Genomic DNA, 57671 nt, shown 5'->3' with positions numbered 1-57671 from the left:
CTACATCATCACCACGCATCCGACGGGCGCGACCCAGTCGACGACCTCCTCGGCGACGAGCCACTACCTGTCGGGCCTCACCCATGGCGCCACGTACAGCTTCAGCGTGGCAGCGCAGAACTCGACGGGCGTGGGCGCCGCCGCCACCACCGCCTCCGTGACGCTTCCGGCCCCGCCGTCAGCGCCCATCCACCTCACCGGCGTCTACCACCAGGGGCAGCTCGAGCTGGACTGGCAGCCCCCCGTCAATGACGGAGGCCGGCCCGTGTCCAGCTACCGGCTGACGTCCACCCCCCCGGGCGTGGACCAGAGCTTCCCAGCGGTCCCCACGGTGGCCCGGCTCTCGGGACTGCCCGCCGACAGCACCTATACCTTCACGCTCACCGCGTATAACGGCGTGGGCACGAGCCCGCCCGTCACCTCCGCGCCCATCCTGATGCGCGCCCAGCCCCGGGCGCCCACCGACGTGCGCGTGCACTCCACGCTCGCGGGCGCCGTCGTGCGCTGGAACCCGGCCTCCGCGCCGGCCACGGACCCCGTCACCGAGTACATCGTCACCGCCACGCCCGGCGGTGGCTCCATCACCGTCCCCGCGAGCGCCCGGGTGGCGACGCTTCCCGGGCTGAGCTCCGGCACCACCTACCTGTTCCAGGTGAGGGCCCGTAACGGAGCGGGCGACGGCCGTCCTTCCGCGCCGGCGTATCACCGCCACGTCGTGCCCCTGGCCTGCGAGACGCCGTCCTTCACGCCCGTGTCCCAGTTCGCATACCGCACGGGAGCACAGTTCGTGGGGGCCGGGGACTTCAACGGGGACTCGCGGCAGGACGTCCTGGTGGGCAACCTGTTCGACATCACCGTGCTCGTCAGCGGCCCCGCTCGCGGCTTCACGCGGCTGGAGAACTCCGTCAGCGCCGGCAACAGCCTCAGCAGTGCGGCGCCCGTGGTGGCGGACTTCAACCGGGATGGGAAGCTGGACGTCGCGGCCGTCCTGGGGACCGACGGTGACGACACGACGGGCGGCTTCACCGTCTACCTCGGAAGGGGCACGGGCACGTTCCAGACGCCCCTGTCCACGCCCCTGGGCACCAACCTCACCAGCAGCTTCAACTGCCTCACCGCCCGGGACTTCGACTCCGACGGGGTCCTGGACCTGTTCGCCCATGTCCATCTGGGACGCACGCTGCTCTATCGCGGCAGGGGGGATGGCACCTTCTACACGCCCACCACCGTCATCTCCTCCAACACCTCGGACTGCCCCGTCGTGGCCGATTTCAACGGGGACGGGCGCATGGACTACGCCCGGCTCGACACCGCCAACAACCGCATCGTGCAGGTCAACGGCACGGGAACCGGCTCGTTCAGGGTCCCCGTGTATGCCCCGTGCACCAGTTGCTACGGCAGCCTGGTGGCGGGTGACTTCGACCACGATGGCGCCGTGGACGACCTGGCCCTCATCCACCCCGAGAAGGTCCGCACCTTCAGCCCCTCGGGTGGAACATTGGCCCAGGTGTCCGAGATGCCCTTCGCCCGTCCCTTCAGTGAAACCATCAAGTACCCCTTCCTGACCGATGTGAACGGCGATGGCCTCCAGGACGTGTTCTGGATGAACACTCCGGGAGGCGAGCTCAACGTCCTGCCGGGCAGCGCCGGACCCACGCCCTTCTCCAGGCCACGCAGCCTGGGTTACAGCGGCGACCACGATGCGCCCGCCGCGGGTGACTTCGATGGCGACGGACGCACGGACGTGGCGTTCCCCGGCCACATGTCCATCCAGCTGTTCTGGGGCTCGGACGCGCTGAGCGAGAGCCTCCCGCTCGACGGTGCCCCGGGCGGGCTCGCCAGCGGAGACTTCAACGCGGACGGCCTCGCCGACCTGGCCGCGGGCAGCTTCGAGAAGAACGCCATCCTCCTGTCGCTGTCGGGGAGCCCGGAGCGGAGCACCGCCGCGCTCTCGCCGGTGTTCGTGCCTCCGGCGGGCAAGAAGGTCACCGCCGGTGTGCAGGACCTGGTCTGCGTGGACCTGGACGGCGACGGCCGGGAGGACCTGTCCGCCATCACCACCTCGCTGACGCCCTCCACGGGCGTGCTGCCCCAGCTCGTCATCTACAAGCGTCTGCCGGGCGGAGGCTTCGGGCCCGCCGAGCGCCATGACGAGGACTGGAGCCAGGCCGAGCTCATCGCGGTGGACCTCAACGAGGATGGCCGCTTCGACCTGGTGACGACGGAGCACTCTACCGCCTCGAAAATCCAGCTCGGCGTGTGGCTCAACCTGGGCAGCGGGAAGTTCGCGCCCCGCGTCACCGCGGAGGTGACCGCCAACCACGAGGTACACACCCTCGTCCCCGCGGACCTGGACCGGGATGGACACATGGACCTGGCCCTGCTGCGTCCCGGCAATCCCAACCTCGACAAGGGGGAGGTCTACGTCATCTGGGGCAAGGGGGACGGCACCTTCTCCGGACAGACGTCCTTCACCGGTGAGTACACGCACCGCGCCATGGGCCGCGCGGACCTGGACGGACAGGGCAACGTCGGCCTGCTCATCGACCGGGGCGAGGTGGGACTGCTCACCTACGATGCGGCCCGTCAGCCCACGCTGACACCCAAGCACAGCCTGGGCATCCGCGCCGGCCTCGGCATCTACACCGCGGACTTCAACGCCGATGGCCACACGGACCTGTTCTCCTTCGAGGAGTTCTCGGGTCGCGTGGTGATGCAGACCGCCCCCAACACCTTCGCCCCGGGCCCCCAGCCCGGCTGGGGACTCACCGCCCGGGACGGGCTCATCGCGGACTGGAACGCGGACGGCCTGCCCGACCTCGCCTTCAGCAGCGTGAACGCCAAGGCGGCGACGATGGTGCTGAACGTCTGCCTGCCTCCCTAGCTACATCATCATGCTCACCATCCGAATGCGTCTTGCTCTTCTCGCAGTCCTATCCCTCATCACCCCTCGGTTGCGATGGCCGCAAATGCCGTCGCGGCGCTGGTCAAATAGGGAAGAGTGTTCCGCGTGGCTCAGCGCGGCGAGCCTTCGCCGTCCTCCGCCGCGTCCGCCATCGTGCCCAACAGCATCAGGGTGGCCCGGGCCCGCTGGATGCTCTCGCGCTCGGCCTGGGGATCGAGCCGCAGGGCGCCCTCGAGGTCCTGGAGTGCCTCGGCCACCTTGCCCTCGCGCAGGAACAGTTCACTGCGCCCGACCAGCGCATCCACGTTGGCGAGGTTGAACCGGAGCGCCGTCGTGTAGGCAGCCATCGCCTCCGGGAAGCGCTCGAGCTGGGCATAGGTAGCGGCCAGGTTGCAATGGAAGACGCTGTCCCACGGCGACGCGGCCACCAGGCCCTTGAAGATATCCAGCGCGGCCTGGAGCTTTCCATCCATCAGCAGGTGATGGGCGAGCGTCGCGAACTCATAAAGCCGCTGCGGGGAGAGTCCCAGGAACTGCCCGGGGGTGATGTTCCCGCGAATGAGCTCTTGCCCCAGTTCATGCTGGCTGGGGAGCAGGGTGTGATTGGAAGCCTGGGGATGCGCGTTCATGGTCTATGTCTCCTTGAGGCCATCACGCCGTGAAGGTGCCGCGGGACAGCTTGATGTCGCGGCGGAGCTCGTTCATCCGATTGAACACGTCCATCATCCGACCGATGTCCTCGAAGCCGGTGTGAAGTTGCTGGTGGCGGCGATCTCTCCAGGAGCCGTCTTGCCCGGGCGCCGTCAGGTCCTCCGTTCCGAACTGCCCCGGCGGCATCGCGCTCGCGGCCTGAGGGAGACCCGCGAACAGCCCCTCGAGTCGCTGGAAGAGCTGATTCATCTGCTGGGCGAAAGAGCTCGCCTGCGTGCCCGGCGCGGGCCGTCCCCGGGCGCCGCCCGCCGGCAGATCCCCACCGAGCTTGAAGGAATCCCCTCCGTTATTGCTGCCAATGACTTCCTTCCCCTGGAAGGACCAGTCGTCCGTCTCCTTGCCCATGACGAATACGTCCTTGCCGCCAAAGCTGTTGGCGTGCTGGAAGCCGTCCTGGGTCACCTTGCCGGTCTGCCCCTTCCCCTTGTCGATGTCGGAGATCTTGACGCGTTCATTGCCGGAGATGATTTCCAGGCCAGAGGTCACCGTCATGCCGTTGCCGAAGGGAGCGGTGCTGACATTGACGCGGGTGCCGTCGCCCAGCACGAAGGTGCTGTCGCGCTTGAAGTCCCAGGTGCCACCGTCGCCCTCCGCCACGTGCGGGTCACCCCAGACGCGCGTCGACTTGCCGTCGGGACCGGTAATCTTGAACCCGAACTGCTCGTTGGATTCGATCTTGTAGCCACCAGGCGTGGTGACCACGCCCTCCTTGTCAGCCTTCAGGCTCCCCTGCGGGTGGCACGCATCGCGCGGCCTCGGAGGGGTCGTGTGGCAGTGCCTCGGCTTCACCTCACAACCGTGATGCGTGGGCCTCTGCGGCGTCTGGAAACAATCGCCGCGCTGGCCCTTCGGGGCATGGGGGAGCTGCTGCTGGAAGGCGGCGGTGAGCGAGCGCACCATCTGGGCTTCGAGCCGATTCAGCGTGCGCAGGTTCGCCTGGGGATTGGAGCCAATCTTCGTGGAGGAGGTCCGGTCCGTGACAAAGCGGTTCAGGGTGGAAGGGGTGGCGCGCAGGCTCATGGTCTATCTCCGGGAGGAGCGGCTCCGATGGGAGCGGGTGATGCCTGTCCCCAGTGCGCGCGGCGTGCCACACATCCGCACCCGCCCGCACACGCCCACCCCATGAGCATTTCCAAGAGGTTGCGCGGAGCGGCGTGAGGGCGGGGCGTGGTGACAACAGTCATCACTGATGACTTGAGTCATCAGCCGCATGGGCGGCGACCTGGTGACACGAGTCACCACCGGTCCGGTGTCACCCGGCTTCCGGCCACGTGAGAGCGGGCCTGCGAAGGGTGCGTTGGAAAGAGTACGCATCGCCCCCGCCCCGGTTACAAGCCTCCGTGCAGTTCCGTCTCGCGGGGCAGCTTCCAGTCCGGGACCGCACGTTCGAGCTCGACGCGGATCCGCGCGGCATCGGACGAATCGACTGCGCGTGCTCGGGTACAGCGGTGTACGAAGCCCACCTGTTCCCGGGCCTCGTGCCCCCTGCCGCTGGAGCCATCCCTTGATGCGCGCCATCACCTTCTACGAGTACGGCTCACCCCAGGTCCTGAAGCACGAGGAGCGCCCCGTCCCCACGCCGGGCGCGGGCCAGGTCCTCGTGCGCGTGCGGGCCTGCGCGCTCAACGCGGCCGACTGGCACATCCTGCGCGCCGACCCCTTCCTCGCGAGGCTCGCGGTCGGACTCTTCAAGCCCAGGTACAACGTGCTCGGCTGCGACCTGGCCGGCGTGGTCGAGGCCACAGGTCCCGGCGTCACGCGCTTCAAGGCCGGAGATGAAGTGATGGGCGAGCTGGGCAGCAGCAACTGGGGCGCCTTCGCGGAGTACGTCTGCGCGCCCGAGCGCGTCCTCGCCTCGAAGCCCGCGAGCCTCGGCTTCGACGAGGCCGCCGCGGCGCCGCTGGCCGGAGTGACGGCGCTGCAGGGTCTGCGTCGCGAGGGTCGCCTCCAGGCGGGCGAGTCCGTGCTGGTGAATGGCGCCTCGGGAGGCGTGGGGACCTTCGCCGTGCAGCTCGCCAAGGCGCTGGGCGCGAAGGTGACGGCGGTGTGCAGCGCCCGCAACCAGGAGCTGGTCCGCTCACTTGGAGCCGACGAGGTCATCGACTACGCGAAGGAGGACTTCACGCGCAACGGCCAGCGCTACGACGTCATCCTCGCGGCCAACGGCTACCACCCGCTGAGCGCCTACAAGCGCGCGCTCGCGCCCGGCGGCCGCTACGTGATGACGGGCGGGGCGGGAAAGCAGATGGCGGCGGCGCTTCTGCTCGGGCCGGTGCGCTCGCTCGGTAGCAGCAAGCGCATGGGCTACCTGACAATGAAGAGCAACCTGGAGGACCTGGAGGACCTGCGCGACCGCCTCGCCGACGGCTCCGTGCGCTCCGTCATCGACCGCACCTACCCGTTCGAGGAGCTGCCCCAGGCGCTCGCGTACCTCGAGGAGGGACACGCCCGCGGCAAGGTCGCCATCCACGTGTCCTGAGGGGGTCCCTGCCCTCCGAGGTGTTCCAGCTCGCGCCGGACGACTTCTTCCCTGTCGCAGGGGAGAGGCGTCGCGAGGCGCCAAGGCTTTCAAAACGCGGAAGTCCCGCGCCAAGCCATTGACCTGATGTGTGGGAGCGGGATAGCGCCGACCGGTCCCTCTTCCGCTCGAAAGGAGCGCATCTTGGTCCGTCGACTTCTTCCCTCCTTCCTACCGCTGCTGCTGGTGGCCTCCACGGCCGCGGCGCAGACCACCCCCGTCTCCATCACCTTCGATGGCGCTTGGAACGAGACGCCGTCGGTGGAGCTGGTTCCCGTGGGCGGCCAGGTGGTCGTCAACTACGACACCAGCCGACTGCCGCAGTGCCGGGGCACCACCTCCTCGGGCGCCCCGACCTGGACCATCACCGGCCACGTCCAGGTGAACCGCGGCCCGGTGGTGAGCTTCTGGGTCGCCGGCCACGAACCCAATAACAACCCCACCCAGCGCACCCTGCATCTCCCCGCGAATTTGAGCGGCGCCCTGGTGCTGTGGTTCGACATCACCAGCCCGGGCTGCCAGGCCTGGGACTCCAACAATGGCAGCAACTACCACTTCCCCATCGGCGCGCCGACCCTCTCCTTCACCGCGAACTGGGCCGAGCCCGTGGCGGGCACGCTGCGCGCCGGCGAGCCGTTCATCATCAACTATGACGTGGACCGCCTGCCCGAGTGCCGCGCGACCTACAATGGCCCGGCCTGGGCGATTGTCGCGCAGTACCGCTTCGACAACGGCCCCATCCAGGAGACGGCCGTCACCGGCTCTGGCCTGTCCGTGCCGACGGCCATCACCGCTCCGGCTGGCGCCCGCAACCTGGAGCTGTGGTTCCGCAACACGGACCGCAGCTCCTGTGTGCGCTACGACAGCAACTACGGCGCCAACTACCACTTCGCGGTGGATTGAGCCGCGCCGGCTGACGACACGGCCTGCCTCCGCGTCTCGGCCGTTCACGCGTCCCCGGCACAGGGGCCGAGCCATCCTCTGAGATGGCTCAGCCCCCGCGCCACTGCGCGGCGGGTGTTGCCCCGCCACGCCGGCTTCGCGATGCCGATGGTGACCCCGGTCATCCCCTGCATCCGCCCTCCCCCAGCAGGGCCCCCTTCCCTCTGATGCGCCGCGATTACGGGCTGAGGGAGATGCTCCCCGGCCAGGAACCGTACGCGTACGAGGTGACGCCGTTGCGGCTGGTGCCCGCGTAGCCGCCCTGGCCCGGCTGGATGGTGACGGTCACCTGTCCACCGGTGGAGGCAATCACGCCCGCGTGCACGGACGCCGTGCAGACATCCGAGTCATCCGTGTAGAGGTCCGTCCCCCAGACCGACGCTCCGAGGCTCGCCGTCGGGCAGTTGCACCGGAATTGCGTCCCGTTCTGCCCACGATAGGACATGAAGTTGAAGCTGGAGCAGCTCGGCGGCGGCTGCGGAGTCTGAGCACCGATGAGGCGGAAGCTCCCCGCCCAGGCGCCGTAGGAGTTCGTGGTGACGCCGTTGCGGGTGGTTCCCACGTAGGTGCTCTGGCCCGGCTGGATTTCGACGACCACCGTCCCACCGCTGGTGGTCATGACACCCGCGTGCACCGCGGCGGTGCAGATATTCGAGTCATCGGTGTAGAGATTCGTTCCCCAGACAGGGCCTGAGCCCCCTGAGGAGCAGCTGCAGCGACCCTGGGCCCCCGTCTGCCCTCGGAAGACCGTGAGGTCGACGTCCAAGCAGTTCGGGACCTCGCTCGGGCCATAGAGGGACTTCAGCGCGGCGATGTCGCCGCTGGTGAACTCGCCGGTACTGCCGAGGTTGGGGCAGGCGTTCATGACGGACCCGTTCAGGAAGGCGGTGGTCGGCGCCCCCGGGATCTCGATGGCGCCCACGCCCATATCGCCCTCGTTGAAGCCGTTCCCGCAGCTGATGGAGTTGTCGTAGTAGTCCGTGTGGCGCAACCCGATGGCGTGGCCAACCTCGTGGGTGATGGTGTGCTCGCTGATGTCGAGCTCGTAGTTGTTCAGCAAGACGGTCATGTAGACAGTCCCAGAGGGCAGACCGTACTCAGGGAAGAATGTCCAGCTGTGGTCCTCGGTGGTGGTCACCATGTCGATGTTCGCGGAGCACCCGGTGGTCGGGCCGCGCGCGAAGGTGAATCGCAGACCCAGCGCGTTGTAGTTGTCGATGGCCATGTCGAGCCCCTGGCTCAACTTGGGATAGGTGTTGAACGAGGGCGATGGGTTGAGGCAGATCTTCGTCACCGCGGGGCCGACGAGGTTGGTCGTGCTGTAATGCTCGGCGCTCCCCGGGGGGGCCTGAAGCATCTCTCGGGAGGCCTGGAGCGTCACACGCGTGTCGCCGCCCACGAAGACAGCCTCGTTGATGACCCGGATGTCCTTGGCCGGATAACCGGCCTCGATGAGGTTGGAGATGATCTCCTCGTTCTCCATCCGCGGATCCATACCGCCGCAACCGACCAGCAATGCGACACCGGTCACCACGAGGACTGCTGCCTGCTTGAACATGGATGCTCGTCTCTTTGACTGAGGGGGGATGCGCCGCCCGGCGAGGGCTTCCCGCCAGGGCCGCGCGCCATGTTTCATAGCGCGCCCCCACCCCAAACCCTCAGCGACAACCCTGGATGATTAATCTGTCTCAAATCTCGGGATTCGAGACACCCATGGGAGGTCGGAACGCGGCGACGTGACGCTCCACCCACGCGGAGAACGGACTTGCCGGACGCCCGAGCACCTGCCGGGGCCACGACGGGGAGCGCCACGTCGGCGAAAGGCGCGGCGATGGCGCGCTCGGCGCGCACCGAGGGCACCCAGGGGGTGTCGCGGCTCAAGAGGCGCCAACAGTCCCAGGCTCTTGCCACGCACCCGATGGGAGCGCGGCCTGTCCATCGAACCGGCTCACGCCCAGGGCGACTCTCAGTCCACGCGGCGGCCGGTGAAGCTCACCCACTGAGTGCATGTGACATTCTTGAAGTCCCCATCCAGTGCGGTGATCCGGAGGTCGACGAAGCCCTCGATGCGGTCCGCTTCGAGCGAATCCCCCTCAATGAAGAAGCGCTGCACCGTGGTCCCGCTGCCGGTGTCATCGTAGATATCTGTATCGAGGTCCACGAACTGGTAAGGGCCTCTCTCAGACGAGGTGCCATTGACGACGAAAGGCGCATCGAACGGCACACCCGTGTCCTCATGGAGCTGGGCTCGGAAGAAGCCAGGGACCTCGATGCGAGTGTCCGAGCGCTCTCCCGCGGTGATGGTCCATCGTTGCCGCGAAGAGACGTCCCAGGCGCGGCCGAAGCCCTCCCTGCCGTTGTCGCAGACATAGGGCACGGCGCTCAGCTCGGCCTCGTTCATCTCGATGTCGTACACACTCTTCTCAAAGCCACACCCCGTCGACAGCCCCACCAGGGCGCCGATGGCTCCGAGTCCCGCGAACCTTGCCTTCATCATCCGATGTCTCCTCAATCCAGAGCTCTGCCCGCCAGAAGGCCCCAAACCACCCATGAGACCTTCTCCCCAGGGCGGGCTTCAAGAGGACTCTTGAATACCCATCACCCGACAAGCATCCCCCTCCGACGAGGAGTCCCACGGATGGCGTTCTCGTGGTGTGGCCCTCGTCTGTCGAGCATGGCCTTCGCCAGCCCCCGTGCGGTGGGCACCCCATCGCCGGTCAGGTGGCCAGCGCAGGGTGCCAGCCGTCACCAGGGTCTGCCCGGCTCGGAACCCGACCCATCCTGGCGACGGCGCGTGCCACGACGATGCCACATTCCACCCAAATGCCCGTGACCGGAGGGCTAGATACAATCACATACCGATTAACCACACATCGACACTCGACGACTTTCGCATCAATCTCTAATGCTGCCCCGACTTACTCTCCTCGGACCCCAGGGCAGTCCAGTCGCCCCAGCCGGACTGACATTGTACTGCGGACCACCCTTGGGCATCCGACCCACAAACAAAGGAAGGCCAGGCATGTCTAACTACAAGGTCCAGAATCAATGGGGTGGCTCGTCGGCCCCTTGGAACCCGGGTGGCAACTGGGTGATTGGCGGCCGCGAGAAGCAGAACGTCATCGCGATGAAGGTCACCTCCAACGATGGCGGCCAGACTCTGACGGGAAGCATGACCTACAGTGGTGGCGAGGGACCCATCGGCTTCCGCGCCACCCTCACCAGCCCGAACAACTACGTGGTGGAGAACCAGTGGGGTGGGCCGACCGCGCCCTGGAATCCAGGCGGCACCTTCGTCCTCGGCTCCCGGCAGGGACAGAACGTCATCGACCTCGACCTGACCTCCGGCAACAGCGGGGAGTCGCTGACAGGGACCATGACGTACAACGGTGAGGGCCCCATCGGCTTCCGCGGAAACATGGGCTGACGCCGCTCGCGCTGACGCATCCCGGCGGGCCCAGGTCCAGGGCCCGCCGCCTCCCGGGTGACGCAGCTCCGGAGGGAACCGAGACGGTGTCGATGCCGGAGCCCTCGGTGGAGTGGACCCCAGAGGCAGCTCCACTTAGCGCAGTACCGCTTCGACAACGGCCCCGCCCAGGAGACGGCCGTCACCGGCTCCGGCTGGCGCCCGCAACCTGGAGCTGTGGTTGCGCAGCGCCCCCTTCCCTCCTATGCGCCGCTGAAATCAATCTGCAGGACGGGTGTGCCCGCTTCGATGTCGCGCCGGAACCGTCCCCACCGGTCGAGCGTGCTCTCGTCGAGCACGGCCGGGTCGCGATACTGGTGGAACAGCGCGTAATTCATCGAGCGCTGGAGCGCGAGCAGGTCCGGCACGGCCGCGAGCCACTCGGGCTCCATCCGTCGGAGCTCTCGATACCCTTCGAGGAACGGCCCCAGGAACGCAGCGGCCGCTTCGTCGCGCGCCTCTCGAGCCTCGCCTCGCGCGATGTAGAAGAGGAGGACCGCGATGTCCTTGACGAACCACGCGTACTCGCTGTTGTCGAAGTCGAATGCGGTGATCTTCCCTTCGGCGAAGCAGAAGTTGTGCATGTGGAGATCGGCGTGGATCAACCCGTAGCTCTCCGGTGTTCGCGGTAGCCGGTTCAATCGCGCGATGATCGCCGCAGTGCGCTCGCGCACGAGCTTCTCCTCGGGGGGCGCGAACCGGTCGATGTCGACCACGTCGTACTCATGCCATTCCTGGCGCTTGAGCCTGGGGCTCGAAGGCGCGTAGGTCTCGGCGCGGTTGTGGAGCCGCGCGAACAGCCGGCCCATGTCGCGGAACAGGGGCGGCTTCCAGTAGCGCTCCTTCAGCGGAGGCGCGTCGTCGAAGACGATGCCCGGCGCGCGCTCGAACGCGGTGACGACGAAGTAGCTGCCGGGCTCGCGGTCTTCGATCCGCTCCACGAACTGCCCCGAATCGGAGAGGATCGGCGAAGCGACTGGAATGCGCGCGGCGGCCAGATAGCGAACGAACTCGACCTCCCCCAGCGTGTAGTCGATCGTTCGCCGCGTACTGTGCGAGATGCGCAAGATAAGGCTTTCGCCGTCGTCGTTCTGCGCCTCGTAGACGAAGTTCTCGAAGGCCTGGAGCTCGGTGAGCTGCTCGGGCGACAGGCCATACCGGCGCGCGGCCTCATCGCGAATCGGTTCGTGGAAGCGGCGGACAAGCTCTGGATGCATCGAACCCTCTAGTCCTTCAACGTGAGGCTGCTCCCACCGTAGCCCAGCACGGTCGAGGCAGAGTCGCTGGTCACCGAGAGGCCCAGGCCGCGCGCGAGGGTCTCCGCCAACGGGGGGCCATTGCGCGGCCGCGTGAACACAGCCAGGTCCATTCCGGTCAGGGGGTGATCCGGGCGCCGGAGCCGCTGGTTCAGCATCGCTTGCTCGCGCTCGACGACGCGCAGGCACCGGCGCTCCAGGGCGAACGCGCTGGCGGCGACGTCAGCGAGCTCGCCGCGGAGGGGCTCCGCCACGACCGCGTCTGTCGGCAGCCCGTGCGCGAAGAGCTCGGCCAGTCGCCGCCGGCTCGTGTCCTGCTCGGCGGGATCCAGCTTCGCCAGCTCGTCCAGCGAGGTGCCCTGTGGCGTGCCGGGGAACGCCTCGCCGATGCGCGCGAACAACCAGCGGCTGAGCTTGAGCTCGCGCTGGTAGGTCTCCGCGAGCGGGAAATCGTCGCGGAGCAACGGGTAGTGCGCGACATCGATGGGCGCCTCCACGAACTCTTGCAGCGCGGTGCGCGGGAGGTGTCCGGCGAACGCCGCCCGGAGCCGTTCGTGGAGCAGCCCCTGGGTCGCGCCGAGGAAGCGGACCACCGCTTCGACGCGCTGCCCAAGCAGGCCGTAATCGAGCGCGGCGTCGAGATCGCCAAGGCGCGCCGCGATGTCGGGCTGGGCCTCAATCGATGCCGGGGCCGCGCCAGTCAACACCTGCAGATATTCGTTGATCAACACCGGCGGCCCGGCGCACACGCCGTGCGGACCATTGAAGACCGCGTGACGCTCGGCATAGTCCACGATCATCTGCGCGGTGACGGGCTGCTCGGGGGCGTCGCGCACCAGGTCGTTGGTGACCAGGCGAACTCCGTCGATCAGCCGGAACATGGCCGCGAGCCCGTTGTCGAGCTCTCCGTTCGGCACCGGCTGGGTGCCCCGCACCATCACGTACCCGACCGACGCGAGCGTGCAGACGACCATCACGTGGAGCTCGCCCGCGGTGAGCACGCCCGGGGTCCGGGGCGGCGTGCGCGCGAAGAAGGCCTTGCGGAACTGCTCCGTCAGCGAGAGCAGGTCCGGCCACTGACGCGCCATGCCCTTCATCGCGGTCACGTTCATCGGGAGTTCGTTCTGGTACCGGCTCCCCGCGTAGTGGCATTGCTTGCGCACGGTGGGGAGGTCCAGGAACAAGGTGCGCGGTCCGACGTTGTTCTCGCCCACTTGCCGGCCGTCACCGTCGAGCGCCGGATGCGCCACGCGGTAGACCGGAACGACGACCTCGAGGTTCGAGAGCTCGAACGCCCGTCCGAACGCCTGTTCGGTCAGCACGGGGCAACGATTGTCGTGGGCGCTGAACGTGCGCGGCTCACGCCCGGCTGGCACCTCACCCAACCGCTCAGGGTAGGACACCGTGGTGCGGCCCGTGGGCGCATCCGAGACCCGCCTCAACACCCGCTGTTCGATCAATGCCTCGAGCAGCTCCCGGATCTTGTCCCAGGAATGGGGCGCGCCGTCCGACCACGCCATGGCGTCGGAGGCTTGAAATTGCTCGACCTGGATCAGCTTCTCGCCCAAGGGCGCGATGTCCGGCTCGTCGAAGATGAGCTCCACCTCGCCATAGAAGAGGTGCAGGATCTGCTGGCCATTCCCCGCGTCGATCCGGTCGTGCGTGAGCCGCTTTCGATTGGGAATGTAGAGCATCTCATCCGCTTGCAGCTGTGCCATGGCTTTTCACTCCCGATTCAGTGTGACGTCGCGCGACCAGGTGCCGCCGAGCGAACGATAGACCGCGACGCGATGGTTGAGCAGCAGCCGTTGCGCTTGCAGACTCGCGCGCTCGAGCCCGACCAGATTCGTCAGGGCGGAGAGCACCGTCAGATAGTCCGAGAGCCCCTGCTCGAAGAGCCGCCTCGCCTCGTCCAGGAGCCGCTGCCCGAGCTGGACCTGCGCGCGCAGGGCGCGCAGGTTCGTCGCCCCGGTCTCCTCCTGGACCACGGCATCCTGCACCCGTCCGATCGCGGTGTTCAGCGCGAGCTGGTATTGGACGTGGCGACGGTGGAGCTGGATCGGCAGGCGCATGTGCTCGGTGAATCGCCTTCCATCGAAAAAGGCCCAGGTCAGGTTCACGCCGACGACGGACTGGTGGAGGACCGGCTCCGAGAGGCCGACCTTCGCGGCGCCCACGCTGCCCACCAGTTCGATTGTCGGAAGCCAGCTCGCCCGGTTCGCGTTGATGCGGTGCTCGACCTCGGCGACGCGCAGCTCCTGGAGCCGCATCTCCGGCGAGTTCGCGTTCAGGTCTCCTGGCGTTCCGAGTCTGGGCGGAGGCGGGAGATCGGGGAGCTGTCGCTCGAGGGGGACGATGTCGTCCGCGGGATTGGGGACCCGGCCCAGCAGCGCCTTCAGCTCCGAATTCAAGAGCGCGCTCCGGGCGGAGATCAGCGGCACCTGCGCTTCGAGGTTCAGCAGCAACTGCTCCTGCTGCAGCACCGCGAGCCGGGGCGTGAGGTGCTGCTCGAACCGCGCTTGAATCAGCCGCAGCAGCTCCTTGTTGTAGTCGATCTGCCGCAGCGTGAGGTCCCGGAGCGCGCGGGCCTCGAGGATGTCGAACCAGACCTGGGTGATCCGCTGCGCGAGGTCCTGGACGCGGGCCTCGGTGAGCTGCCGCTGCTGCTCGGCGAAGTTCATTCCCGCGCTCCGCTGCGCGGCGAGGTTTCCGAACAGGTCGACCTGGTAGGTCACGCCGACATCGGCGGTGGCGATGCTGTACCTGGCCTGGGTTGCCGGCGCGGGCGGAACGATGGCGACCACATGACTCAGCCCCGCCGGGTTGAGGATGCCGACCTGGAGCGGGTACCACCAACCTTGCGGCACGTTGGGGTCGAGCTGGTTCTCGTAGATCAGATCCCGCACGTCGTGCAGGACCAGGCTGTTGGCGAAGCACTCCTGGATGGCCGTGTCGAGCGCCGGATCGGCGAACGCCGACCACCAGACCTCGTCCTGGGTGACGTGCTCGGCGGGCCGCGAGGGTGCGCCCTCCTCCTTCGGCGGCCGAGGGCTTGGAGCCCCACCCTCGGGTGCGCTGGACGGTGGAGGCGGCTCGGTGCTCGGCTCGACGGAGGTCGAGTAGCTGCTTGGCGCCTGAGGCGGTGTGACGACGACGGGACGGACCAGCCCACAACCGGAGCAGGTCGTCGCGAGGAGTGCGAGCGTGAGTCGAAGGCTCATGGGTGACTGACGACCACGAGGGCTTTCGCGTGGTTGAGGACGCAGCGCTGCGCGACCCGCATGGTCTCGGGATCGAGGGAGGCGAAGCTCTCGTCGAGGATGACCAGCTCGACCCCCTGCAGCAGCGTGCGCGCGATGTAGAGCCGGCTCTTCTCGCCGTGCGAGAGTTGCCAGCCGGTCTCGCCGATCATCTCCTCGAGGCCGGCGGGCATCTTGGCGACCAGCTCGTCCAGCCCGAGTTCCTTGCACAGCGCGGCGGCCTTGGTCCGCAGCTCGGGCGAGGTCGGCCACTCGCGCCCGAGCAGGAGATTGTACGCGAAGCTGCCGGACAGGACGTGGTTCTCGTGGAACTGCGGCGCGGCGGTGATGCGCTTGCGCCAGCCCGAGGAGCCGAACGTCGCGCGGTCCAACGCGTGCAGCAGCATCACCCCGCCCTGCGGCTTCCTCATGCCCGTGAGCAGCGACACCAGCGTCGACTTGCCACCGCCCGAGGGGCCCTCCAGCAGGATGCGGTCGCCCTGCGCGATCTGGAACGAGCAGTTCTCCAGCACCGGCCGGGTGCGCGCGTCGTGCCGGAAGGTCACGCCCCGCGCCTCGATGAGGGCTCCGCCTGCGGCGTCGGTGGGCTTGCCTCCCTCCATTTCGAGAGGGACTTTCGATTCGAGCTCGGGGCGGCCCACCGCGAGCAACAAGTCGCGGATCTGCTCGAACGACACCGCCGCCTGGGAGACCTGCTGGAAGTAGACGGCGACCTCGTCGAAGGCTCGCAGCGCGAGCAGGACGCCGCCCACGGACACCGCCAGCGCGCTGGCATTGGCCGTACCGCTGCTGAACGCCGGCAGCAAGGTCAGCAGGGCGAGCACCAACCAGCCGTCGCGCAGGAGCGCGGTCAACTGCATGGTCCGGCGATCCATGACCTTCGAAGTCTCGGAGTAGGAGCTCAAGCGGACGTCTTCGCCATCATGCCAGCGCTCCAGGGGGAGCTGTGCCAGCCGCGTTCGATGGCCGAGCATGCGCTCGAGCAGGTCGTGGGTGATTTCGACGCGCGCGCTCGACCACTCCCGCTGGACGCCGTAGTGACGGCGCGCGAGGACGAACGCGAACACGACCCACAGGGTCAGCACCATCGCCTGGAGCCACCCTCCCGCCCCGAGCACGAGGATGAAGCCCGCCAGAATCAAGTCGACGAGCGACAACACCGCGAGCAGGGCGCCGCCGACCGCGAGCTGCTCGACGACCTCCGCCTCGGCGACGCGGCCGAAATGGCGGCCGATGCCGTCGAGCCGCACCTCGTCGGGGGTCAGCTTGAGCGTTCCCGCGAGGAGCTGCTGCTTCAGCAGCGTTCCGAGCCGGATGGAGAACACGCCCTGCCACCACACCTCCAGCATGCGCAGCGGAATCGCGCACGCAATCACGGCGATCCACCCCAGGAACCAGCCGGTCTCCAGGTGGGCCTGGAGCGCGGCGCGACCGAGCAACCAGAACGAGCCCGCGAGCACCAGCGAGAGGAGCGTGTGGCTCACGAGGATGCTGGCGGCGAGCGACGGGATGTCGCCGAGCAGCGTCCGCCGGCTCGCGGTGCGCCGGGGGCGCATGATCCAACCGGTGCGCAGCTGCGCCTGGCCGAGCCGCTGCAACAGCATCTTCGAGCGGGCGTGCTCGCGCGCACGAGGCGACATCTCCACGCCGTTGAGCAACTGGTCCACCTCGGCGACGGTGGCCTCCTGCTCTTCGCGCAGGAGCGCGAGCGCGCTCTTCGTCGGGACCGAAACCGCCGTGCCGTCGCGCGCGAGCAGGCGCAGCTTCCCGCGCCGCGTCCCCAGCAGCACCAGATAGGACGGGACGCCGTCCCGCCGGACCTGGAGGATGCAGGGCGCGGCGCGGTCGAGGACGTCGGGCAGCTCGTGGTAGAGCGGCGTGATCGGCTCCAGCTCCACGCCGAGTCGATCTCCGAGCGCGAACATCCAGACCCGGCTCGGCTCGACGGCCGCCGCGGGCGGAGCGATTTCACCCGCGGCCCTGCCATAGCCTTGCCTCTGCGCCAGTTGCTCCAGCGCGTCGGGCAGTCGCTCGACCGGCCACAACAGGTCGGAGTGCGAGCGCGTCATCCCACCAGCTCCAACCCGCCTGCGGCGGGCTTCGCGACGGGCTCCGCGACTGGCGTGTCCACCGGCACCGGCGCCGGCTTCTCCACCAACTGGCCGCCCGAAAGCCACCACTGACGCCAGTGCCCACCACCCCAGAGCAGCGTGCGATTCTCCTGGTCGGCGCGAAGGAGCACGGCGTACCGCGACTCCTTGTTCGCGAGCAACTCCTTCGGCGGCCCGTTCTCGAGGATCCGACCGTTCTCGACCACGAGCACGCGATCGAACTCCTGGGTGTGCTCGACGTCGTGGGTGACACAGAGGAGCGTGACGTCTGCCCAGAGGCGCCGGGACTCGGCGAGGAGCCGCGCGCGCCGGTCGCGATCAAGACCGCGAAAGGGCTCGTCGAGGATGGCCAGGCGCACGCCGGAGCGAAGCATCGCGCGCGCCAGGCGCACGCGCTGCCCCTGGCCGCCCGAGACCAGCCCTCCGCCTTCGCCCAACGACGTCTGCAGCCCGTCTGGAAGCGCCTCGAGGATGTCGAGCATCTCGGCGCCCTTGAGCGCCCCCGACAGTGCCCAGCCGTGCGCGCCGTCGTTGCCATACCGGAGGTTGTCGATGAGGCTCTGGTTCCAGAGACTGATCGCCGGATCCACCCAGGCCGTGGTGCGCCGCAGCCGCTCGACAGCGGTCTGATCGAGCACCTGCCCGTCGATCTTGATCTCACCGCGCGCCGGCCGGAGCCAGCCGAGCAGAAGGCCGACCAGCGTCGACTTGCCCGCTCCGGAGACACCGACCACGGCCACGTGCTCGCCGGGGGCGATTTTCAAGGAGACCTTGTCGAGGATGGTGTGACCGCCGCCTTTCACGCGGACCTTCTCCATCACGATGGAAACGCCGCTCGCGGCGGGCGCGGGCGCGACAGGCTCCTGCACTGGCGCCTCGGGCCGGGCCCGTGGATCCTTGATGTCGCCGATGACGTCGAGGAGCCGGCGAACCCGGTTCATCGCATTCGGGAACGCGCGGCTCAGCACCATCAACCGCTGGCCGAGGATGGGGAACCTCAGCGCCCAATAGACGACCAACAACACCAGCGAGGCCCGCTCCGTGCCCATGAGGTAAGAATAGACGAGCAGCATGACAAGGCCGTAACTCAGCAGCATCAGCGCGCCTTCGAACCCGACCGACAGCGTCTGGACCCAATAGCGCGCCTTGGTCCAACTGACGAGCAAGGTCTCCTGCGCGCGGCGCAGCGACCGCTCGGCTCCGTGGATCCGGATCGGCGTGAGCCCGACGAGCGCGTTCAGGGTGAAGCCGCTGAGCGCGCCTGAGTGCATCTGCACGCGCAGGTCGGGCTCGAAGAGCAGCTTCTGCGCGACCAGGGGCACGAGCAGCGTGACCGCCGCGAGCGCGAGCACGAGGTGCCATGCGTACGGTGCGGCCCAGATGAGCGCGGCGGTGATGCTCGCGACCTCGAGCGACAGGATGGCCGCCTGCGCGAGCAAGGCCGGCAGCGACCGCATCGCCTGGATGTTGTGCGTGCGAGACGCCATGTCGGAGGCGAGCCGGCTCTGGAAATAGCGGTCCTCCATCTCAGGGAGCTTCTCGAAATACGCCTTCCGCAGCCGCACCTCGAGCCGGCGGCCGATGCCGAGCAATCCCAAGGAGATGGGGATCTGGATGAGCATGAAGCAGAGCGCGACGCCCGCGAGAATGGCCATGCCCGTCGCGCGCTGCGCGAACGTGCCGAGGTCGCGCCCCAGGTCGAGCACGCCACGGAGCATCAGCGCTTGCAGGAGCCGCCCGAAGGTGGCGAACACCAGTCCCACCGCAATCAGGCCCGGAACGACCCACGAATCCTCGCCTCGCAGGCGGAGCAGCGTTCGCGCCGGGCTCACCTGCTTTGCGACGAGCTCCGTCGCCAGGTCGCTCGCGAGCACGGCTCTCGGCGCGTCTTCGCCCGTGCGCGAAGCCTCGCGCCAACCGCGAACCCGCATCAGCACCGCGCCGGTCATCGACACCTCGCCCTCCACCTCGGGGTTGGGGCGAACGGACCAATAGGCCGCGGGAATGGGCACTTCGCCGGAAGCGTCCTTCGCCATCATGGATTGCAGCAGACCCGCCGCCGTCCGGCCGCGGCGGATGGCGCCCGCGCGGATCATCGCTTCGGACGCCCGGCACGCGGCGTCGAGCCTGGCGATCGACAGATAACCGGAGTCCTCGAGCGCCCGGGCCACCAGCGCCCGCGCCTGCGTCTCACCCAGGTTCAGCAGGCGGCGCTCGAACGTCGCGGCCGCCTCCTCGGACCCGGCCCATTCGCGCCAGCCGGCCGCCGGAACGGACGTGGTGTGCTGGTACAGGTGGCTCAGCAGCGTCGAAATCCGGGTCCAGTGGCGGCCCGCCGCCGGGTCCATGACCTGGATGAACGGGCCGACGCGATTCCACAGCACCACGAAGTGCGGACGTCCTCCCGCGCTGAGCGTGACGATGATGGCGGGGAGCGCCTTGGCTTCGGGGACCACCACGTGGTCGAGCGGAAGCATCACCTGCTCGGAGTCGAGCCCGAGCTGGTTGGCGACTTCATCCAGGGTGACGATGGAGGTGCCGTCGACGTCCGTCTGACACACTTCGCGAAGGACGCGATAGTTGAGCTCGGCGCCCATTCCCGCGAACAGGCTCTTGAGTGAAGCGGGACCGCAATCCGTCGCCGAGATCTGGATCACCTCGGGAATGATTGAGTACCGGCGCCTGGGGGGAGTCATGGTCAGCGGGCCTCGGCTTCGGGCTGAAACACAGTCACGGGCGGTTCTTCAGGCTGCGGATTCCATTCGCCGACCGCCCGCATCAGCAGCGCGACAGGCGACGCCCGCGCGACCTCGACCTCCACCACCAGGGTCATGCCGTGGCGCAGTTGGATGCGCGGATCGTCCGGCGGTGCGAACTTGAGCTCGACGCGCACCGTACCGGGGATGGCCTCGGGCGTGGCGGTCTGGCCGGGCTCGGTCCCCACTGCCGTCACCCTGGCGGGGACCGTCCCGTAGATGGTCATCGGGTAGCCGTCGAGCTTGAGGCGCGCCGTCTGGCCGGGCTGGATCAATCCGACGACCTCCTTCGGGAAACGGGCGCGCACCCGCACCTCGGCATTGCTCGCGACGATGGTACCGACCCGCTGCCCATCGGCGATGAACGCTCCCGCGCCGAGCTCCGCCACGTCGACCAGGTGGCCCGTGGCCGGCGCCCGATACAGCTTCCGCTCGATCTGGTACTCGAGGCGGTCGATGGCGCCCTGGAGCTCCCGGATCCGCCCCTCGGCGCCCAGCGCCTCGCGCTCGAGTGCGAGCAACTGCGCGGCGAGGGCTTGACGGCGCACGTCCTGCTCGCGCCGCAGTCGGGTGAGCGCCAGGCCCTGCGCCGTCTGCGCGAAGCTGAGCGCGTCGACATCGGTCGTGCGCTCCAGCTTCTCCATCTCCGAGACCGCGCCCGTCGGGCTCTTGAAGGCCAGCTCCGCGCGTTCCACCGCGAGCCGGTGCCTGGGCACGAGTTCCTTCTCCCTCCCCAGCGCCTCCTTGACCGCGACCTCGTCCACCCGTGCCGTCAAAGCCGCCTCTTCGTGCTTGTTGGTGATCTGCCGGCGGATGATGGAGAGCTCCTTCTCGGTCGCGGCGAGCGTCGCCTTGCTCCGCTCGAGCTCAAGGCGCTCGGCCCGTGCGTCGAACTCGATGAGCAGGTCTCCTTCCTTGACCTCGTGGTCGAGTTTGAGCTGCGAGAGCACGACCTTGCCCGCACTGGGCGGCTCGATGCGATGGACGGCGTTGTGTGGCTCGATCCGGGCCTGTGAGCTGGCCTTGACGAGCGGGACCTTGGCGAACAGCGACCAGGCGATGAGCCCGCAGGCGCACAACACCATCAGAGCGACGAACACGAGGCGCGTGTCCGACTCATAGCGCAGGGAACGAAGGGTCCGCTCGAAGGGATATGCCATGGTCCGCGAACCAAAGTCGCCTTAATGGTCGCGCCGTGTCAACACCTCGGCCACTGCTTTGCGACGCACGCTCCCATGGTCTGAATACGAGCGCCTCGATGCGACGCGGGACTTCGCCCGCATCGCCGCAATGCGCCACATATTGGACTGGGGTTCGATTTGACATCCAGTTTCGAGTACACGTAGCGTTCGACTTGAAAGGAGGCACGACATGAAGATCAAGCTCCACGTCCGCGGCGGTCCGAAGGCGCGTTCGTAGTCAGTCGTTTTGACGCCAGCTGTCGAAGCTGGTCGTCCCTCGTTTTCGATCACCAAAGGGGGGTTGATGGGGCTCTTCCATCAGCCCCTCCTCTCGTTTCTGGCACTGCCTTGAGCTTGCAGGTGCTCGGTCCCGCCAGGTTGGCTCCAGAACCTCTCAGGTGCTTGAACCGGATCTGCCAGGGCATGAGCAAATCGGCCTGCTTGAAATGGCTTAAACATCATCCTCCGACCTGCTGAGTCAGCCACCCTCGGCGAGTACCGCGGCACAGGGATGCTGTCTAAACCTGGTACCAATTCGCCTGTACAGGCCTTGGCGGGTGAGCACGCTGATTTCAATCTCCACTCCGCCACTGCCTTGCGCCGCACGCTCCCATGGCCTGAATACGAGCACGTCGATGCGACGCGGGACTTCGCCCACATCGCCGCAATGCGCCACATATTATTCTTGGATTCGATTTGACATCCAGTTTTGAATACACGTAGCGTTCAATTTGAAAGGAGGCACCACATGAAGATCAAGCTCCACGTTCGCGGCGGCCCGAAGGCGCGCTAGTAGTCTGGTGTTTTGACGCCAGCTGTCGAAGCTGGTCGTTCCTCGTTTCAGAATCACTAGAGGGGGGTTGATGGGGATCTTCCATCAGCCCCTTCTCTTATTTCTGGCAACGTCTTGATCTTGCAGGGGCTCGTTCCTGCCAGGTTGCTTGAGAACCTCTCATGCGCTTGAACCGGAGATGCCAGGGCGCTCGTGGGTGGCTGTTGTGCCAGCCTCGTGGCTCCCCGGAGTGGGGCGGTACCTCAACCTTGCAAGTCGGGCAGATTCGCCCGCCATTTTCTCCCTGCTCCGCCGTGTGCCGCGCCAGCATTGATGAGTGAATTGGCCTGCTTGAAATGACTTAGAACCCTCCTCCTCCGACCTGCTGAGTCAGCCACCTTCGGCTGGTCATCACGGTTTCAATGTTTCAATGGCAGCAGCTCGCCTCCATCCAGGGGCTGCACGTCACCTTCACCGACGCCAACAAGGACGGCCTCGCTGACGCGCTGCTCTACAGTCCGGGCAGCGGCACCTCGACGCTGTACGCCAACACCGGCGACGGGTTCGTCGCCCAGCCGGTGGGCGCCTTCGCGTCACTGGGGTTCGGCTACGCGCACAGGCCGCCCCCGGGGCCTGTCAGCGGCGGACGGTGCTGGACACCCTCCCGGTGCGCACGGCCGGCCATGACGATGTCGCCTACACCTACGGCTAAGCCTCGCCCGGGCGCATACCGCCGGGCGCTGCCTGCTCGGCTGTCAGCCCACCGAGCGGCCTGGCAGGGCGCCTTCGCCCGCTACTTCGACCTCGTCGCCGATACCTGCGAGGCCAGCGACCCCATCCCCTGGGCATCTGCCGCGGGCATGTTCTGTAGTGGGTCCGCAGGGGGGCTTGGGAAGGAAGGCTCCTGCGCCCCGGACGCCGGTGACTTCGAGGGCGACAGCAGAACTGCCCCAACTCCACGGACCACCTCCTGACGTGTCCCAGGGAGGTCTCACGAGAAGTTGGAACCCGTCACGACGGGGCACAGCGAACACTTACGAGGCAATCACACCACGGACTTACGCCACGCGCGAGACACATGCTCCTGTCCTTCCTGGGCGAAGCGCCGCACCAGCTCGTCCCGACCGCGCGTTCCGTGCTCAAGCAGATACGCAAGCTCCGCGGGCATCAGCACCTTGACCGTGACCAGCCGGACCTCTCCGGCCGGCATGGTGAAGCGTCCTGGCAGCGTGCTCGATTCCATGCCCAGCAGCACCCCTACCCTGCCCTCCTTCGTCAGGAGCGGCTCGGGCATTCCCTGGCCTGAGACCTCCATCGAAAGGAAGCCTGCCTTCACCTTCTCGCGCACGCCTTCATGTGCCGCGACTTCGTCCCCCACCCGCTCCAGCAACCGCAGGAGCCAGCTCTTCTCGACATGCGCCTGGGGTTCGCTCGTCTCCAAGGCCAGTTCCAGGCCGAAGCCCACGGACGGCTCTGGCTCCACTCCGGCCACGAAGAAGAAGTCCGAGAGCCCGTGCGTCACCAGCAGGGTCCGCCCATTCTCGCGGTGGATGACACGCCACACCTGCCTCCGGGCAGGCCAGTTACCACCGACGACAATGGGGATGATGACCTCTTCATCCAATTTTCCCAGGGTGCGCCAGAAGACTTGGCGGGCAGCATCTGCCTGATCCGCCAGAGCCACGAGCTGATGGTTGCGTGCTCTCTCCTCCGGACTGATGGCACTTGGACCTGTGACTTCCTCGAACTTCACCCCCGTGACACCCGCTCGCTCCAGAGCATCCTTGATGTCCTCGGACACGATGAGCGCGATGGTCCATCCCCAGGTCCGGAACACCTTCGCATCGCCCACCTTCGTCGGGTCGATTCGCATGCCCGATACGCCGCGATACTTCCCGACCTTCTCCGGGCGCCCATCCTCCGGCTTCCAGTACCGCACCTCCTCCGAGGCGCTGTCATCGATGCACCGGATGGTGCGGGTCACATTGACGAGAAAGTAAGGCCCGGACTCCGAGGCGATCTTCACAGAGAAGAGCTGAACGTCGTCAGGCGCCAGCCTGGCGAGTACCGAGATCACCTTCGCGTGGACGACAGGCGTGACGCCAATACCCGCCATGGAGAAGTCCATCGGCTTGCCCGACCGGTCGATCGGAATCGTCAGGCGCCCTTCGACATGGACCGGCTCACCCTTCCTGAACATCCATGGATTGGCGACTTCTCTCCCTGTCTCGTCAGTCGGGTCGCCCAGACTCCAGCGACCAGGAGAGGAGACATCGTCGAGCAACTCGAAGTACCGCATCGCCATGATGGCTCCATCCCATTTCAAGTCCGAGTCACCAGTCTGTTGAGCTTGGAGCCCGGAGTAGCAATCTCCGCGGCAAGATTCTTCAGAGCGCTGGTGAGCGACTCACGACACTGTTGCATACTGCTACAGTCTTCCATCGCCTCGTTCAGCCGCTTGAACACATCGCGATGGTATGCCTCTGGGTGAGGCCCCTTATGGCCCGGTACGCGGACCTTGTTGGCCGCGTCATTGAGGGACATGCCCGCCCGGTCGAAGAGCTTCTTGAACTCCGGTGACCACGGACCACCGTTGTTGAAGGAGTCCCACCACTTGTTGGTGGCGATGTGGTGCTCGTGGGCACTCGTCGCCACCGGCTCGGACGCCACGGCTTGCGTACCGCGTGCTGTCTCCGCGAAAGCCTCCGGGTCCAGGGCGATGGTGATGACGCCTCCCGCTGCCACCGCCACGGAGGTAACCTGCCCCGCTGCCGACAACCTGAAGCCGCCCTGCCCTGCTCCCACCAGCGCAGCCTGCGCGGAGCCAGGGAGCGTGGGAATCCGCGCCGCCAGCGTCTGCGCCGTGCCTCCCAAGGCCGCCATCGCCAGCATGACGAACGCCCGCGCGGCGTTCCTCCCCATCACCTCTCCGTGCCTCTCTCCCGCGTCCTGAATCCCATCGAAGGTGGTTGCCTCCTCTACCTCCTTCGCCAACACCCTCCAGCCCTGCACGAGGCTCCACACCGTGTCCCATCCCAGGTAGGCGATGAGCGCCACCGTCAGCGTCGCCGCGATGCCCTTTGAAAGCAGCGGCTCGGGCACCAGCCACAAGGCGAAGTAGACGGCTCCCGTCGTGGCGAGCATCGTCATCATCGACTCCTTGTCCGTCAGCCCCTCCAGGGCCTCCTCCGTTTCGTCCCAGACCGAATCCAGCGCCAGACGAAAGGCCAGGGTGCGCTTGCCCTCCTCGTCCAGGGTGACGCCCTCGTCCAGCAGATGGAGGCAGTCACGGGACTGCTCCTGACTCTGGCACCAGCGTCCGTAGGCACTCACCAGCTCCGTTTCCGCGTCCGGCGCTTCGGCCACCAGAAGGCGGCCTCGCCGCGGCTCCTCGACAGAGACCAGTCCCAGGTGCCCCCGCACATGAGCGGAGGCACGAGGAGGGTCCAGGTGGAACAGCCGCATCGCGGCGTCCCTCGGCAGAAAGGAGCGCGGCGCGGTGCGCGCCAACTGCTGGACCGCCTCGGTGAACTCGTCAGGCTCCAGCCTGACTGGCTCCGCATCCGTGCGCGGCTCGTAGACGAAGGGCCGTCCTTCGCCCGTATCCAGTCGCACCACCCTTGAGGCCGCACACCCCGAGCCCATCAACACCAGCAGCACCACGGTGCCCCAGCGCAGCGTCATGCGGCTCTCCCGTCATTGCGCCTCTCTCGAGAGCCGAAGTCCATGAAGTACCAGGCCCGACGCGATGCCCGGTTTGATGCTCGCGTGCGTCTTCTGCAGCTCGTACGCAAGCAGTGCGGCGATGTCCTGCCTGACCGCACCCGACATGCCACGACCAAGCAGCCCGATATGGCCAAGACGCCTCCCTTACCGAAGCGAGGCGGCAAGGGCCATGGGCTCCTCCTCCGGCGGCGCGGCGGCGGTGGCGGTAGCGGGAAGCACCGTGGTCCCCTCGTATTGCACCGACTTGGGGTAGGGAAGTTCCAGGCCGTTGGCGTTGAAGGCGTCGAACAACAGCCGGTTGAGCAGCCGCTTCACGTCGAAGTGCGTCCCTGGCTGGACCTTGGCTTCAATGCGAATGGTCATCCAGCTCTCGTCCATGCTCTCGATACCCAGCAGCTTGGGCATCTCGGACACCTTGCCCGCCGACAGCAAGGGCACCTGCTCGCAGACCTGGCCAATCACATCCAGCACCTTCTTCAAGTCGCACTCATAGGCCACGGCCATGTCCACGACCGCCAGCGTCCAGCCGCGACTGTAATTGATGACATTCTTGACTTCACCGTTGCGGAGGATGTGAAGGCGCCCGAAGCGATCTCGAATGCGGGTGATGCGAGGTGTTATCTCCTCCACCACGCCCTCGGTATCGTTGATGCGGATGTAGTCGCCGTTCAAGATCTGGTCCTCGAAGAGCAGGAAGATGCCATTGACCATGTCCGTGACGATGGCCTGTGAGCCCAGACCCACGGTGAGGCCGACGATGCCGGCACCAGCGAGGATGGGGGTGGGGTCCACACCCAGGTCGCTGAGCACCATCATCCCCACCAGGAAGTAGACCAGGTACGTGGAGGCTCTCTGGATGAGGGCGACGAAGGTGTTGCGCCGCCGGGCCTTGTCATCCAGGTCGAGGCCGTCCACCTTGAAGGCCCGGGCGATGAGCAGCCGGACGAACTCCACGACGACGCTGGCGGCGAAGAACAGGGCGATGACGCGGATGAGCACCGGCCCGTACGGAGCAAAGGACTCCAGGCCCTGGAACCGACGGATGATGAGGGTCGCCACCGAGATGTAGACGATGGCCTCCAGGCTCCGCTGCCCCACCGGTAGCAGCCGGCTGAGGGCCATGAAGTACTCCTCGTACTTCGTGGCCGTGCTCTTCGCCCGCCAGGACTCGACCAGCCGACCCGACATCAGGTGCAGCAAGGACACCGCCAGGCGCCCACCGCTGATGCACAGCAACACGAAGACGGTGGTGCCAACGAGCCAGTCGAACGCGGCCGGGGGTTGCAGCGAGGTGACCGCCACGCCCACCGCGACGTAGGCCAGCACCAGCTTGATGAAGCCGGGCCCCTGCTCCATCGCCTTCTGGGCATGTGCCCTGTGCTCCGGGCGCAGTTGCCACTCGTTCACCCTGCGCTCGAGCCGCATCAGGAGCTGACGTGCCGTCCGATCCAACACCAGGAAGGCCGTCAGCAAGAGCACCAGCAGCCCCGCTCCGCGCCCCAGGGCCGCCAGCCCCTCCACCGTCACCCCCGCCAGCAAGGCATTGAAGGAGGGCTCCAGATCCTTCTTCGCCCACAGGGAGAAGCCCAGCACGGCGATGCCGATGATGACCACGACGAAGGACAGGAGGGCGGCGCTCAGCCGGGCGCGCTTGCGAAGGGCGTCCGCCATCTGCTCCAGCGCCTTCACACCCATCAGCCGGATGCCCTGGTACAGCAGCGCACTGGAGGCCACGAGCACGGCCCAGAGGACGAGCAGCAACAATGCCACGCTCAGGCCGACGAGCCATGCGTTGTTCAACTCGACCGTATCCGCAAGTCGGAAGATTTCCATGCGGCGGGGCATAGCACACCAGCGAACACATCGCGCCCCGCGCCCGCGGTGGAACAGCGGCTCCAGCTTCTCACCAGACGGGAAAAGCCGCGAACTGTTCGCCGTGGCACCCATCCATTGCGGACAAGGCAAGCGTGGAGCCTGAGACAACGGCTGGGAGGGAGCCGATGCAAGGAGTAGCGGCCGCGAATGGACTGGACTGAGTTGCTCGCGAGGACGTTCGAGTTCGACGTGTTCGCCCGCGTCAGGCGTGGAGTCAGGCAGGCACCTGGGGCTGGTTTGCCCCACGACACCTGATGGGGTGCGCGCTCCGTCTCCAGGGTGAAAACGGACCGCCGGCCTAACTGCTCCGGACTGAGATCCACCTGGGTGGCCTCCGCGACCTCTATGGAGCCCACGCTCCTTGTGGGCAACTGCCTCCTCCTTGGTGTCTACTGAAGCGGACAGGAACTTCCGCATCATTCGGGGGCACGGGGCTCATCTCTGCCCGAAAGAACTCGGCGCGGTGAAACGCCGAGCACCAATCGAGATGGGGAATCGTCTTCGAACAAGCCATCGACATCCGCGACGCAGGCGCGATGGCTCCTGAAGTTGCATCGCATTGAACTGCAATTGCCAAGCCCACCGGCTACCGGCCATGCTCATGGCGAAGACGCCGTGCAGCATTTTAACTATACTGAGTGACGACAGCTCGCACAATCAATGGGAGGTTCTTCATGGCAGGCACAGGTGCGCCAGCAGCCCTCAGGGGGTATCGTCTCCAGGCGTTATACACACTTCATCGCATACTCTCGGACAAAGAGTCGGCTCAACTCGTTTTCAGGCTAGAGGGACACGAAGACCTTGACATTCTTGACGCGACAGGCCGAGTTCTAGAGGTCATCCAGATCAAGGCTTATCAAGACACGTTGACACTCTCTGAGCTCAAGCCAAGGAAGCCGGAATCATTCTTTCACCGGGTCCTGAGCCGACGCTCCGCGGCCCCAGACATACTCGAACGCATCGTCTCCTTTGGCCCCTATGGCCTGGAAATGGTGAATGCATGGGCCGGGCATGAGCCTTACCGAGGGCGAGTGGTTCGACAATTCGAGGAGTGGGACTACACGGTCGAGCAAGCGGAGCGCCTGCTCGCAACAGTGACTCTGGGTTTTGCCTCGGAGAGGGAACTGACAGACGCCGTGTTCACGGTGCTGAGAAATTCCTTCACGGGAACTGATCCCTCAGCTGCTTTCGACCTACTCCACGCATGGCTATTCCAGATTGCTGAGTCGCGAAAATCCATCACCCAGCGAGACATCGAAGAACGCCTGACCAAAGTCAGTCGCTTTCTCGCAGACCGAGCCACGCACCACGCAGAGTGGTTCACGACTATCGTGCCTCTCGACAATGGTTCCGTCGCCAATGCCGAAGAACTCGGCAAGGAGTTCTACCAAGGCATCTCAGCACGCTACGAACACATCCTCTCAGGCGCCGACATTATCCGCCGCGATAAATTGGATGCAATTGAGCAGGCATTCAGCAAGGCGCGCGTCGTGGTGGTACGAGGCGCATCAGGACAGGGGAAAAGTGCTCTTGCACATCGCTTCCTTCATGACTACGTCCCCTCCGCGAGCCGCTTCAGGGTGAGGCTCATTCAGGATCGACGCCATGCTTTGAGCATCGCTCGAGCCCTAACCGGGCATCTCTCAACGATTGGTGCGCTCGCATACATTCACGTGGAAGTCTCTCCGGGAGATACAGCCTGGACGGAGCTAGTAGATGGCCTGTATGAGCAACGTTCCGCCCGTATTCTCGTGACCATTCGCGAGGAAGACTGGCTGCGGGCGAGCATCGATCGCTCGAGTCTGCGCTTCGAGGAAGTAGCCCTTCAGCTCGAAGAAGCCGAGGCTCGCTTGATTCATGCTCGGCTCACTCAACATAGGCCTTCCCCCCAGAACTTGGACTTTGAGGAATCCTGGGCACGATTTGGTGGAAGAGGCCCCCTGCTTGAGTTTACCTATCTCGTCACGCAACACGACACGTTGCACGCTCGGCTTGAGGCACAGGTTCTGCGCCTCCGCGAGCGAGCTACCCGACTCGGCAGACAGGCGGAAGCCGAGCTAGAGCTGCTGCGACGCACCGCAGTCGCCTCCGCCTATGGCGCTCGACTCAATGTCGTCCTACTCGCCGGCTCAATTGGCCTCTCCGAACCATCGCTCACCATCCAGCGACTCGAACGCGAGTACCTGATCCGCACGGATGGTTCAGGTCAATTTGTGGACGGGCTCCACCCTGTCCGATCTGCGGTCCTGGTCACTCTGCTCACCAATACCGCATTCACCCCATGGATTGAAGTCGCAGTTCGTGCCCTACCTCAGATAGTGGAAAGCGATTTGGGAACATTTTTACTACACACCTTCTCACGCCATAAGAACGAGCGCTCAAGACTCGCACGGGAACTTGGAACAATACGCCCATCGACCTGGGATGGAACTGCACAGGTATTTCGTGCACTACTCTGGATGGGGCTGAACGAATACATTACAGACATCGAGCCAGTGACAACCTCCGCAAAGGCAATCTTCGGATCCGGCTGGTTCGCGGCACTGCCTATCGATGTGGGTGAGGTCCAAGCTATTTCTCCCGGACTCACCTTCTCAGTACTGGACAGCCTCAGCTTCATTCCCGAGGAGGCCAGACGTACCATACAAGGCCTGCGCGCCCGCCTGTCATCATCTCGCCATCTATTCTCGGCTGCGCAGCAGTGGCTGGTCGCAGTTAGCGCAGGCATTACGCCTCCCGCAAGCACCGAAGGATGGGCGGCTGTGGCCGAATGTATTTTCTGGGCTGCACGCCTTGAGGTTGCACTCCCCTGGGGACAAGAATTCTTTCACGCATATGAGACTGCGCTCGATTCATTACCTCTGAATGTCGCCGCAGATGTCGCCTATGCGCTGTCCTTTCACCCAAATATTGATGTGCATAAGCAGCTGGCTCGCTTGAACCCCAAAGCAATCGTCCGGGCTCGCCAAGAACTCCAAGTATTCATGCTGGAGCAAGATGACCAGCGCATCGCCGCGCATTTTCTCATGGATCCGGCGTTCATCGCGGGCCACGAACCCGATCCAGTCGCGCCAAGTCTCCATTCCTCATCGGAAAAACTGAGCCCCAATCGAGAAGCGGTTCGCCGTGCTCGGCTACTACGGAGCTTCCTACCAGGGCGACATACGTATGCGACCCAGGGATACGGCCAACGCTCTTCACTGCTGCCGATGGAGTACGATGAAACGACGAAGGAACTGGAGACCAAATATCTACCGCCCGAATGGGCCACACGCCTGAACGGCATGTTAATCAACCTCATTACCTATCCTGACCGACCAAAGACATGGGAGGATCATGCGGTGGAAGTGCTTCACCTCCGCCAATCCATCATTGATGCATTGGAGATGCTTCACGAAACACTCCAGTCGTATTTTCGCGGGATGGCGACCCTGCCACTAGTCGGCACGAGAGGCGTCCTAAGTGCTGCCAAATGGGAGAAACTTTGTAATAAAGTCGCACAGATTCCACTGTTACCTCAAGTTGCCGTAGACGAGTGGGGATTTACCTCGGAACAATCTGACGAGTTCGGAGCAGGACCAACCACGTCCGCGCTCGGCGCTCGCGCATCCAAGCAAAGCCTTCAGTCTCTCGCACTCCTGAGACACAGGGAGTATCTTGACCTCTTGGGCAAATACGCACGGGCCGTCAGGAACTTCATGAGTCAGATAGGCATGCCACTGGCACTTCAGCCTCTTCTTGCTCGAGGCAGCGCGCGGGAGAGGCGCAGTGCGATGGCGGTATTGAGGAATTCCGGGGAGGAAAAACTGAACACCCACCTTCCTACTGTCAACTTGGCCGAGGCGGCAAGCACAGTTCTCGCATTGCAGCAGGAGTATCAAAATCGATTCAAACAATACATTCTCGACGGGAGACTGGAGCAAACCGAAACGAGGGAGACTGAGCTACTGCGCGACTCCTGGGCATTATGGCTGATGTTTGTGTACTCCGCCCGCAGCGGGGGCATGTCCCGACCTACCCAATGGGCAGTTCGCAAGCAGGATGACGCGGGCAGGGCAATCATCGACGGCCTTCGAACTCGACTCACCTCGCTCTCTGCATCCATCCTCTCAGAGGACATCCAGTGGGGGCGAGACTCCGCGCTCTGGTTACAGCTAGATTTTGGGGGGCCGGAAAATCTTCATCAAGAGCGGGAAGCCCTACTGGAGGCTCTGCATGCCACCTTTAGGCGCAACAATGTCGTGAGCATTGATTTTCATATCTCGCGCATCAAGTGGCGCCACATTTTGATTATTCCCACATTTCTGGGCAAGGCGTTCGCGCGCACAGCTTGGTCGTTGCGAATGGACCTAATTTCGCAGACATCTCCTGCGGAACTTGGGTGGTGGAATCATTCTTCCCACCCTGTATCCGAGATCGCGTGGAACAAACTCGGCGTTGATCTCTGGCAACATCCGTTCTTGAATTGGGCGAACGAGGTCGTCGAGCCGTTAGTAAGGCTAGGGCTGCGACTGGATCTAGTCTTGGGCGTACATGAGTCAATCGCTCCTCTTGAAATTGACACACTGGGACATGAAGTCATGGACAATTACTATCACAGCCACGAGGAGCCGATAACTTCGGCCACACAGCGAATCTTCGCTGCGGCCGAGAAGATGGCTGAGTGGATTTGCTCTCCCGCACGTAGCTCGTTCCCCATGAATTCAAGTAGTGAGGATATCCTGCCCGGCTTGCGAGCGATCTTGGACTGGTTGAGCGGCACGGATGCGGACGAAGGACCTAAGGCTCGCGCCGAGCGGATGCGGCGCGGCCTTTCCGAAGCGATCGCAATCGCAGAACACGTTCGATTGAAATGGGCTGCAGCGGTGACTTTCGAGGAAAGAAATACCCCATAACAACACCTGCACCGATTCTCGCCCCTCAAATACCGCACTCCGACCCAGCACCTCCTTTGCCACCAACCGGTTCCGCCCCTCGGAGATGGCCGGTGTTGCTCCCCCGCGACTCACGCCCCCCTAGCCCGTCAGCCAGGCGCGAATCAATGGTGATGACGCCTCCCGTAGCCACCGCCACGGAAGTGACCTGTCCCGCTGCCAACAACCTGAAGCCACCCTGCCCTGCCCCCACCAGCGCAGCCAGCGCGGAGCCAGGGAGCGTGGGAATTCGCACCCCAAGCGCCTGCGCCATGCTCCTCAGCGCCGCCATCGCCGGCATGACGAACGCCCGCGCGGCGTTCCTCCCCTTCACCTCTCCGTACTTCTCGCCAGCGTCCTGAATCCCATCGAAGGTGGTTGCCTCCTCCACCTCCTTCGCCAACACCCTCCAGCCCTGCACGAGACTCAACACGGTGTCCCATCCCAGGTACGCAATGAGCGCCACCGTCAGCGTCGCGGCGACGCTCTTTAAAAGCAGGGGCTCGGGCACCAGCCACAAGGCGAAGTAGACCGCTCCCGTCGTGGCGAGCATCGTCATCATCGACTCCTTGTCCGTCAGCCCCTCCAGGGCCTCGGCCGTTTCGGCCCAGACCGAATCCAGAGCCAGGCGAAAGGCCAGGGTGCCCTTGCACTCCTCGTCCAGGGTGACGCCCTCGTTCAGCAGGTGGAGGCAGTCTCGGGACTGCTGCTGGCGCTGGCACCAGCCCCCATAGGCACTCGCCAGCTTCGTCTCCGCGTCGATCAGACCCATCTGGACCGAGGAGCGTGAGTGCTCGGCTCCGCATGCCGCCTTGGCGCAGGGTACCTGCACCATGAGTACGGCCCCGCTCGCGCGGCATGCTCCTGCTCCTGCCCTCATCCTTCCAGGCCGGAAAAAGGGCCGGGACGGCGCAGAGGTCCACTCTCGGACGGCCCCAAATCCGCCCTCCTCCCTCTAAAATCCGAGGGAGGAGACTCCTTGCGCCCCTGGTCGCTTCGAAGTTCTTGCGGTGACGCGACGCTCCCGATATACGGGCCCTCACTTCACGGCCAGGTAGCTCACCTGGTTAGAGCGGCGGTCTCATAATCCGCAGGTAGTCGGTTCAAGTCCGACCCTGGCCACTGCCCCGGAGTCACTTCCTGAGTGATTCCGGGGCTTTTCTTTTGCCAGAGCGCTCCCGGCGGCGCGTCCTGCTGAGTGCACGCGCCTCCCCTCTTCTACTCTGCGCCACGGAGGCGAGCGCCTCTCAGACTGCGTCGTCCAGACCTTCGAGACCGCGCTCGGCATCCCCCACGACGGCTCCCCTCGCATTGACGACATTGCCCCGCAGCCCAGATGCGCATGGCCGCCGCCGCCTCGGAGCTGCCCAGGGCCTCCACGAGCGCGGCATCCGGCTCCAGTCCCGAGTCCTGACACGCCAGGACACCGAAGACCACAAGCCCCACCCACCACGGTTCACGCAGGTGCATCCAGCCCCTCCAGACAGGCGATGTCGAGGGAAACACATCCACGTGACCACCCGCTCACCACGGGTGACAATCCCTGTCCATCCCAAGCCGAATCCAGAGGATTTGACACAGCCTCCCCAGGCCAGACAACGGAACAGCGCCGGCTCACGAGGGGCCGACGCCTCACGACCTCAACTCAAGAGTCGTAACCCGTGTAACCCCGCAGCACGACGACCTTCCGCGTGGCCGGGTAGTACAGCACCGCGAACTGGTTGAACTCGTGGCAGTTGTGGCAGGACACTTCCTGGGTGGCGAGCCACGCCTGGACCTCGCCTCCACCGGCGTACGCGTCAATCGCCGCCAACAGCGCCGCCCCGTCCCCGTAGTAGTTCGACGTCAGCAGGAGGCTCTGCGACAGCCCCGCCCGGTTCGTCGCGATGCCCTGAGCGAACGTCGGGAAGTCCTGGTACCACGGCCAGTTGAGCTGGTTGAACACGCCCTGGAGCGTCACCGGCGATTGCGTGCACTGCGGCGTCACGTACGCGGCGATCGTCTCCAGGTGATGCCAGGCCCCATTGTTGGAGCCGATGTTCCACTCCTCCCGCGCATCCTCCAGCGACGACGCATCCACCGACGTCAGCGTCAGCGGCACGCGCGGCACCACCTGGCAGATGTCCGACGTGTAGCGGCAGCGGGACACCTGGCGGTACGTGCCACAGGCCGCGAAGTCGGTGGTCCCCGGGGGCTGCGAGTGGAAGCAGTTGTACACCGCCAGCTCGCACGAGGGCGTCGGCCAGGTCTCGTACGCATCACCCGTGGTCAACTCCAGCACCGTCACGCGCGGCACCAGCCGCGCCGTCTTCTGCTCCGTGGCCTGACCACCCTGGTACACCGTGAACGTCAAAGGCAGCGTGGTCGGGTCCATCGCCTTCTCCACCGTCGAGTAGGACCAGTCCAGCCGGTACGTGTCCGCGTCCACCGCCGCGACGACCGGGACCCCGTCAGGCGCCGTCACCGTGAGCGCCTCCGCGGAGACATCCGCACGCCCCCGGTACACCAGCACGTCCGCCCCGTTGCGCACGTAGACGGGGTCCACCTTCTCGTCGATCCACACCGCGTTCGTCCCACGGAAGTCGAAGAAGCGCGGGTACACCTCAATCTTCGCCGTGTAGTTCGTCGGCGTGCCCGTGAAGGTCTCCACGGTGATGAACAGCGGCAGCCCGGACAGCACCGTGTTCAGCTCGTGGCCCACCGGCAGCACGACTTCAAAGCGGCGCTCGCTGATGATGTTCGCCGTCCCGAAGGCGTCATCCGGCACGAAGCTGAAGACACGCTTCAGATATCGGTTCGCCGTCGCCTTGAGGATGAGCGAGCGCACGCCGTTGCGCGTCTCGAACGTCCCCATCGTCTCGAAGCTCAGCTCCAGCGACGCCTCCGTCGCGTAGATGCGCGTGGCCGTCGCCTCCGCCTCGGAGACTCCCAGCTCGACTTCGGGCGCGGGCTCGTCATGGGAATCCATACAGCCCGACATGCCCAATACAATCCAACACGCAACCAACAGCTTGCGAAGACTCATCAGTCCGCTCCAGGTGGGTGACTCGGGGAAAAACACAATAACGTGGCCATCCAGCCACGAGACGTGTCAATCCCGTCACACCGGCGCGAGCACCGAGTCGCCCCCCAGTTGATACATTCTCAGAAAGAGGCGTCGGCCCGAGCCCAGGGCCGACGCCTCACGACTTCAACTCAGGAGTCGTAGCCCGTGTAGCCCTGCAGGAAGACGACCTTCCGCGTGGCCGGGTAATACAGCACCGCGTACTGAAGGAACTCATGGCAGTTGTGGCAGGGCACTTCCTGGGTGGCAATCCAGGCCTGGACCGTCCCACCGCCCGCGAAGGAATCAATGGCCGCCAGCACCGCGAGGCCATTGCCGTAGTAGTTCGAGCTCAGGAAGATGCTCTGCGACAACCCCGCGCGGTTGGTGAAGATGCCGTCCTCGGGGAACGGAAACCCCTGGTTCTGCTCCGACAGCTTGTTCACCACCGCCTGGATGGTGACCGGCGTCGCAGGGCACTGCGGGGTGCTGTAGGCCTGGATGGTGTCCATGTAATGCCAGGCACCACTGTTGGAGCCGGCATTCCACGCCACCCGCGCGGGCTCCAGCGAGGACGCATTGATGGCCGTCAACGACAGCGGCACCGCGGTGCATACCTTCGCCTGGGACGCGGCGAAGCCATCCACTTCCACCAGCGACACGGACTCCCGAACTCCCTCGGCGCTCGCGGCGAACGAAAAGACAGCGGCAGCGGCAACGCACACACGACGAATGTTCATCAGGACGCTCCAGGTGAGAAGTCCGCGAATTACCACATCAATTTGGGAGAACGGATAACAAAGGTGTCACTTCCACCCCGTGGGGCCCGGGCCGTTTTGTTGACGAGTCCTCGGAGCGCCCTCCTAATGCCAGGACAGGTCGGTAGCGGCCTGTAGCAGCCACGCCAGGAGGAACCCCCGATGCAAGATGGAAACGCCAGCCCCCTGAGCCCCGAGCTTCCCGCGTCCCCGGCCGCCGCCGAGGTGTCCGTGGACGCACGTGGGCCCGAGGCCGACATCGTCTCCACCCACGTCCTGGTGCCGGAGGAGCAGGTCCAGAAGCTGCGCGAGTTGGCGCGGCGGACCCGCATCCACCAGAGCGAGTACCTCCGCGAGGCGGTGGAGGACCTGCTCGGCAAGTACGGCCGAGGCCCCGCGAAGGAAGAAGGCCAGTCGTGACGCGTCGGGCCTTCATGCAGCACGGAGCGCCGCCCCGCACCCGCGAGCACCTGTGGCCCGCGCGGCTCCACGACGTGGAGACGGCGCGTGGCCCGCGCGCTCGTCCGGCCTCCGAGAAGCCTACCTCCATCCGCGACGCCATCATCCGCTGGTTGGACCAGGAGCTGTAAGACACACACACCCGGCCCCTGTCTGGAGGCTGGCGACACGCGCGGGCTAGGCTGGCGGCTTCCTTTCCCAGGAGCCCCGCACCCCATGCGCTCTTTCTTCCTGACCGTCGCCGTCGCCGCCTCCGGCTGTTCCACCACCGGTGGCTTCCAGAAGCTCTACCCCGGCATGACGGCGCGGGAAGTGGTCGACGCCATGGGCGAAGGCCCCACCCGGGCGCAGGAGTTCCCCGACAAGTCCACCGCCTGGTACTACGGCGAGGACCGCTGCGTGCTGATGCGCGACGACAAGCTCGTCTCCAAGGCGACGTCGAAGGAGCGCATCGCGGTGGACACCCCCGTCGTCTCCATCCGGGACACCGCCAAGGCCTGGTGCGCGCCGGAGGGCTACGCCACCGAGGGCCAGAGCGAGCACCAGGTCGACACGCCCTTCGGCACCATCAAGCGCAACATCGACCCGTGACGCCGTGAAGAAGCCCCACGGCGAGCTCCCGCGAGGACCTCGCGGGGCTCACGCCGTGGGCGCGGCGGCCTCGCCTTCCTTCTCCAGCTTGCCCGCGATGTCCTTGAAGGACATGTGCCCCAGGGACATGAGGAGGATGCCGAAGCCCACCGTCTGCGCCGTCTGCGCGAACCACATCACGTTGGCGTAGGCCAGCCCGCTGGCATTCACGACGGACGCGGGCAGGAAGAGGCTCAGGCCCACCTTGCATGCCGCCTGGAACGTCCCGACCATGCCGGGCGCCGCCGGAATCATCACTCCCACCACCAGCACGCACAGCACCACGTACGCCTGGAAGAGCGACAGCTCCATGGGCTGACACGCGGTGCCGGCCGCCACGCCCGAGCAGTCGAAGGCGTTGGCCAGCAGCATCATCCCGAAGCCGTTCAGGCCCCAGTAGCCCACGGTGAAGAGGAAGAAGAGGACCACCTGCTTCGCGTCGGGCAGCTGCCGCATGGCGCCCACGAAGGTGTCGACGACGTCCGCCACCTTGTCGGCCAGGCCCGGAGCGAAGCGGCCCACCGTGGCGCGCACCAGGCCCACGGTGCGCTCCTGCTGCCACAGCCCGACGAGGAGGAAGAGCAGCCCGCCGCCGAACACGGCGAACATCAACCACGAGCCCAGCTTGACGTAGCGGACCTCGGGCGTCTCGGTGGGGACGAAGAAGAGAAGCACGCGCATGGACGAGGCCACGAAGAGGCCGTCGACGATGCGCTCCAGCACCACGGACGTCATCGCGGCGCTGCGGCGGATGGAGCTGCGCTGGGCGATGAGGAAGGGCCGGGCGAACTCCCCCAGGCGGAACGGCAGCACCAGCAGCATCATGAAGCCGATGCCGGACGCCTCGTTCAGCTTGCGGAAGGGGATGCGCTCCATGCCCGACAGCAGGCTGCCCCACCTCAACGTGCGGAACACGTGGATGGCGAGGAGGCAGCCGAAGTACGGCACCAACCAGACGTAGTTGGCCGACTTGAGGCTGGCGAGTTGGGTGCCCCAATTGGTGTCCCGGAAGGCCCACCACAGGAAGAGGACGGTGACCAGCAGGCTGGCCATGAGCTTGACGGCGCGTTTCACGGCGGCCGGGTATACCGTCAGTCCTGGTCGGACTCCAGCGACTCGCCGGCCAGCAGGCGGGATGGGTTGCCCCGAAGGAGGCGGCCGGACGCCTCCTCCCCCACCCTGCTCCTCAGCTCCCCGAGCGCCCGGCCCACCCAATCCCGCGCTCCCACGGGGCCGTGCAGGTCCGTGGCGGCCACGGCGTAGAGGCCGTCGTCCAGGAAGGCCCGGGCCAGCTTCTTCGCCATGGGGCCATAGCGGCCCATGAGCGCCCCCACGTCGAGCTGGAGGTGGGCGCCCGCGCGCACGGCCTCGGCCGCGCGGCCCTTGCGCTCGAACTCCAGGCACCGCTCGGGGTGGGCGATGAGCGGCACCACGCCCTTGGTGCGGATGCGGAAGAGGATGTCCGGCAGCGCGGGCACGGGCGCGGTGTAGGGCAATTCCACCAGCGTCACGCGCCCCGCGCCCAGCATGCGCGCCGAGGGCGTCCCCAGGCCGCGCAGGAAGGCGTCATCCAGGACGTTCTCCGCGTTGCGGCCGAGCGACAGCGGGATTCGCGCCTGCTCCAGCGCCGCCTTCAGCTCCGCGAGCCGGGCCTCCACGACGTCGACGGGCGCGTACTCGGGGCGAGCGTGAGGGCTGGGCGCCACGGTGGAGAAGCCCAGGTCGACCAGCGCGCGCGCCATCTCCAGCGCGTCCTCCAGCGTGCGCGCGCCATCGTCCACGGCGGGCAGCAGGTGGCAGTGCAGGTCGACGAAGCCGCTCACGCATCCTCTCGCTGGCGGTCGGGGTGGCTGCCGGAGGGCAGCTCATCCTCCGTCTGCTCGGCCTGGCGGTCGGGCATCCGGTACTCCTCCCCCAACCATCGACCCAGGTCCACGGCGCGGCAACGCCGGGAACAGAACGGGAAGGCCGGGTTCTCGGCCCTCGGAGGGGAGAGCTTCTTACAGATGGGACAGGTGACAGTGCTCATGATGGACCTGTCCTTAGATATGCCTTGACGCTCTCGCGGGCCAGGACGTTTCGTGCCCGCTCGCCCGAAGAGAGGTCCGCGCCATGAAGGTCATGCGAATCACCGAGCCCGGTGGCCCTGAAGTCCTCGCGGAGGAGGAGCGCCCCGAGCCCACGCCTGGCCCCGGCGAGCTGCGGGTGCGCGTCCGGGCCACCGCCCTCAACCGCGCGGACCTGCTCCAGATTCGCGGGCACTACCCCGCCCCGCCAGACGTGCCCCCGGACGTGCCGGGCCTCGAGTACGCGGGCGAAGTCGTGGCCGTGGGCCCTCGCACGCGCCGCTTCAAGGTGGGTGACAGGGTGATGGGGTTGGTGGGCGGCGGCGCCTGGGCGCAGATGCTGCTCACGCACGAGCGCGAGGCGCTGCCCATACCCGAGGGCCTGGACTTCGCGGACGCGGCGGCGCTGCCCGAGGCTTACCTCACCGCGTACGACGCGCTGGTGCTCCAGGGCGGCCTGAAGCCCGGTGAGACGGTGCTCGTACACGCGGTGGCCAGCGGCGTGGGCTCCGCGGCGGCGCTGCTGTGCCAGGCCACGGGCGCGCGCGTGGTGGGCACGGGACGCAACGCGGCCAAGCTGGCGCGAGCCTCCGAGTGGGGCGTGGTGCGCACGGTGCTGTGCGAGTCGTCACCCCCGCGCTTCGCGGACGCGGTGCGCGAGGAGACGGGCGGCCGGGGCGCGGACCTGTGCCTGGACCTGGTGGGCGGGGACTACGTGCCGGAGTCGCTGCAGGCCCTGGCCCCTCGCGGGCGGATGATGCTGGTGGGGCTGGTGGCCGGGGCTCACGCCGACCTGAACCTGGGGCTGCTGCTGACCAAGCGCCTGAGCATGACGGGCACGGTGCTGCGCAGCCGCCCCGTGGAGGAGAAGATGGCCCTGGCCCAGAGCGCGGAGCGCCACCTGCTCCCCTTGTTCCGCTCGGGCGCGCTGCGCGCCGTGGTGGACGCGGTGCTGCCCAAGGCGGAGCTGCGTCAGGGATTGGAGCGCATGGCGCGCAACGACTCGGTGGGCAAGCTCGTGGTGCGCTGGGAGTGACGGGCTGGCGCGGGCGGCTCGGAAGCGGGACGGCCGAGCTGCCCTGGCCGCCCCGCTCCTGACGTGTCGTGGCGCTCAGCTCAGGGAGGCCCGAGGCGTCCCACGCGGAAGCGCCCGTCCGCCGTCGTATAGACGCGCCCGCCGCTGATGGAGTCCCACAGCGCGCCGCCGCCGTAGGGATTGTTGTTGTCCACGGCGATGGTGAGCGGCTGGGTTCCGGTGCCAAAGACAAACGTATAGGTGTTCAGGGCCAGCGTGGACACCCCCGTGTAGTTGGCCCGGTACCAGGTGAAGCCGGGGCTGCACTGGACGCCCGTGTTGACGACTGACGTGGCGACCGCCGCCACGGCGCCGGCGAAGCCACTTCCGTAGCGGATGTGCGCGGCCGTCGGCGCGGCCGTCGAGGGGAAGCAGCCCTCCGCGAAGTTGGTCAGCACATCGATGGGGAAGTAGAACGCCTGGGCCACCTGGGCCGTCACCGTCACGTTATGCGTGTGCACCGCGGGCGCGGCGCGGTCCACGTTGGCGTTCGTATGCCAGCCATAGAGGAGGGCCACGCCCGCCGCGTCCGGGTAGGTGATGTTGAGCGTGGAGGTCGTCACGCCGTTGCACCAGGGATAGTGCATCGTCGAGTTGACGTCGTAGGGCGTGAGCGCGCGCCAGTTGTTGTCCTCGAAGCAGGGAGCGGCGTTGCGCGTGTGCTCGTGACGGAAGCCGAGGACGTGCCCCAGCTCGTGGATGAGCACCGTGGCCGTCGTCACGTTGGGCGAGGTGGGCGGCGCCGGGTCCAGATTGGGGATGTTGATGACCAGCGTGCGCGCCACACACCCACCGCCCGAGGGGAAGAAGGCACACGCGCCGCTGCCCGTCCACGGCTGCACGGAGAAGGTCACCGCGGGGTTGGCGTTGGTGCAGTTCGCATCCTGGCTCGCGTCATAGATGAACTGGACATCCGCGAAGGCCCGCCAGGTCGCCGCCGCGTTCGCCATCTCGTTGACCATGCGCGCCTTGTTCCCGCCAAACGCGTTGCTCACGCAGTAGCGCAGGTTGAAGCGCGAGGCCCAGGGCCAGATATCATCCGCCAGCCCCACCCGGTTGACGATGAGCGGTGACGTCTGCGTCCCCAGCGGCTCCGGCCCCGCCTTCACTCCCGCGGACTGCGCCGCCACGTAGCCGTCGTAGCGCTCGCGAAGCGCCTCCAGCGACAGCCCGATATCCCACTCGACGATGTAGTACTCCTTGCCGTCCACCACCTGCCGGGCACTGCGCTGGTACTCCTCCCAGGACACCACGCCGCGCGAGGACTCCCCTGGCGGAGGCGCGGACGGCGGCCCTCCAGCGTCCCCCGTCGCCGATCCACACGCCCACAACAACGGAACCAACAACAGCCCCCACCGCGTGAACCTCGCCCCTGCGCCTCGGACCGGCGTCATGACTGCTCCTCTTTGGAATGGCTTGTCTGGGTACGGCCATTTACAGACTCGCACCCAACAACCCCTCTCAGTCAATGGTGGATGACCTCTATACCCTCGCATTCGAGATTGTCATTTCCGTTGGCGCGGCCTTTTCGCGCGGCCGATGGAATGTCGTGACGCATCAACGCGGTGCATCAGTGACCGGGAGGTCACGCCACCGTGTCGCGGGACTCCACGCACGGTGCTTGACGGCGTCCGGCGCGGCGGCTTAGCTGAAAACTGAATCACCCCTCAACTCACGGATTCGCCGCACACGTGCGGCCCGGGAAGGCAATGCGCTACATGGGACACCTTCGGCATGGCATGGTCATCGGCTTGGCGCTGCTCGCGGGATGTGGAGGACTGGAAGGCACGGAGGCCGGGGCGGAGCACCCCGAGGCCACCGGCACCGTCGAGGCCGCCCTCTACGAGACGCCGGACAGCCTGGCGGGACTCGTGGGGACCTACTCACGGAGCTGGCCTCTGGCGGCGACGGAAGAGCTGCTCACGATGACGCTGACGGGCACTGAGTACATCGACCGGGTGGAGGGCAGCTACGTGCGCACGGTGAGCCGCACCTGCCCCGTGCTGGGCTGCAACACGGAGACGGGCAGCTTCTACGCGCTCCCCAACAACCCCGCCATCGGCTCGTTCATCGCCTTCAGGGATTTGGCCGGGGTGACTCGCGACGTCTATTCCATCAGCCAGATCCAGCGCAGCCTCTTCACGGGGAAGATCACCGGCATCATCCTCCAGAAGGGCGTCAATGGCTCGCAGCCCTTCACGATGACTCGCGTGGGTTTCTGACCCATCGGGGCGCCCGGACTCCTATTGCCCGGGCGCTCCGTCAATCCCAGCCGTACCAGTACTTCTTCTCGGGATTGTACGAGTACTTCCAGAAGACGATGGTCATGCAGGTGATGCCGTAGGCGTCGGGCGTCTTGCGGTAATAGCCGGCGTCGGAGAGGCCTGGCCTCACGTCGGGCGAATCAGTCAGCTCGCACGAGGGCGCCTTCGACAGGTGCGCGGGAATCAGCTCCGCCACCGACTCGGGGTACTGCCCCGTCTCGGCGTGGTAGGCGTCCAGCGCCGCGATGAGGGGGGCGAACTCCTCCTCGATGCGATCAAACCGCCAGGACATCCCCCGCGTCATGCCCGCATAGGTCAGCGCGATACCGACCAGCAGGTACGCCTGGGTGAGGAAGTTCACCGACTTCCGGCCGGGCATGAGCGCGCGGACGAACGTCACCAGCAATAGCACCCCTCCCCCCAGTACCAGGAACGGCACCAGCAGGGCCGCGGTGAACGAGAGATGCCCCAGCACCGTCATCATCGCCGCCCCCAGCAGCACCACCACGGGCACAAGCCAACGTGTCATCCCCGCACCGTAGCAGGCGGGGATGACAAGGTATCGTGAAAGCCCCCACGTCAACATCCAGCGAGGCCGCCGCCAGTCCCTTCCGGGCTACTTCTGCTGCTTATCCCACTCCTCGCTATAAAATTCGCTGTACGGTCGATTGGTGATCCCGTTCGGGACTTCGCCGTTAAGGAAGCCCGCGTGGACGCGGTCGAAGGCCTGCTGCTCCGCAATCGCGCTGCCATGCCCTTTCGCCAAGGCATCGTTGTAGGCCTCCCTGTATTGGGTCTCCATCGGGAAGCTGGCAGATACGTTGATGCCCTGGGCCATGAGGTCATCCTTGACACGGATGCCGTCCACGGTCGCCATGGCCTCCTCGCGGATATTCCCCGCGATAAAGCTGTCTTTCGGTTCCTTGGAACTCGGCGTCGTCTTGTCGAGAGTCTCCCTGGCGTGCCGGGCTTCATGGACCAGGTCAAGCGCGGCGGCGCCCAGAGACAGGCGGCCATCAATGTTGATGGTTTTACCATTCCATTGCGACGGAACCTCGTCGAACTCGACCTTCACCTTCCTATCCTCCAGGAACTTCACCGCGAGCGCCCCCAGCGGAGACTTGTTGAGCACGTCCTTCAGAGCCTGGAGTTTCTGCGGATTCTCCAGCGGCTTCTTCGGAGCCTCCACCGCCCGTGGCTTGCTGGCCGCAACTGGCTGGCTCCCTAGTTTGCTGTAGTCCTGCTTGGGAGGCCCAAAGCTGCTCACCCCTGAGAACCCGACGGAGGTCTTCGCAGCTGTATCCGTCGCATTGGCTTTCGCCGCGCTTGGACTCGCATTCGTCGAGGCGCTGACATTGGCCTCACTTCGGGACGAAGCCCTGTCACTTCCCCGGGAGCTCCCACAATTGCCCCCACGATTTCCTGAGTCTGCACCACCCACCGACGACATGCTCGCCTCCTAACAGAAGCCAGTCTCAGCGCGTCTTGACCACGCTTCGCCCTGTTCTCGGCGCCAAGGCAATGAAGTTGCGCGACATCACTCAAGCGCCAATCACACGACACAGTCCTGCCCTCGCGTCCACATAGGCAAGCAGGCAAGTGTGCTCAAGATTGGCAACGAGAGCTTACTCCGGAAAATCGGACCTCCCCCCTAGAGCTCTCGTCAACGGCGGGTGTCGGTTCCCCGCGAACAGGGATTCGTCAGCAGCCCATCCCTGTCGGCCCGCCCACATCGAGATTCGCTGAAGCACGGCCCGCACCCTTCGCGGGGGCGATGGGCCGCTCGCGCTTTCCCGAGGCCCCCCTGCCTCTCCGAGTACCCCATGAAGCCAGAACCCACTCAAACCGCCCGCAGTGCGCCCATTCCCCTTGCTCCCCCGCCCGGAACCCTGGCTGCCTTTGGCCCAGGCACCCGCATCCAGCACTACGAGCTGATTCGACAGCTCGGCAGCGGAGGCATGGGGACCGTCTTCCTCGCGCGAGACACCCGGCTGGGCCGTCGCGTCGCCATCAAGCTGCTGCACACGCAGGACGCGCAGTTCGCCCGCCGGTTCATCCTCGAGGCCCGCACCACCGCCCGGTGCAGCCACGAAAACATTGTCATCATCTACGAAGTCGGTGAGGCCAATGCCACCCCGTACATGGTGCTGGAGTACCTGCAGGGCCAGCCGCTCAACAAGGTTCTGACGAGCAGCCCGCGACTGCCCCCGTCGCGCGCCGTGGAGCTGGTGTCGCCCATCCTCCGCGCTCTGTCCTGCGCGCACGCGCACAAAATCGTCCACCGGGACCTCAAGCCGGAGAACATCATCGTGACGGACTCCGGCACCATCAAGGTGCTGGATTTCGGCATCGCGAAGGTGCTCCAGGGAGACGAGCATCGCGGCGAGACGGACCCGCGCGCGCTCCTGGAAGGGCTGCGGCTGCTGCCCCCGATGGGGCCTCGGGATGAGTCCGTTCACCTGACGCGCCAGGGCGCGTTGCTCGGGACGCTCGCGTACATGTCCCCGGAGCAGTGGGGCAACGGAATCCCCGTCGACCACCGCACCGACATCTGGGCCGTCGGCATCATGCTGTTCCGGATGCTCACGGGCCGGCATCCCCTGGAGCCCCTGCGGGGTCCTCAGTTGATGGTCACCGCGTTGCTCGAGGAGCCCATGCCGCCGCTGCGGTCCGTGCTCCCCGACGTCCCCGCCGAGCTCGCCGCCGTCGTCGACCGGTGTCTGCTCAAGCGCAAGGAGCAGCGCTTCCCGGATGCGCTCGCGGTGCTGCGGGCCCTGGAGCCGTTTCTCCCCGGCCGGTTCGTCCACGAGGCGGGGCTCGACGAGAGCCCGTATGCGGGCCTCGGCTCGTTCCAGGAGGCGGACTCGGCGCGGTTCTTCGGCCGCTCGCGGGAGACCGCCGCGCTCGTCAACCGGCTGCAGGACCAGCCGCTGCTCGCCGTTGTCGGTCCGTCGGGCGCGGGGAAGTCCTCGTTCGTGCGCGCGGGCCTGGTGCCCGTGCTGAAGCGGACCGGCATCCCTTGGGAGTCGCTCATCATCCGCCCCGGTCGAGACCCGCTCGGGGCCCTGGCCAACATGGTGGCGCCTCTCGTCACGTCGTCACCCACGCTGGAGGAGGACCTCCGCAAGCAGCAGCAGATCACCGCGCATCTTCGGATGGAGCCGGGCTACGTGGGCGCCGTGCTGCGGGCCCGGGCGCGTCGCGAGCGTCGGCGCATCGTGTTGTTCATCGACCAGTTCGAAGAGCTCTATACGCTGGTGCCCGATGCGAAGGAGCGCCGTGCCTTCACGGCCTGCCTGTCTGGCATCGCCGATGACGCGACGTCCCCCATCCGCGTCGTGCTCTCCTTGCGCTCCGACTTCCTGGACCGGGTGTCGGAGGACGAGCGCTTCATGGCGGAGCTGTCCCCGGGGTTGTTCTTCCTGACGGCGCCCCAGAAGGAAGGGCTGCGGGACGCGCTCGTGCAGCCCGCGGAGATGGCGGGTTATCGCTTCGAGTCCCCCCAGATGGTGGACCAGATGCTCCAACACCTGGAGACGACTCCGGGTGCCCTGCCCCTGCTCCAGTTCGCGGCCACCCGGCTGTGGGAGGCGAGAGACCCATCGCGGCGGATGTTGACGGAGAGCGCCTTCCAGCAGCTCGGCGGAATCGCGGGGGCGCTCGCCACTCATGCGGACAGCGTGCTCGCGGGGATGTCTTCTCCGGAGCGGGCGCTGGCTCGGGCGATCTTCTTGCGGCTCGTCACGTCGGAGCGGACGCGCGCGATTGTGTCGCTGGCGGAGCTGCGCGAGCTGACTCGGGACGCGGACGAGCTTCAGCGGCTCATCGACAGCCTGGTCCAGGCGCGACTGCTCGTCATCCAGACGGGGAACAAGGCCACGGGGGCGTCGGTGGAGCTGGTCCACGAGTCGCTCATCTCGGGCTGGCCCACGCTGCGCAGGTGGCTCGAGGAGGGACAGGAGGACTCGGCGTTCCTGGAGCAACTGCGGAACGCGGCGCGGCAGTGGCAGGCGAAGGCTCGGGACAGTGGACTGCTCTGGCGCGGCGAGATGGCGGATGAGGCGCGGCGGTTCCAGCGACGTTTTCGGGGAGAGCTGCCGGTGTTGCAGCGGGCGTTCCTCGACGCGGTGTCGGCGCAGGCGACGCGGGCGGCTCGGATGAAGCGTGCGTTTGTTGTCGGCGCGGTGACGTTGGTGACGGTGTTGTTCGCCTCCGCGGCGGTGGCGCTGGTGGTCATCCGGGAGGCGCAGCAGGAGGCGGAACAGCAGGCCATCATCGCTTTGCGCGCGGAGGCCTCGGCGCGCAACGCGGAGTTCCTGGCGAAGCGCTCGGCGGTGGAGGCGGAGGAGCGACTTGCGGAAGTCCAGGCCAAGGAGCTGGCCCGACAGGAAGCTCAGCAGCAGGTCGATGCGGCCAACGTGCGGACCGAGTCAGCCAACAACAAATTGGTGAAGCAGAACATCGAGTTGGGCAAAGCCGTTCTCCGGGCTCGATGGGCGCAGTACCAGGCGAACGAGGCACTGCGACAGGCCGAGAACAGTGCCCAGCAGGCTCGACAGGCGCGCGCCGAGGCTGAACGACTGCTGCAACGCGAGCAGGAGCGGACGCTGCGCATCCAGTCCACGCTCGGAAGCTCTTTCATCGAAACCTTGAAGTAGGACCGAGGCACCCATGACTGCGATTCAGAAATGTGGCTCGCGTGGACGCGGGCTGGCCGTGGTGTTGATGGTGTCATGGGCGAGCGTGTCCATGGCGCAGCGTGTGGACAAGCCGCTGGATATCGGCGGAAACCGGCCGTGGGCGCAGGGCGTTCCACGGGATGAGCAGCAGGCGGCCCAGGCGCTCTTTTTCGAGGGCAATGAGCGACTGCGGGAGTCCGTCTTCGTCGAGGCGACTCGGAACTACCGACGGGCGCTGCGACACTGGAACCACCCGGCGATTCACTACAATCTGGCGCTGGCATTGATGAACCTCGACCAGCCTATCGAGGTCTACAAGCACCTGAAGTCGGCGATGGGCCATGGACCCGAGCCTCTCGACTCCGGCAGGTTTGAGCACGCGCGCTCGTACAACGCGCTGCTGGAGAAGCAGCTGGCTTGGGTGGATGTGAAGTGTGACGAAGAGGGGGCGATTGTGACGCTGAATGGGCAATCGCTGTTCAAGGCACCCGGGAGGTATCAGGCGTTCATCCGACCTGGGGTGCACAGCATCGTGGCCTTCAAGGACGGGTATCTGCCGACGGAGAAGCGTCAGCCGTTGATGCCGGGTGAGAAGGCGGAGGTGGACCTGGATCTGTATACGGAAGACGAGGTCATCCGGTACCGGCGCCAGTGGTCCGCGTGGATTCCATGGACGGTGCTCGGCGCGGGGCTGGCGGCGGCGGGCGGCGGCGGGCTGATGCATTGGAAGGCGAAGGAATCTTTCCGGGATTTCGACGCACAGCTCCGGCCCAATGGGAAACATATGACCAGCGAGCTGGCGGGACTTCGAAGAACGGGCTCCAGACTCCAGGCAGGCGCACTAAGCGCCTATTCACTGGGGGGTGCCGCCGTCGTAACAGGGACGGTGCTGCTCTATCTCAATCGGCAGCGGGCCTATCGACTCAATCCAGCCGAAATGGGTCCATCACTGGTCGTCGCCCCCGCCATCGACTCCGAGTCAAAGGGCGTCGTGGGCACCGTTCATTTCTAATGAGGTAGTTCATGCACTCTATCAAAATATGCCTCGTTCGCATGATCGTGGTCAGCCTCCTTCTCGTGGTTGCGCCGCTACTGGCTTGCGTCGAATCACAGAGTATTACTTGTTCCACTGGACTGATGTGCCCTCCTGGATACACATGCTCCCGCCACGGAACTTCGTGCATTCCCAGCACATGCGGCGACAGCAGAAAAGAAGGCGAAGAGGAGTGTGACGACGGCAATGACTTGAATGGCGACGGCTGCCGAAACGACTGCACCCTCGAGACATGTGGAGATCGCATTGTTCAAAGAGGAATTCGCGAGCAATGCGACGATGGCAACCAAAAAGACGGTGACGGGTGCAGCGCCGATTGCCTCTCCAATGAGACCTGCGGCAATGGCTTCGTCGACGCACCTACGGAGGCCTGTGACGACGGGAACAACGAGAGCGGCGATGGATGTTCTCTGGATTGCAAGTCCAAAGAAAAATGTGGAGACGGCTTCGTCAACATTGAATGGGGCGAGCAATGCGACGATGGGAAAAACGAGAGCGGCGATGGGTGTAGATCCGATTGCCGCTCGCTAGAGATTTGCGGCAACGGCCTTATCGACTCAGCCCGGAACGAGAAATGCGACGACGGCAACACGAAGTCGGGTGACGGATGCAGTGCCAATTGCCTCTCCACTGAAATCTGCGGCAATGGATTCACCGATTCGGCCGTTGGCGAAGTGTGTGACGATGGCAACCTCAACGACGGCGATGGATGCAGCCGGAATTGCCACTCCGATGAGGAATGCGGGAACGGGGTTCTCGACACGTCCGTAGGCGAACTGTGCGATGACGGGAACATCCGATCAAGTGACGGATGCAGTGCCGACTGCCTCTCCACTGAGCAGTGCGGCAACGGCATCATCGATACATCCGTGAGTGAACGGTGCGACGATGGGAATAGAATCAACGGCGACGGGTGTCGCTCGGACTGTCGCTCGACCGGGCGCTGCGGCAATGGCATTCGTGACGACGACGAGCAATGCGATGACGGCAACCAAGCCAACGACGATGACTGTCTGAGGACTTGCAAGCTCGCGACCTGCGGCGATGGCTACATCAAGACGACACAGCCATCTCAAGAGTCTTGCGACGACGGAAATACCAACTCTTGTGGGGCGTGCAGTTCTTCCTGCAGCCAGATTCAGCATCCGGGGCCTGCAAGTGGGGCCATCGTCATTGCCGGAGACATCCGGGAGGGCGAGATAATCTCCGTGGGCGCCGGCAACGTCCGCCGCACGTTCGAATTTGTCAAAGCCGACTCGCCGTCCGCTTCACACGTCGCGATTCCAATTTTTGGACTGACGGACACCGCTTTCATCGCCGAAGTTGTCCGGTCCGCCATTCAAGCGACGACCGCCGACAAAATGTCATCCCAGTTGAGAGTCATCGCCACCCGAGCCGCAGACAGCAGCACCGTGAAACTGGTGGCCATGGATTCAGGCCCGGCAGGCAATCAGCCCCTCATTGAATCAGTCGCGGACTCATCCTTCGCGGTGACTTCAATGAGCGGGGGCGCCGGCTACGACTGCCCAGTCGACATGGGATGCACGGAGGACCACGACTGCGCCCCTGGTGACGGCTCCACCGCGTGTCAGAAAAGCGTAGGGAGCGTCACGGGAAAGTGCTCGCTCCTCAAATCGAGCCCTTAACAGACAGTTGCACCCGGTTCCCGGCCCCATATCCTCCGCCGCCATGGCCACCCACTTCGACCCCAGCGCCGCGGCGCAGCCGGGTTCCGGCGTCTTCGGACTCCCCCACTCCCCCGATGAGGCGCACGTCGTCCTCATCCCCGTCCCCTTCGAGGCCACCACCAGCTACGGCGGCGGCACCTCCGAGGGGCCCGCCGCCGTCCTCGATGCCAGCCGCCAGGTCGACCTCTTCGACGTCGAAACCGGCCGCCCCTACGAGCGCGGCATCGCCATGCTCCCCGAGTCCGAGGAGCTCCGCGACTGGAACACCCGCGCCAAGGAGCGCGCCCAGGTCGTCATCGAGGCCGGCGGCATCCACTCCGGTGAACCCGAGCTCCTCGCCGCCGCTCGCGACGTCAACGCCCTCTGCGACCAGATGAACGAGCTGGTCTACCGCACCACCAAGCACTGGCTCGACCAGGGCAAGCGCGTGGCCGCCGTCGGCGGAGACCACTCCATCTCCTTCGGCATCATCCGCGCCCACGCGGAGAAGTACCCCGGCCTCGGCGTCCTCCACCTCGACGCCCACGCCGACCTGCGCGTCGCCTACGAGGGCTTCACCTGGTCCCACGCGTCCATCATGTACAACGTCTCCGAGCGCATCCCCGGCATGAAGACGCTCGTCCAGGTCGGCCTGCGCGACATGAGCCAGGAAGAGCACCGCTACATCGAGGACTCCAAGGGCCGCGTCCACGGCTTCTTCGACGCCGCCCTCCAGAACAAGCGCTTCGACGGCATCCCCTGGAACCGCCAGGTCGATGAGATGGTCGCCCTGCTCCCCCAGCACGTCTATCTCTCCTTCGACATCGACGGCCTGGACCCCGTCCTCTGCCCCCACACCGGCACGCCCGTCCCCGGCGGTCTGTCCTTCCCGGAGGCCATCGCCCTCATCTCCGGCGTCGTCCGCTCCGGACGCACCATCGTCGGCTTCGACCTGACGGAAGTCGCCCCAGACCCCGAAGGCAGCGAGTGGGACGGCAACGTCGGCGCCCGCCTGCTCTACAAGATGATTGGCTGGATGCTGAAGTCCCAGAAGGCCTGAGCCTCTCAGCTCACGCTCCCCGTCGGCACCCGCGAGACTATCGTCAGGCCTCGCACCGCCTGCGGCTCCACGGACAGCGCGCCCCCCTGCAGGCGCGCCAGCTCCGACGCCACCAGCTCCATCGACTCGAGCTGCGCTCGCAACACCTCCAGCGCGGCCCGGTCCACCGACGGCCCTGACTCCAGCCTCCGGAGCTGCCGCCGCGCCTCCTCCAACGGCCCCTGCAGCGCCCTGGCCGCCCACTGGCTCAGCGTGGCCCCGGGCGGCCCCTCCACCCTCAAGGCCGGCTTCGGCGCGTTCGCCAGCGACTGGTGAACCAGCGCCTCGAAGTCCGTGATTTCGAAGGGCTTGTGCAGGAACGCATGCGCCTCCGGCGCCCCCTGCGGCAACACCGCGCTCAGCAGGATGACGTGCACGTCCTTGAGGTCCGCGTCCCGCTTCAGCCGGCGGCACAGCTCCACCCCACTCAGCCGAGGCATCATGTGGTCCGTCACCACCAGATGTGGGCGACACGCCCGGGCCAGCTCCAGGGCCTCCTCGCCATCTCGAGCCTTCACCACCTCGTGGCCCAGGTCCTCCACCACCTGACTGAGAACTTCCAGCACCGCGGGCTCATCATCCGCGACCAGGACAAGGCTCATTCTTCCGCTCCTCCGCCCACCAGCGCGGCCCCCAAGCCACGCCGCCAGGACTTCGACCTGCCCCTGGGATGAACCGAAATCCTCGGGGAACGGCCGACTCCTGGAGATGCAATCGTTCACGGACGTGCGGACTGGTTTATGAAAGGCACCGCACCGCCTCCAGCGAATCGTGGGAATGACGCCAGCTTCCCGACAGTCTGCGTGTCATTCGCCGGACAATCCGCTGCGGGCGAACGGAGGGCTGACATGAAGGCTGGAGTCATGAAGTGGGGACCCTTGGTGGTGGCGCTGCTCGCGTCCAGCGGCGCGAGCGCGGACCTGGCCCGGCGTCGCGACGCCGTCGTGGAGGTCGTCCAGAAGGTCTCCCCGGCCGTCGTCTACATCGGCACCGAACAGGAGGTGGAGTCGCGCTTCCGCCGCCGCTCTCCACTGGAGGAGTTCTTCGGAGGCCAGGGCGGCGAGCAGGGGCGCCAGAAAATCGAGGGCCTGGGCAGCGGCGTCATCATCGACCCGACGGGCATCATCGTCACCAATGACCACGTCATCCGGGGCGCCTCCGCCATCCACGTCGTGCTCGCGGACGGTCGCTCGTACGACGCGGAGGTCATCGGCAGCGACGCGGGCAATGACCTGGCCGTGCTCAAGGTGACGGCGAAGGAGGCCCTGCCCATCGCGAGGCTCGGCACCAGCGCGGACCTGATGATTGGCGAGACGGTGGTCGCCATCGGCAGCCCGTTCGGCCTGAGTAAAACCGTCACGGCGGGCGTCGTCTCCGCCGTGGGCCGCACCTTCCGCGCGGACAACCGCGTGTACAACGACTTCGTCCAGACGGACGCGGCCATCAACCCCGGCAACTCGGGCGGCCCGCTGCTCAACGTGGACGGCGAAATCATCGGCATCAACACCGCCATCTTCGGCGGCGGAGCGCAGGGCATCGGCTTCGCCATCCCCGCCGACAAAGTACGCCGCATCGTCGACGAGCTGACCCGCTTCGGAAAGGTGCGCCCGGCCTGGGTGGGCCTGGATGCAGTGGACCTCACGCCCCGCGCGGCCCGACAGCTCGGGTGGGACCGCTCCTACGGCGCGCTGGTGACGGCCGTGGAGGCGGGCAGCCCCGCGGACCAGGCCGGCGTGAAGCGCGGGGACATCGTCGCGGAGCTGGGCGGCTCCCGCATCCAGGACGCCGAGGACTTCGACACCCGCGTGCGCGGCTACCCCGCCCGCTCCGCCTTCCCCCTCGCCCTCTTCCGCGAGGGCGCCACACGCACCGTCCAGCTCACCCCCTCCGAGTTCCCCCCACGCATGGTGGAGTCCCTGGCCTGGGACCGACTAGGACTCAAAGTGAAAGAGGCGCGGGGCGTGCTGGCGCTGACGGGGGTGAGGGCGGGGAGCGCGGCGGCGGAGGTGGGGCTGGAGCCGGGGGACATCATCCTCCGGGTGAACAACCAGCCGGTGACGTCGGCGGACGGGTTCAAGGAGGCGCTGGTGACGGCGCGGCGCGGACGGAGCGTGTTGTTGCTCGTGCGGAGGGGCCGCTACGGGTACCACATCACGCTGCCCTTCGAGCAGGACCGGGGGCAAAGCCTGTAGGGCCGGCCTCCAGGCAGGCGTGGCAGGGGGTTTCCTCGGATTTCGATGGGCGGCTAACTCGCACTAGCATGCGTGCCCCATGAGCACCGTGCGCTACCTGTCACTTGGTCCCCTGCTCGCCGGGGCGGGCTCCCGAGCCTTCCTGGGGCTTGCCCTCGAGGATGGCTTGCCCCCTCGCCCAGTGGTTCTCATCTGGGCTCCCCAGGAGGTCGTCCAGAGCCCGGAGCTGACCGCGAAGCTGACGCGGGAGACGGGCCGAGCGCTCGTCTTCGAACACCCGAACATCCTGCGCGTCCACAGCCTGGCCGCCCAGGACGGCGGGCTGGCGCGCGTCACCGAGTTCGCCGATGGAGAGCCCCTGCGGCGCGTGCTGGAGGCGAGCCCTCGGCTGCCGCCACCGCTCGCGGCGCTGGTGGCCGCGGACGCCGCCACGGGCCTGCACTACGCGCACATGGCCGGCAACGACGACGGCACGCCGCTGGTGCACGGCGACGTGCGGCCCGAGACACTGATGCTCTCCTTCAGCGGCCTGACGAAGGTGACGGGCTACGGCGCGCTCAGCGTGGCCCCGCGCGAGCGGGATGGAAAGCGCGTGAAGAACCGGCGCGCCTACAGCGCCCCGGAGCAACTGCTGGGTGGTCGCGAGGCCGTGAACATCCAGTCGGACGTGTTCCTGCTCGGGCTCGTGCTGCACGAGTGCCTCTCCGGGAAGATGCCCTTCAAGGAGAACGCGGACCCGGACAAGGCGACGCTCACGCGCACGCTGCCGACGATGTCCCAGGACGTGCCGCTGAAGCTGGACGCGGTGGTCCGCAAGGCGACGGCGAAGCGCGCGTATGACCGGTACGCGTCCGCGCACGCCTTCCGCGAAGCGATTGTGGAGGCGGTGGGCACGCTGCCCGCGCACACGTCGCTGGCGGACTACCTCGCCAAGCTGTTCCCGCCGGAGAACGAGGCTCGCGCCGCGCGGCGCCGGGTCATCGACGCGGGCATCGCGGACGTGCTCCAGAAGGTCGGCGTCTCGCCCCCCGTCGTGGCGGAGTTCCTCGTCACGGGCACCCTGCCCCCCTCGGCCATTCCGAAGGTGTGGCCGGCGATGCAGGGCCAGCTCTCCATCCTCGCGGCCGTGTCCGGCGGCACCAGCGGCGTGCAGCTCACCGAGCCGAGCGCGCCTCCATCGAGCGAGCCCACGGGCTCCTCCGCAGTGGTTGCACCGGCACTGGAGACCGCAACCGCCACCGAGGCCACGAGCACCACGGCGTCGAACCCCACGCTGCCTTCCGTGGCGACGATTCCCGCGGTCGCTTCCTCCGAGGGCGCCACGGCGTCGACGGGGACCGCTGACGCGGCCACGAGCGCGGTGGCTCCTGCCGCACCTGTGACGACCTCCGAGAGCTCGGGGCCGACTCCGGTCGGAGCAACGACCGCGTCCTCGACTCCGAGTGCCACGCCGCTCGCGAGCGCCGCGCCGTCGACCACGCCCGCCACGAACGGCGCGACTGCATCCGGAGTTCCGGTGACACCACCGGGCGCGGTGCCGGCTTCGAGTCCCCTGCCGCCCTCGGCCGGTGCGCCTCGGAAGTCCTCTCGGGGCTGGCTCGCGGCCGTGGGTGTGGGCACGGTGCTCGCGCTGGGTGGCGCGGCCGTCATCGTCAAGCGCCTGCCGGCCCAGCTTGAAGCGGAGCTGGAGGACGCGGGGCCTCCGTCCATCGCGATGGGCGCCTTGGAGGACGCGGGAGCGATTACCGACGGTGGCGCGGACGCGGGCGCCGAGGTGATTGCGACCGGCTACCTGGACCTCACCGTGGATCCTCGCGTGGACGTGTCCTATTCGGGTGGGTTCCTGGGGCGCACGCCGCTCAGCGTGGCGCTGCCCGCGGGTCGACACGTGCTCACGCTCACCAACGCCGTGCTCGGCATCCAGGTGGCGCGCACGTTCACCATCACCGCGGGCGGGCGCAACGCGCAGCAGCTCTTCCTGAACAAGGGCTTCATCAACGTGCGCGCGCCGAAGGACGCCATCGTCACCCTCAACGGCCGGCTCGTCGGTGCCGCGCCCGTGGAGGAGCAGGACGCCTACGAGGGCACGCATCAGCTCCTCGTCATCGCCAACGGCGCGCGCTGGGCGAAGACCTTCAAGCTGGAGCCCGGCCAGCGCGTCTCGTTCGACGTGGACTTCGAGACACCCTCCGAGGAGTAGGTCCCCTCGGTCCCCGCTGGCAGTGGCTCGGCGCTGTGAGCCCTGCCAGCGCGCCTCGTCCGAAGCGATGCCGCGCGGGTGTGCCGTGACTACTCCCGGCGCTCCAGCCGCAGGAGCTCCAGGACCCGGTCGGCGTCCAGGGGACGCGTCACGCAGTCGCTGACCCCCGCATCCAGGCACTTCGCCCGCTCGTCATCGCTCAGTGAGGCCGTGACGACGACGATGGGCACGCCCCCGAAGCGCGCGTCCTCGCGGAGCGTCCTCAGGACGTCGTAGCCCTCGTCAGTCATCGGCATGAGCAGCAGCAGGCCATCGACCTCCGGCGACTCCCTCAGGACACGCAGCGTCTCGCCCATGCTCTCCGCATGGAGGACTTCCAGGCCGCGCGACTCCAACACGCTGATGAGCGAGAACGCCTCGCGGATGTTGTCGTCCGCCACGAGCACGCGACGTCGCGGGGCACCCTCACCGAGCGCTCCCGACGCCCTTGCCTCTTCCAGGAACGAAAACCCAGAACCGCCACGCATCGACTCGTCGCGCGCGAACGCGGGGATGTCGGCCGCCGAGAGCTCCACCATGGACTCCCCTGCCCGCGCGGAATACCGGGGCCCACCCGCCTCGCCTTCGGCGGCCTGGGCCTCCCCCACGTAGACATCGGGCAGGTAGAGCGTGAAGGTGCTGCCCCGCCCCAGCTCGCTGGCGACGTGCAGCTCTCCTCCGAGCAAGTGCGCCAGCTCGCGGCTGATGGACAGCCCCAGGCCCGTGCCCCCGTACTTGCGGCTGGTGCCCGGCTCCGCCTGCTGGAACGCCTCGAAGATGCGCTGGAGCTTGTCCTGAGCGATGCCGATGCCCGTGTCCACGACGCTGAACGCCAGCACCCCTTCGGCGCGATTCAGCACGGGGCTCTCGAAGTGGAACAACCCCCGAGCCATCAGCGCCACGCGCAGCTCCACCCGCCCCGTGTCGGTGAACTTGAAGGAGTTCGAGAGCAGGTTCTTGAGCACCTGCCGCAGCCGCGAGGAGTCCGTCCGCAACGTCGGAGGCAGCGAGCTGGCGAGCGAGACCCCAAAGCCCAGGCCTTTATGCTCGGCGACATGCTGGAAGTCGCGCTCGATGAGCGCCTTCACCTCCGCGAGCGGCACGTCGTCCGGCTCGACGTGCAGCTTCCCCGCCTCCACCTTGGACAAGTCCAACAGGTCGTTGATGAGGCTGAGCAGATCCACGCCCGAGGCATGGATGGTCCGCGCGTACTCCGCCTCCTTCGGCCCCAGGCGATGGTCCGAATCCTCCGACAACATCTTCGCGAGGATGAGCAGGCTGTTGAGCGGCGTGCGCAGCTCGTGGGTGATGTTCGCCAGGAACTCGCTCTTGTGCCGCGAGGCCAGCGCGAGCTTCTCCGTGAAGCCCACGTTGTCGTTGAGGTCCTTCCACACGCCGGAGTGCCCGGCTTCCGCCCCACCCTCCACGCCCGCCTGACGCGCGACGCGGTTCACCTCGCTGGCGAACGTCGTCAGTCGCTCCACCATCCCGTTGACGATGTTCTTCAGCTCCAGCGACTCGCCCCGGACCTCCGTGGTGAGCATCTGCGACAGGTCGCCCCGCGCCACCGCGCCACTCACCCGGATGAGGTCCCGCACCTGGGTCGAGAGACTCCCGGCGAGCACGTTCACCCCGTCGCCCAGCTCCCGCCACGAACCCTCGGACATCGCCACGTCGAGGCGCGCACCCAGCCGGCCTTCGACGCCCACCTCACGGCCCACGCGAGCCACCTCACGCGTGAGGGACGACAGGCGCTCCGCCCCCGCGTTGAAGGTCTCCGCCAGTTGATCCATGAGCAGGTGCGTGCCCTGGACAGGCACTCGCCTCGAGAAGTCGCCCCGGTTGGCGGCCTCCATCGCGGCCAGGAGGGCTCGAAGCTGAGCGTCCTGCCGTACGGTCCCCTGGTTGCCATCCTGTTCCACGCATTGCTCCCGTGAATCCGCATCCGTCACAGGCCCGGAACGCCTCCGGCCCAGCGACGCCACGACATCGCGGCGACTCCGAACAAATGAACCGTCTCCCAGAATCCCGAATGACGACTACGCGCTCTTGCG

General features: G+C 66.5%; 40 protein-coding genes, 1 tRNA gene and 2 pseudogenes (2 of these 43 running past the window's edge). 18 read left to right on the top strand and 25 right to left on the bottom strand.

What is annotated here, in order from left to right:
- Positions 1 to 2884, top strand: the 3' portion of a protein-coding gene (locus ACN469_RS13630; protein ID WP_498767873.1) for an FG-GAP-like repeat-containing protein. It extends 881 nt beyond the left edge of the window; only the last 2884 of its 3765 coding nucleotides appear in the window; the start codon falls outside the window, past its left edge; its stop codon occupies positions 2882 to 2884.
- 131 nt (positions 2885 to 3015) lie between these two features.
- Here ACN469_RS13630 and ACN469_RS13625 read toward each other — a convergent pair whose 3' ends face one another.
- On the bottom strand, positions 3016 to 3534 hold the full coding sequence (locus ACN469_RS13625) for a tetratricopeptide repeat protein (protein ID WP_498767871.1): 519 nt from the start codon (positions 3532 to 3534) through the stop codon (positions 3016 to 3018).
- 22 nt (positions 3535 to 3556) lie between these two features.
- Positions 3557 to 4636, bottom strand: coding sequence for a DUF1521 domain-containing protein (locus tag ACN469_RS13620; protein WP_498767869.1), 1080 nt, complete (start codon positions 4634 to 4636; stop codon positions 3557 to 3559).
- Between the two features lie 487 nt (positions 4637 to 5123).
- Between ACN469_RS13620 and ACN469_RS13615 the strand changes: the two genes are divergently transcribed.
- Both ACN469_RS13615 and ACN469_RS13610 read left to right on the top strand, forming a co-directional pair.
- Positions 5124 to 6095, top strand: a complete 972-nt coding sequence (locus ACN469_RS13615; protein ID WP_498767867.1) for an NAD(P)-dependent alcohol dehydrogenase — start codon at positions 5124 to 5126, stop codon at positions 6093 to 6095.
- Between the two features lie 183 nt (positions 6096 to 6278).
- Entirely contained in the window at positions 6279 to 7037 is a 759-nt protein-coding gene (locus tag ACN469_RS13610; RefSeq protein WP_498767865.1) for a DUF6209 family protein, read from the top strand.
- Positions 7038 to 7254: 217 nt separating this feature from the next.
- On the opposite strand, the gene ACN469_RS13605 is transcribed toward ACN469_RS13610, so the two are convergent.
- The gene (locus tag ACN469_RS13605; RefSeq protein WP_498767863.1) at positions 7255 to 8634 is read right to left on the bottom strand and encodes a M57 family metalloprotease; all 1380 of its coding nucleotides are present in this window, start codon (positions 8632 to 8634) and stop codon (positions 7255 to 7257) included.
- A 408-nt stretch (positions 8635 to 9042) separates the two neighbouring features.
- Complete coding sequence (locus ACN469_RS13600) at positions 9043 to 9573, bottom strand: hypothetical protein (protein WP_498767861.1); 531 nt, start codon at positions 9571 to 9573, stop codon at positions 9043 to 9045.
- A gap of 462 nt (positions 9574 to 10035) precedes the next feature.
- Between ACN469_RS13600 and ACN469_RS13595 the strand changes: the two are divergent.
- A pseudogene (locus ACN469_RS13595) lies at positions 10036 to 10503 on the top strand (lectin OAA family protein); the annotation flags it as partial.
- A gap of 242 nt (positions 10504 to 10745) precedes the next feature.
- Here ACN469_RS13595 and ACN469_RS13590 read toward each other — a convergent pair.
- Genes ACN469_RS13590 through ACN469_RS13565 form a run of 6 tightly spaced genes read right to left on the bottom strand, consistent with a single transcriptional unit; the run spans position 10746 to position 21085 of the window.
- Positions 10746 to 11759 carry a phosphotransferase enzyme family protein gene (locus ACN469_RS13590; protein ID WP_498767859.1) on the bottom strand — a complete coding sequence of 338 codons (1014 nt, stop codon included), beginning with the start codon at positions 11757 to 11759 and terminating at the stop codon, positions 10746 to 10748.
- An 8-nt stretch (positions 11760 to 11767) separates the two neighbouring features.
- Entirely contained in the window at positions 11768 to 13516 is a 1749-nt protein-coding gene (locus tag ACN469_RS13585) for a hypothetical protein (protein WP_498767857.1), read from the bottom strand.
- A gap of 6 nt (positions 13517 to 13522) precedes the next feature.
- A complete protein-coding gene (locus tag ACN469_RS13580) occupies positions 13523 to 15019 on the bottom strand; it encodes a TolC family protein (RefSeq protein WP_498767856.1) in 1497 nt (498 codons plus the stop codon).
- Positions 15016 to 17127, bottom strand: coding sequence for an ATP-binding cassette domain-containing protein (locus ACN469_RS13575; protein ID WP_498767854.1), 2112 nt, complete (start codon positions 17125 to 17127; stop codon positions 15016 to 15018). The genes ACN469_RS13580 and ACN469_RS13575 overlap by 4 nt, the downstream gene beginning before the upstream one ends.
- Entirely contained in the window at positions 17124 to 19865 is a 2742-nt protein-coding gene (locus tag ACN469_RS13570) for an ATP-binding cassette domain-containing protein (protein ID WP_498767852.1), read from the bottom strand. Before ACN469_RS13570 ends, ACN469_RS13575 begins: the two co-directional genes overlap by 4 nt.
- Positions 19866 to 19867: 2 nt before the next feature.
- Positions 19868 to 21085, bottom strand: coding sequence for an HlyD family secretion protein (locus ACN469_RS13565; protein ID WP_498767850.1), 1218 nt, complete (start codon positions 21083 to 21085; stop codon positions 19868 to 19870).
- 1215 nt (positions 21086 to 22300) lie between these two features.
- Here ACN469_RS13565 and ACN469_RS13560 point away from each other — a divergent pair.
- The gene (locus ACN469_RS13560) at positions 22301 to 22852 is read left to right on the top strand and encodes a hypothetical protein (protein WP_498767848.1); all 552 of its coding nucleotides are present in this window, start codon (positions 22301 to 22303) and stop codon (positions 22850 to 22852) included.
- 71 nt (positions 22853 to 22923) lie between these two features.
- Here ACN469_RS13560 and ACN469_RS13555 read toward each other — a convergent pair whose 3' ends face one another.
- From ACN469_RS13555 to ACN469_RS13545, 3 genes are all read right to left on the bottom strand, one after another.
- Complete coding sequence (locus ACN469_RS13555; RefSeq protein ID WP_498767846.1) at positions 22924 to 24183, bottom strand: imm11 family protein; 1260 nt, start codon at positions 24181 to 24183, stop codon at positions 22924 to 22926.
- Positions 24184 to 24200: 17 nt separating this feature from the next.
- Positions 24201 to 25562, bottom strand: a complete 1362-nt coding sequence (locus ACN469_RS13550; protein WP_498767844.1) for an AHH domain-containing protein — start codon at positions 25560 to 25562, stop codon at positions 24201 to 24203.
- Between the two features lie 186 nt (positions 25563 to 25748).
- Positions 25749 to 27404: a mechanosensitive ion channel family protein gene (locus tag ACN469_RS13545; protein ID WP_498767842.1), complete on the bottom strand. Its 1656-nt coding sequence runs from the start codon at positions 27402 to 27404 to the stop codon at positions 25749 to 25751.
- 749 nt (positions 27405 to 28153) lie between these two features.
- Between ACN469_RS13545 and ACN469_RS13540 the strand changes: the two genes are divergently transcribed.
- Positions 28154 to 32374: a hypothetical protein gene (locus ACN469_RS13540; protein WP_498767840.1), complete on the top strand. Its 4221-nt coding sequence runs from the start codon at positions 28154 to 28156 to the stop codon at positions 32372 to 32374.
- Between the two features lie 145 nt (positions 32375 to 32519).
- On the opposite strand, the pseudogene sitA5 reads toward ACN469_RS13540, so the two are convergent.
- Positions 32520 to 33152: pseudogene (gene sitA5, locus ACN469_RS13535) on the bottom strand (SitA5 family polymorphic toxin); the annotation flags it as partial.
- A gap of 288 nt (positions 33153 to 33440) precedes the next feature.
- On the opposite strand from sitA5, the gene ACN469_RS13530 reads away from it, so the two are divergent.
- A tRNA-Ile gene (locus ACN469_RS13530) sits at positions 33441 to 33514 on the top strand.
- 523 nt (positions 33515 to 34037) lie between these two features.
- Here the strand turns inward: ACN469_RS13530 and ACN469_RS13525 are convergent.
- Together ACN469_RS13525 and ACN469_RS13520 are read right to left on the bottom strand one after the other, a co-directional pair.
- Entirely contained in the window at positions 34038 to 35417 is a 1380-nt protein-coding gene (locus ACN469_RS13525) for a hypothetical protein (RefSeq protein WP_498767838.1), read from the bottom strand.
- Positions 35418 to 35587: 170 nt separating this feature from the next.
- The gene (locus tag ACN469_RS13520; RefSeq protein WP_498767836.1) at positions 35588 to 36175 is read right to left on the bottom strand and encodes a hypothetical protein; all 588 of its coding nucleotides are present in this window, start codon (positions 36173 to 36175) and stop codon (positions 35588 to 35590) included.
- A gap of 180 nt (positions 36176 to 36355) precedes the next feature.
- Between ACN469_RS13520 and ACN469_RS13515 the strand changes: the two genes are divergently transcribed.
- The 3 genes from ACN469_RS13515 to ACN469_RS13505 all read left to right on the top strand — a co-directional run bounded on the left by ACN469_RS13515 (position 36356) and on the right by ACN469_RS13505 (position 37243).
- The gene (locus tag ACN469_RS13515) at positions 36356 to 36613 is read left to right on the top strand and encodes a ribbon-helix-helix domain-containing protein (protein ID WP_498767834.1); all 258 of its coding nucleotides are present in this window, start codon (positions 36356 to 36358) and stop codon (positions 36611 to 36613) included.
- The gene (locus ACN469_RS13510) at positions 36610 to 36783 is read left to right on the top strand and encodes a hypothetical protein (protein WP_498767832.1); all 174 of its coding nucleotides are present in this window, start codon (positions 36610 to 36612) and stop codon (positions 36781 to 36783) included. The genes ACN469_RS13515 and ACN469_RS13510 overlap by 4 nt, the downstream gene beginning before the upstream one ends.
- A gap of 85 nt (positions 36784 to 36868) precedes the next feature.
- Positions 36869 to 37243: a hypothetical protein gene (locus ACN469_RS13505; protein ID WP_498767830.1), complete on the top strand. Its 375-nt coding sequence runs from the start codon at positions 36869 to 36871 to the stop codon at positions 37241 to 37243.
- A gap of 48 nt (positions 37244 to 37291) precedes the next feature.
- On the opposite strand, the gene ACN469_RS13500 is transcribed toward ACN469_RS13505, so the two are convergent.
- The 3 genes from ACN469_RS13500 to ACN469_RS13490 are packed head-to-tail and all read right to left on the bottom strand — an operon-like array spanning position 37292 to position 39311.
- The gene (locus ACN469_RS13500) at positions 37292 to 38356 is read right to left on the bottom strand and encodes a lysylphosphatidylglycerol synthase transmembrane domain-containing protein (protein ID WP_498767828.1); all 1065 of its coding nucleotides are present in this window, start codon (positions 38354 to 38356) and stop codon (positions 37292 to 37294) included.
- A 17-nt stretch (positions 38357 to 38373) separates the two neighbouring features.
- Complete coding sequence (locus ACN469_RS13495; protein ID WP_498767826.1) at positions 38374 to 39105, bottom strand: tyrosine-protein phosphatase; 732 nt, start codon at positions 39103 to 39105, stop codon at positions 38374 to 38376.
- Complete coding sequence (locus tag ACN469_RS13490; protein WP_498767824.1) at positions 39102 to 39311, bottom strand: DNA gyrase inhibitor YacG; 210 nt, start codon at positions 39309 to 39311, stop codon at positions 39102 to 39104. Before ACN469_RS13490 ends, ACN469_RS13495 begins: the two co-directional genes overlap by 4 nt.
- An 83-nt stretch (positions 39312 to 39394) precedes the next feature.
- On the opposite strand from ACN469_RS13490, the gene ACN469_RS13485 reads away from it, so the two are divergent.
- Positions 39395 to 40384 carry an NAD(P)H-quinone oxidoreductase gene (locus ACN469_RS13485; protein WP_498767822.1) on the top strand — a complete coding sequence of 330 codons (990 nt, stop codon included), beginning with the start codon at positions 39395 to 39397 and terminating at the stop codon, positions 40382 to 40384.
- A gap of 80 nt (positions 40385 to 40464) precedes the next feature.
- On the opposite strand, the gene ACN469_RS13480 is transcribed toward ACN469_RS13485, so the two are convergent.
- On the bottom strand, positions 40465 to 41817 hold the full coding sequence (locus ACN469_RS13480) for a M57 family metalloprotease (protein WP_498767820.1): 1353 nt from the start codon (positions 41815 to 41817) through the stop codon (positions 40465 to 40467).
- A gap of 324 nt (positions 41818 to 42141) precedes the next feature.
- Between ACN469_RS13480 and ACN469_RS13475 the strand changes: the two genes are divergently transcribed.
- Positions 42142 to 42645 carry a hypothetical protein gene (locus tag ACN469_RS13475; protein ID WP_498767818.1) on the top strand — a complete coding sequence of 168 codons (504 nt, stop codon included), beginning with the start codon at positions 42142 to 42144 and terminating at the stop codon, positions 42643 to 42645.
- Positions 42646 to 42685: 40 nt separating this feature from the next.
- Here ACN469_RS13475 and ACN469_RS13470 read toward each other — a convergent pair whose 3' ends face one another.
- Both ACN469_RS13470 and ACN469_RS13465 read right to left on the bottom strand, forming a co-directional pair.
- The gene (locus ACN469_RS13470) at positions 42686 to 43216 is read right to left on the bottom strand and encodes a hypothetical protein (protein ID WP_498767816.1); all 531 of its coding nucleotides are present in this window, start codon (positions 43214 to 43216) and stop codon (positions 42686 to 42688) included.
- An 87-nt stretch (positions 43217 to 43303) separates the two neighbouring features.
- On the bottom strand, positions 43304 to 43954 hold the full coding sequence (locus ACN469_RS13465) for a hypothetical protein (protein ID WP_498767814.1): 651 nt from the start codon (positions 43952 to 43954) through the stop codon (positions 43304 to 43306).
- Positions 43955 to 44510: 556 nt separating this feature from the next.
- On the opposite strand from ACN469_RS13465, the gene ACN469_RS13460 reads away from it, so the two are divergent.
- The 4 genes from ACN469_RS13460 to ACN469_RS13445 are packed head-to-tail and all read left to right on the top strand — an operon-like array spanning position 44511 to position 51147.
- Positions 44511 to 47345, top strand: a complete 2835-nt coding sequence (locus tag ACN469_RS13460) for a serine/threonine-protein kinase (protein ID WP_498767812.1) — start codon at positions 44511 to 44513, stop codon at positions 47343 to 47345.
- 13 nt (positions 47346 to 47358) lie between these two features.
- Positions 47359 to 48378: a peptidase associated/transthyretin-like domain-containing protein gene (locus tag ACN469_RS13455; protein WP_498767810.1), complete on the top strand. Its 1020-nt coding sequence runs from the start codon at positions 47359 to 47361 to the stop codon at positions 48376 to 48378.
- An 11-nt stretch (positions 48379 to 48389) separates the two neighbouring features.
- On the top strand, positions 48390 to 50066 hold the full coding sequence (locus tag ACN469_RS13450; protein ID WP_498767808.1) for a DUF4215 domain-containing protein: 1677 nt from the start codon (positions 48390 to 48392) through the stop codon (positions 50064 to 50066).
- Positions 50067 to 50109: 43 nt separating this feature from the next.
- A complete protein-coding gene (locus ACN469_RS13445) occupies positions 50110 to 51147 on the top strand; it encodes an agmatinase family protein (RefSeq protein WP_498767807.1) in 1038 nt (345 codons plus the stop codon).
- A gap of 5 nt (positions 51148 to 51152) precedes the next feature.
- Here ACN469_RS13445 and ACN469_RS13440 read toward each other — a convergent pair whose 3' ends face one another.
- Positions 51153 to 51788: a response regulator gene (locus ACN469_RS13440; protein WP_498767806.1), complete on the bottom strand. Its 636-nt coding sequence runs from the start codon at positions 51786 to 51788 to the stop codon at positions 51153 to 51155.
- A gap of 246 nt (positions 51789 to 52034) precedes the next feature.
- On the opposite strand from ACN469_RS13440, the gene ACN469_RS13435 reads away from it, so the two are divergent.
- A complete protein-coding gene (locus tag ACN469_RS13435; protein ID WP_498767805.1) occupies positions 52035 to 53378 on the top strand; it encodes a trypsin-like peptidase domain-containing protein in 1344 nt (447 codons plus the stop codon).
- Positions 53379 to 53457: 79 nt separating this feature from the next.
- Positions 53458 to 55578, top strand: coding sequence for a protein kinase domain-containing protein (locus ACN469_RS13430; protein WP_498767804.1), 2121 nt, complete (start codon positions 53458 to 53460; stop codon positions 55576 to 55578).
- 89 nt (positions 55579 to 55667) lie between these two features.
- Here the strand turns inward: ACN469_RS13430 and ACN469_RS13425 are convergent, their stop codons facing one another.
- Both ACN469_RS13425 and ACN469_RS13420 read right to left on the bottom strand, forming a co-directional pair.
- Entirely contained in the window at positions 55668 to 57539 is a 1872-nt protein-coding gene (locus tag ACN469_RS13425) for an ATP-binding protein (protein ID WP_498767802.1), read from the bottom strand.
- Positions 57540 to 57656: 117 nt separating this feature from the next.
- Positions 57657 to 57671, bottom strand: the 3' portion of a protein-coding gene (locus ACN469_RS13420; protein ID WP_498767895.1) for a GspE/PulE/PilB domain-containing protein. It continues 1329 nt past the right edge of the window; 15 of the gene's 1344 nt are visible here — the last part of the coding sequence; the start codon falls outside the window, past its right edge; its stop codon occupies positions 57657 to 57659.

The organism is Corallococcus terminator, assembly GCF_049194865.1.
Taxonomy (GTDB): Bacteria; Myxococcota; Myxococcia; order Myxococcales; family Myxococcaceae; genus Myxococcus; species Myxococcus terminator_A.
Note: the sequence above shows the minus strand (reverse complement) of the source record. Positions and strands in the feature narration are given on the sequence as shown.

Coding starts and splice junctions, on each gene's coding strand:
- ACN469_RS13625 (WP_498767871.1), bottom strand. CDS start 3,534: ATGAACGCGCATCCCCAGGCTTCCAATCACACCCTGCTCCCCAGCCAG.
- ACN469_RS13620 (WP_498767869.1), bottom strand. CDS start 4,636: ATGAGCCTGCGCGCCACCCCTTCCACCCTGAACCGCTTTGTCACGGAC.
- ACN469_RS13615 (WP_498767867.1), top strand. CDS start 5,124: ATGCGCGCCATCACCTTCTACGAGTACGGCTCACCCCAGGTCCTGAAG.
- ACN469_RS13605 (WP_498767863.1), bottom strand. CDS start 8,634: ATGTTCAAGCAGGCAGCAGTCCTCGTGGTGACCGGTGTCGCATTGCTG.
- ACN469_RS13600 (WP_498767861.1), bottom strand. CDS start 9,573: ATGATGAAGGCAAGGTTCGCGGGACTCGGAGCCATCGGCGCCCTGGTG.
- ACN469_RS13590 (WP_498767859.1), bottom strand. CDS start 11,759: ATGCATCCAGAGCTTGTCCGCCGCTTCCACGAACCGATTCGCGATGAG.
- ACN469_RS13585 (WP_498767857.1), bottom strand. CDS start 13,516: ATGGCACAGCTGCAAGCGGATGAGATGCTCTACATTCCCAATCGAAAG.
- ACN469_RS13580 (WP_498767856.1), bottom strand. CDS start 15,019: ATGAGCCTTCGACTCACGCTCGCACTCCTCGCGACGACCTGCTCCGGT.
- ACN469_RS13575 (WP_498767854.1), bottom strand. CDS start 17,127: ATGACGCGCTCGCACTCCGACCTGTTGTGGCCGGTCGAGCGACTGCCC.
- ACN469_RS13570 (WP_498767852.1), bottom strand. CDS start 19,865: ATGACTCCCCCCAGGCGCCGGTACTCAATCATTCCCGAGGTGATCCAG.
- ACN469_RS13565 (WP_498767850.1), bottom strand. CDS start 21,085: ATGGCATATCCCTTCGAGCGGACCCTTCGTTCCCTGCGCTATGAGTCG.
- ACN469_RS13560 (WP_498767848.1), top strand. CDS start 22,301: ATGTTTCAATGGCAGCAGCTCGCCTCCATCCAGGGGCTGCACGTCACC.
- ACN469_RS13555 (WP_498767846.1), bottom strand. CDS start 24,183: ATGGCGATGCGGTACTTCGAGTTGCTCGACGATGTCTCCTCTCCTGGT.
- ACN469_RS13550 (WP_498767844.1), bottom strand. CDS start 25,562: ATGACGCTGCGCTGGGGCACCGTGGTGCTGCTGGTGTTGATGGGCTCG.
- ACN469_RS13540 (WP_498767840.1), top strand. CDS start 28,154: ATGGCAGGCACAGGTGCGCCAGCAGCCCTCAGGGGGTATCGTCTCCAG.
- ACN469_RS13525 (WP_498767838.1), bottom strand. CDS start 35,417: ATGAGTCTTCGCAAGCTGTTGGTTGCGTGTTGGATTGTATTGGGCATG.
- ACN469_RS13520 (WP_498767836.1), bottom strand. CDS start 36,175: ATGAACATTCGTCGTGTGTGCGTTGCCGCTGCCGCTGTCTTTTCGTTC.
- ACN469_RS13515 (WP_498767834.1), top strand. CDS start 36,356: ATGCAAGATGGAAACGCCAGCCCCCTGAGCCCCGAGCTTCCCGCGTCC.
- ACN469_RS13505 (WP_498767830.1), top strand. CDS start 36,869: ATGCGCTCTTTCTTCCTGACCGTCGCCGTCGCCGCCTCCGGCTGTTCC.
- ACN469_RS13490 (WP_498767824.1), bottom strand. CDS start 39,311: ATGAGCACTGTCACCTGTCCCATCTGTAAGAAGCTCTCCCCTCCGAGG.
- ACN469_RS13485 (WP_498767822.1), top strand. CDS start 39,395: ATGAAGGTCATGCGAATCACCGAGCCCGGTGGCCCTGAAGTCCTCGCG.
- ACN469_RS13480 (WP_498767820.1), bottom strand. CDS start 41,817: ATGACGCCGGTCCGAGGCGCAGGGGCGAGGTTCACGCGGTGGGGGCTG.
- ACN469_RS13475 (WP_498767818.1), top strand. CDS start 42,142: ATGGGACACCTTCGGCATGGCATGGTCATCGGCTTGGCGCTGCTCGCG.
- ACN469_RS13470 (WP_498767816.1), bottom strand. CDS start 43,216: ATGACACGTTGGCTTGTGCCCGTGGTGGTGCTGCTGGGGGCGGCGATG.
- ACN469_RS13460 (WP_498767812.1), top strand. CDS start 44,511: ATGAAGCCAGAACCCACTCAAACCGCCCGCAGTGCGCCCATTCCCCTT.
- ACN469_RS13455 (WP_498767810.1), top strand. CDS start 47,359: ATGACTGCGATTCAGAAATGTGGCTCGCGTGGACGCGGGCTGGCCGTG.
- ACN469_RS13450 (WP_498767808.1), top strand. CDS start 48,390: ATGCACTCTATCAAAATATGCCTCGTTCGCATGATCGTGGTCAGCCTC.
- ACN469_RS13445 (WP_498767807.1), top strand. CDS start 50,110: ATGGCCACCCACTTCGACCCCAGCGCCGCGGCGCAGCCGGGTTCCGGC.
- ACN469_RS13440 (WP_498767806.1), bottom strand. CDS start 51,788: ATGAGCCTTGTCCTGGTCGCGGATGATGAGCCCGCGGTGCTGGAAGTT.
- ACN469_RS13435 (WP_498767805.1), top strand. CDS start 52,035: ATGAAGGCTGGAGTCATGAAGTGGGGACCCTTGGTGGTGGCGCTGCTC.
- ACN469_RS13430 (WP_498767804.1), top strand. CDS start 53,458: ATGAGCACCGTGCGCTACCTGTCACTTGGTCCCCTGCTCGCCGGGGCG.